At 68.3% G+C, this 56,109-nt stretch carries 47 protein-coding genes and 1 pseudogene (1 of these 48 cut by a window edge); 23 read left to right on the top strand and 25 right to left on the bottom strand.

Annotation, left to right across the window (positions count from 1 at the left end):
- A partial coding sequence (locus tag DFR39_RS12245; protein WP_211343860.1) for a solute carrier family 23 protein occupies nucleotides 1-1,164 on the bottom strand: 1,164 nt, incomplete at its 3' end.
- Between the two features lie 3 nt (nucleotides 1,165-1,167).
- Nucleotides 1,168-1,548 (bottom strand): YybH family protein, encoded by a 381-nt coding sequence (locus tag DFR39_RS12250; protein ID WP_162849510.1) that lies wholly within the window; start codon nucleotides 1,546-1,548, stop codon nucleotides 1,168-1,170.
- A gap of 159 nt (nucleotides 1,549-1,707) precedes the next feature.
- Between DFR39_RS12250 and DFR39_RS20460 the strand changes: the two genes are divergently transcribed.
- Entirely contained in the window at nucleotides 1,708-2,442 is a 735-nt protein-coding gene (locus DFR39_RS20460; protein WP_211343861.1) for a helix-turn-helix transcriptional regulator, read from the top strand.
- Nucleotides 2,443-2,799: 357 nt separating this feature from the next.
- Here DFR39_RS20460 and DFR39_RS12260 read toward each other — a convergent pair whose 3' ends face one another.
- From DFR39_RS12260 to DFR39_RS12290, 7 genes are read right to left on the bottom strand one after another with little or no spacing between them, the layout of a single operon-like run.
- Complete coding sequence (locus DFR39_RS12260) at nucleotides 2,800-4,659, bottom strand: uracil-xanthine permease family protein (RefSeq protein ID WP_162849511.1); 1,860 nt, start codon at nucleotides 4,657-4,659, stop codon at nucleotides 2,800-2,802.
- Between the two features lie 4 nt (nucleotides 4,660-4,663).
- Entirely contained in the window at nucleotides 4,664-6,301 is a 1,638-nt protein-coding gene (locus DFR39_RS12265) for a Na/Pi symporter (RefSeq protein WP_162849512.1), read from the bottom strand.
- 22 nt (nucleotides 6,302-6,323) lie between these two features.
- Nucleotides 6,324-6,668, bottom strand: coding sequence for an STAS domain-containing protein (locus tag DFR39_RS12270; RefSeq protein WP_133603867.1), 345 nt, complete (start codon nucleotides 6,666-6,668; stop codon nucleotides 6,324-6,326).
- Between the two features lie 58 nt (nucleotides 6,669-6,726).
- Entirely contained in the window at nucleotides 6,727-9,273 is a 2,547-nt protein-coding gene (locus DFR39_RS12275; protein WP_133603868.1) for an ATP-binding SpoIIE family protein phosphatase, read from the bottom strand.
- Between the two features lie 5 nt (nucleotides 9,274-9,278).
- Entirely contained in the window at nucleotides 9,279-9,743 is a 465-nt protein-coding gene (locus DFR39_RS12280) for a phosphate ABC transporter substrate-binding protein (protein WP_133603869.1), read from the bottom strand.
- Nucleotides 9,744-9,756: 13 nt separating this feature from the next.
- Complete coding sequence (locus DFR39_RS12285; protein ID WP_133603870.1) at nucleotides 9,757-11,133, bottom strand: hypothetical protein; 1,377 nt, start codon at nucleotides 11,131-11,133, stop codon at nucleotides 9,757-9,759.
- A 17-nt stretch (nucleotides 11,134-11,150) separates the two neighbouring features.
- Nucleotides 11,151-16,196 (bottom strand): autotransporter-associated beta strand repeat-containing protein, encoded by a 5,046-nt coding sequence (locus tag DFR39_RS12290; protein WP_133603871.1) that lies wholly within the window; start codon nucleotides 16,194-16,196, stop codon nucleotides 11,151-11,153.
- A 213-nt stretch (nucleotides 16,197-16,409) separates the two neighbouring features.
- Between DFR39_RS12290 and DFR39_RS12295 the strand changes: the two genes are divergently transcribed.
- From DFR39_RS12295 to DFR39_RS12310, 4 genes are read left to right on the top strand one after another with little or no spacing between them, the layout of a single operon-like run.
- A complete protein-coding gene (locus DFR39_RS12295; RefSeq protein ID WP_133603872.1) occupies nucleotides 16,410-17,078 on the top strand; it encodes an SDR family oxidoreductase in 669 nt (222 codons plus the stop codon).
- Nucleotides 17,079-17,085: 7 nt separating this feature from the next.
- Nucleotides 17,086-17,514, top strand: a complete 429-nt coding sequence (locus DFR39_RS12300) for a hypothetical protein (protein ID WP_133603873.1) — start codon at nucleotides 17,086-17,088, stop codon at nucleotides 17,512-17,514.
- Nucleotides 17,501-18,631: an acyl-CoA dehydrogenase family protein gene (locus DFR39_RS12305; protein WP_133603874.1), complete on the top strand. Its 1,131-nt coding sequence runs from the start codon at nucleotides 17,501-17,503 to the stop codon at nucleotides 18,629-18,631. Before DFR39_RS12300 ends, DFR39_RS12305 begins: the two co-directional genes overlap by 14 nt.
- A gap of 20 nt (nucleotides 18,632-18,651) precedes the next feature.
- Complete coding sequence (locus tag DFR39_RS12310; RefSeq protein ID WP_133603875.1) at nucleotides 18,652-19,728, top strand: GGDEF domain-containing protein; 1,077 nt, start codon at nucleotides 18,652-18,654, stop codon at nucleotides 19,726-19,728.
- 79 nt (nucleotides 19,729-19,807) lie between these two features.
- Here the strand turns inward: DFR39_RS12310 and DFR39_RS12315 are convergent, their stop codons facing one another.
- Nucleotides 19,808-21,841 (bottom strand): alpha/beta hydrolase family protein, encoded by a 2,034-nt coding sequence (locus tag DFR39_RS12315; RefSeq protein WP_133603876.1) that lies wholly within the window; start codon nucleotides 21,839-21,841, stop codon nucleotides 19,808-19,810.
- Between the two features lie 114 nt (nucleotides 21,842-21,955).
- On the opposite strand from DFR39_RS12315, the pseudogene DFR39_RS12320 reads away from it, so the two are divergent.
- Nucleotides 21,956-22,162: pseudogene (locus tag DFR39_RS12320) on the top strand (tRNA-specific adenosine deaminase); the annotation flags it as partial.
- A 30-nt stretch (nucleotides 22,163-22,192) separates the two neighbouring features.
- Here the strand turns inward: DFR39_RS12320 and DFR39_RS12325 are convergent.
- Nucleotides 22,193-23,716, bottom strand: coding sequence for a methyl-accepting chemotaxis protein (locus DFR39_RS12325; protein ID WP_133603877.1), 1,524 nt, complete (start codon nucleotides 23,714-23,716; stop codon nucleotides 22,193-22,195).
- A 257-nt stretch (nucleotides 23,717-23,973) separates the two neighbouring features.
- Between DFR39_RS12325 and DFR39_RS19865 the strand changes: the two genes are divergently transcribed.
- Nucleotides 23,974-24,198: a hypothetical protein gene (locus DFR39_RS19865; protein WP_162849513.1), complete on the top strand. Its 225-nt coding sequence runs from the start codon at nucleotides 23,974-23,976 to the stop codon at nucleotides 24,196-24,198.
- A 3-nt stretch (nucleotides 24,199-24,201) separates the two neighbouring features.
- Here DFR39_RS19865 and DFR39_RS12335 read toward each other — a convergent pair whose 3' ends face one another.
- Entirely contained in the window at nucleotides 24,202-27,780 is a 3,579-nt protein-coding gene (locus DFR39_RS12335) for an indolepyruvate ferredoxin oxidoreductase family protein (RefSeq protein ID WP_133603878.1), read from the bottom strand.
- 121 nt (nucleotides 27,781-27,901) lie between these two features.
- Here DFR39_RS12335 and DFR39_RS12340 point away from each other — a divergent pair, with 121 nt between their 5' ends.
- Nucleotides 27,902-28,372 (top strand): Lrp/AsnC family transcriptional regulator, encoded by a 471-nt coding sequence (locus DFR39_RS12340; protein WP_133603879.1) that lies wholly within the window; start codon nucleotides 27,902-27,904, stop codon nucleotides 28,370-28,372.
- Between the two features lie 18 nt (nucleotides 28,373-28,390).
- On the opposite strand, the gene DFR39_RS12345 is transcribed toward DFR39_RS12340, so the two are convergent.
- Complete coding sequence (locus DFR39_RS12345; protein ID WP_133603880.1) at nucleotides 28,391-30,346, bottom strand: C1 family peptidase; 1,956 nt, start codon at nucleotides 30,344-30,346, stop codon at nucleotides 28,391-28,393.
- A 97-nt stretch (nucleotides 30,347-30,443) separates the two neighbouring features.
- Nucleotides 30,444-30,674 carry a hypothetical protein gene (locus tag DFR39_RS12350; protein WP_133603881.1) on the bottom strand — a complete coding sequence of 77 codons (231 nt, stop codon included), beginning with the start codon at nucleotides 30,672-30,674 and terminating at the stop codon, nucleotides 30,444-30,446.
- A gap of 43 nt (nucleotides 30,675-30,717) precedes the next feature.
- On the opposite strand from DFR39_RS12350, the gene DFR39_RS12355 reads away from it, so the two are divergent.
- Together DFR39_RS12355 and DFR39_RS12360 are read left to right on the top strand one after the other, a co-directional pair.
- Complete coding sequence (locus DFR39_RS12355) at nucleotides 30,718-31,395, top strand: CBS domain-containing protein (protein WP_162849514.1); 678 nt, start codon at nucleotides 30,718-30,720, stop codon at nucleotides 31,393-31,395.
- 110 nt (nucleotides 31,396-31,505) lie between these two features.
- On the top strand, nucleotides 31,506-32,042 hold the full coding sequence (locus tag DFR39_RS12360) for a protein phosphatase CheZ (protein WP_162849515.1): 537 nt from the start codon (nucleotides 31,506-31,508) through the stop codon (nucleotides 32,040-32,042).
- Nucleotides 32,043-32,058: 16 nt separating this feature from the next.
- On the opposite strand, the gene DFR39_RS12365 is transcribed toward DFR39_RS12360, so the two are convergent.
- A complete protein-coding gene (locus tag DFR39_RS12365) occupies nucleotides 32,059-32,880 on the bottom strand; it encodes a M90 family metallopeptidase (RefSeq protein ID WP_246030813.1) in 822 nt (273 codons plus the stop codon).
- Nucleotides 32,881-32,956: 76 nt separating this feature from the next.
- Here DFR39_RS12365 and DFR39_RS12370 point away from each other — a divergent pair, with 76 nt between their 5' ends.
- Together DFR39_RS12370 and DFR39_RS12375 are read left to right on the top strand one after the other, a co-directional pair.
- Nucleotides 32,957-34,144 (top strand): YbfB/YjiJ family MFS transporter, encoded by a 1,188-nt coding sequence (locus DFR39_RS12370; protein WP_133603884.1) that lies wholly within the window; start codon nucleotides 32,957-32,959, stop codon nucleotides 34,142-34,144.
- Between the two features lie 168 nt (nucleotides 34,145-34,312).
- Nucleotides 34,313-35,140 (top strand): lectin, encoded by an 828-nt coding sequence (locus DFR39_RS12375; RefSeq protein WP_133603885.1) that lies wholly within the window; start codon nucleotides 34,313-34,315, stop codon nucleotides 35,138-35,140.
- A 24-nt stretch (nucleotides 35,141-35,164) separates the two neighbouring features.
- Here DFR39_RS12375 and ylqF read toward each other — a convergent pair whose 3' ends face one another.
- The gene (ylqF, locus tag DFR39_RS12380; RefSeq protein ID WP_133603886.1) at nucleotides 35,165-36,088 is read right to left on the bottom strand and encodes a ribosome biogenesis GTPase YlqF; all 924 of its coding nucleotides are present in this window, start codon (nucleotides 36,086-36,088) and stop codon (nucleotides 35,165-35,167) included.
- Nucleotides 36,089-36,243: 155 nt separating this feature from the next.
- Between ylqF and DFR39_RS12385 the strand changes: the two genes are divergently transcribed.
- Nucleotides 36,244-36,543 carry a flagellar basal body rod protein gene (locus DFR39_RS12385; protein ID WP_133603887.1) on the top strand — a complete coding sequence of 100 codons (300 nt, stop codon included), beginning with the start codon at nucleotides 36,244-36,246 and terminating at the stop codon, nucleotides 36,541-36,543.
- 75 nt (nucleotides 36,544-36,618) lie between these two features.
- Nucleotides 36,619-37,392 (top strand): ferredoxin--NADP reductase, encoded by a 774-nt coding sequence (locus DFR39_RS12390; protein WP_133603888.1) that lies wholly within the window; start codon nucleotides 36,619-36,621, stop codon nucleotides 37,390-37,392.
- Nucleotides 37,393-37,540: 148 nt separating this feature from the next.
- Here the strand turns inward: DFR39_RS12390 and DFR39_RS12395 are convergent, their stop codons facing one another.
- The 6 genes from DFR39_RS12395 to DFR39_RS12420 all read right to left on the bottom strand — a co-directional run bounded on the left by DFR39_RS12395 (nucleotide 37,541) and on the right by DFR39_RS12420 (nucleotide 44,279).
- Entirely contained in the window at nucleotides 37,541-39,166 is a 1,626-nt protein-coding gene (locus DFR39_RS12395; protein ID WP_133603889.1) for a methyl-accepting chemotaxis protein, read from the bottom strand.
- Between the two features lie 233 nt (nucleotides 39,167-39,399).
- On the bottom strand, nucleotides 39,400-39,732 hold the full coding sequence (locus DFR39_RS12400; protein ID WP_133603890.1) for an energy transducer TonB: 333 nt from the start codon (nucleotides 39,730-39,732) through the stop codon (nucleotides 39,400-39,402).
- A gap of 41 nt (nucleotides 39,733-39,773) precedes the next feature.
- Nucleotides 39,774-41,330 (bottom strand): methyl-accepting chemotaxis protein, encoded by a 1,557-nt coding sequence (locus tag DFR39_RS12405; protein WP_133603891.1) that lies wholly within the window; start codon nucleotides 41,328-41,330, stop codon nucleotides 39,774-39,776.
- Between the two features lie 228 nt (nucleotides 41,331-41,558).
- Complete coding sequence (locus tag DFR39_RS12410; RefSeq protein ID WP_246030814.1) at nucleotides 41,559-42,848, bottom strand: c-type cytochrome; 1,290 nt, start codon at nucleotides 42,846-42,848, stop codon at nucleotides 41,559-41,561.
- The gene (locus DFR39_RS12415; RefSeq protein ID WP_133603893.1) at nucleotides 42,845-43,543 is read right to left on the bottom strand and encodes a c-type cytochrome; all 699 of its coding nucleotides are present in this window, start codon (nucleotides 43,541-43,543) and stop codon (nucleotides 42,845-42,847) included. Before DFR39_RS12415 ends, DFR39_RS12410 begins: the two co-directional genes overlap by 4 nt.
- A gap of 46 nt (nucleotides 43,544-43,589) precedes the next feature.
- Nucleotides 43,590-44,279 (bottom strand): YggS family pyridoxal phosphate-dependent enzyme, encoded by a 690-nt coding sequence (locus DFR39_RS12420; RefSeq protein WP_133603894.1) that lies wholly within the window; start codon nucleotides 44,277-44,279, stop codon nucleotides 43,590-43,592.
- A gap of 26 nt (nucleotides 44,280-44,305) precedes the next feature.
- Between DFR39_RS12420 and DFR39_RS12425 the strand changes: the two genes are divergently transcribed.
- The 3 genes from DFR39_RS12425 to DFR39_RS12435 all read left to right on the top strand — a co-directional run bounded on the left by DFR39_RS12425 (nucleotide 44,306) and on the right by DFR39_RS12435 (nucleotide 47,487).
- Complete coding sequence (locus DFR39_RS12425) at nucleotides 44,306-45,349, top strand: type IV pilus twitching motility protein PilT (protein ID WP_133603895.1); 1,044 nt, start codon at nucleotides 44,306-44,308, stop codon at nucleotides 45,347-45,349.
- Nucleotides 45,350-45,436: 87 nt separating this feature from the next.
- Nucleotides 45,437-46,573 (top strand): PilT/PilU family type 4a pilus ATPase, encoded by a 1,137-nt coding sequence (locus tag DFR39_RS12430; protein ID WP_133603896.1) that lies wholly within the window; start codon nucleotides 45,437-45,439, stop codon nucleotides 46,571-46,573.
- An 11-nt stretch (nucleotides 46,574-46,584) separates the two neighbouring features.
- Complete coding sequence (locus DFR39_RS12435; RefSeq protein WP_133603897.1) at nucleotides 46,585-47,487, top strand: NAD(P)-dependent oxidoreductase; 903 nt, start codon at nucleotides 46,585-46,587, stop codon at nucleotides 47,485-47,487.
- A gap of 169 nt (nucleotides 47,488-47,656) precedes the next feature.
- Here DFR39_RS12435 and DFR39_RS12440 read toward each other — a convergent pair whose 3' ends face one another.
- From DFR39_RS12440 to DFR39_RS12450, 3 genes are read right to left on the bottom strand one after another with little or no spacing between them, the layout of a single operon-like run.
- The gene (locus tag DFR39_RS12440; RefSeq protein ID WP_133603898.1) at nucleotides 47,657-48,295 is read right to left on the bottom strand and encodes a BON domain-containing protein; all 639 of its coding nucleotides are present in this window, start codon (nucleotides 48,293-48,295) and stop codon (nucleotides 47,657-47,659) included.
- Nucleotides 48,296-48,335: 40 nt separating this feature from the next.
- Nucleotides 48,336-48,887, bottom strand: coding sequence for an SIS domain-containing protein (locus tag DFR39_RS12445; RefSeq protein ID WP_133603899.1), 552 nt, complete (start codon nucleotides 48,885-48,887; stop codon nucleotides 48,336-48,338).
- Nucleotides 48,888-48,909: 22 nt separating this feature from the next.
- A complete protein-coding gene (locus DFR39_RS12450) occupies nucleotides 48,910-49,302 on the bottom strand; it encodes a YraN family protein (protein WP_133603900.1) in 393 nt (130 codons plus the stop codon).
- Here DFR39_RS12450 and rsmI point away from each other — a divergent pair.
- The 6 genes from rsmI to DFR39_RS12480 all read left to right on the top strand — a co-directional run.
- The gene (gene rsmI / locus DFR39_RS12455) at nucleotides 49,295-50,215 is read left to right on the top strand and encodes a 16S rRNA (cytidine(1402)-2'-O)-methyltransferase (protein WP_211343862.1); all 921 of its coding nucleotides are present in this window, start codon (nucleotides 49,295-49,297) and stop codon (nucleotides 50,213-50,215) included. The genes DFR39_RS12450 and rsmI overlap by 8 nt on opposite strands.
- A gap of 23 nt (nucleotides 50,216-50,238) precedes the next feature.
- The gene (gene tldD, locus DFR39_RS12460) at nucleotides 50,239-51,702 is read left to right on the top strand and encodes a metalloprotease TldD (RefSeq protein ID WP_133603901.1); all 1,464 of its coding nucleotides are present in this window, start codon (nucleotides 50,239-50,241) and stop codon (nucleotides 51,700-51,702) included.
- Nucleotides 51,703-51,971: 269 nt separating this feature from the next.
- A complete protein-coding gene (locus DFR39_RS12465; protein ID WP_133603902.1) occupies nucleotides 51,972-53,084 on the top strand; it encodes a 3-deoxy-7-phosphoheptulonate synthase in 1,113 nt (370 codons plus the stop codon).
- A gap of 34 nt (nucleotides 53,085-53,118) precedes the next feature.
- Complete coding sequence (locus DFR39_RS12470; RefSeq protein WP_133603903.1) at nucleotides 53,119-53,430, top strand: hypothetical protein; 312 nt, start codon at nucleotides 53,119-53,121, stop codon at nucleotides 53,428-53,430.
- A 110-nt stretch (nucleotides 53,431-53,540) separates the two neighbouring features.
- Entirely contained in the window at nucleotides 53,541-55,424 is a 1,884-nt protein-coding gene (gene htpG, locus DFR39_RS12475) for a molecular chaperone HtpG (RefSeq protein ID WP_133603904.1), read from the top strand.
- Between the two features lie 85 nt (nucleotides 55,425-55,509).
- Nucleotides 55,510-56,109: the start of a DUF3857 domain-containing protein gene (locus DFR39_RS12480; protein WP_133603905.1), read on the top strand. The gene runs 2,304 nt beyond the window's last position; 600 of the gene's 2,904 nt are visible here — the first part of the coding sequence; its start codon is at nucleotides 55,510-55,512; the stop codon falls past the right edge of the window.

A 56,109-nucleotide genomic window follows, 5' to 3' on the forward strand; every position in this document is an offset into this window, starting at 1 on the left:
GTGCCCCGCCCCCAGGCTGGTGCTGCTGAGCTTGTCGGCCAGGTGGCGGATCAGGACGCCGGAGACGCGGGCCATGGCGGCGTCGAGCTGGCGTTCCAATTCAGCGGCATCGTCGGCGTCGGTGCTTTCGATGTTCATCAACGCATTCAGATCCAACGGCGCTTCCGCCGTTGCAGCTGCGCCTGCTGAGCCATCCCCCGACCCTGCAGCCGATCCCCCCAGCCGCAGCGGCTCCCCCTCGTGCAGCAGCTCCAGGTCGAAGTTGAATTCGTCAAAGCTGCCGCGTATCACCAGCAGGCGGCCGCCGCCTGCGGCCTGGATCGCTTCGCTCGCTTCCAGTGCGGCCAGTGCGGCGCGGCGGACGATGTCCATGCGCGCGCCCCAGGCGCCGCCCTGGCGCTCCACAAAGGCCGTGAGCTGGTGGTTGAGCGGGCCCTGGCGCGGGTCCAGCTCGCAGCTGGCGCGCAGCCGGGTGCCCAGGCGGAACAGCAGGTTCAGGCTCATCACGCACACGCCCGTGACCACAAAGCCGTCGCCGGCCAGCAGGGCCAGGCCCTCGGGCAGGCCCTGGCTCAGGCCCGGCATCAGCATGGTGGCCAGGCCGGCGCATAGGGACAGGCCCACCATGAAGATGCCGCGGCTGTCCAGCGCGCGGGTGGCGATCATCTCGATGCCTGAGACGATGAGGTAGGCCGCGGCATAGAGCGAGATGGCGCCCAGCACCGCCTGCGGGATCAGCGTGAGCGCCATGGTCAGCAGCGGGCTCAGGGCCACCAGCAGCAGCAGGGCGGCGCAGGCCAGGCCGATGTAGCGGCTGCTGGAGCCGGTGGCATGCACCAGCGCGATATTGGCCGAGCTGGGCGCGGTGGGAAAGCTGCCGAACAGGCCGCTCAAGAAGTCGCTCGCGCCGTTGGCGCGGATGCCGCGCCCCACCATCAGCATATCGGCGCGGCGCCAGTCGGTGTTGTCGGTCTTGTCCATCACGATCAGGCAGCCGATGTTGTCCAGCTGGTTGAGCGTGGCGATCAGCACGATGGCAAAGATGATCTCGGGGCCCAGATTGAAGCTGGGCGCAATCGGCTGGGGCAGGGCCAGCCAGGGGGCGCCAAAGGCGCCCTGGCCGGCAGGTTCAGCGTTGCAACCTGCCGTTCGCCATGGCTGCACGCGCTACTTGACGTGCATAACGCCGTCCCCGAAGGGGTGGTCGATCACCATGCGCCAGCTGCCATCGGGCTGACGCTTGAGAACCGCGACAGAAAGAGAGCTCATTTTGTTGCCATCAGGACCTGGGGCCGTCCACTTCATGAGGTGCAGCGCATTGTCGCCAGAGACGACAACGTCATGGGCACCGTAAGTAAATGGGACCCCCGCCTTGATGAACTCCGCGAACATGTTTCGCAGCGTCGCGTCGCCGGTCATGGGCTTGCCTGGTTCACCGACCACTACGGCACCCGACGCGTAGGTCGACATGATGGAGTTGATATCTCCAGCGGCAAACGCTGAAGTCATACGGTCAATCGTGGCAATTACTTTGGTCTTGTCATCCATCTTCATCTCCTGGGCATGGCTGGTGGTTGCGCTGGCAATGCCGACAGCGAAGGCTAGTGTTCTCAAACGGGGCATTTACGTTCCTTTGGTCGTCGATTTGTCGACGCCCGAATGCTAGGATTTGCCCCTGACAGAAAATGGCAGGGGTAGTGCTTGCGGTTGTTTCGACTCTTTCGTCTGCTTGACGAATTCCGGCTGCGACACACGCCTGTGACGGCCCAAGAGCTTTCCGAGGACCTGGGCGTGTCCCTGCGTACGCTTTACCGAGACATTGCCGACCTGCAAGCGATGGGAGCACCCATTCGCGGTGAGGGCGGCGTCGGCTACGTTATGGAGCCTGGGTATTTCCTGCCTTCGCTTCGATTCGACGCGGATGAACTGGAGGCTATTGCGCTGGGCGTTCGCCTCGTTGTCTCACGAGGAGATCCGAAGCTCGCGGAGGCTGCTGTACGTGCCTCAGCGAAGATTGCTTCCACAGTTAATGAAGGTGCGCGTCGAGCGTTCCTCGTAAGTCCGGTCGAATCCGGACCGTCCGCCTTAGGGAGAACGCCGCATCTGGAGACGCTTCGGGATTCAGTGCGGCAGCGCAAGGTGCTGGAGATCGCCTACGAGGCGCTGACGGGGAAGGCGTCGGTCCGACGCGCTCGTCCTCTTGGCCTAACTGTTTTCGACACGGTTTGGCTTCTTACGATTTGGTGCGAGCGAGCATCGGACTTTCGCCATCTGCGTGTGGATCGGATCCGTTCCATCAAAGAGACCGGGGCATGTTTCCGCGACGAGGCTGGCAAACGCTTCAGTGACTGCTTAACGCGCGAGGGCAACGCTACCTTCCCACGAGGTGTAATACCCAATCGTCCGACGAAACCGAGACTCGACTCGCCAGGGCCGGCCTAGCTTGCCGTTGCTGTGCCAAACGGCTGGCCGTAGGCCACGAACAGACGGGGCGAAGCGTGACCCTTGGAACGGCCCCGACAGTGAGCTCACCTGGCGGCCTCCGAAGGCAAGGCGTGTCAACCACTCGCTGTAGTTCTTCATGCGAAGCTGCCACTTGGATGTCGCGATCGCGGGCGACATCATCGAACGGCCGGTCTGAACCTCAACCCAGTCAGTCCGAGCTTGAACAGTCCGACGCCTGGATGACCGGAATGTGCGGAGCGGGTCGAGGGTCAGGTCTTGAACCTAAGGGTCAGGTCTTGAACCTAAAGTGCCCCGCGCTGAACAGCGCCTTGCCTCTAAGGTCCCGATGAATCGTCAATGATCAAAATGCAACCTCAACACCGCCTGCCCCGCCCCCAGGCTGGTGCTGCTGAGCTTGTCGGCCAGGTGGCGGATCAGGACGCCGGAGACGCGGGCCATGGCGGCGTCGAGCTGGCGTTCCAATTCAGCGGCATCGTCGGCGTCGGTGCTTTCGATGTTCATCAACGCATTCAGATCCAACGGCGCTTCCGCCGTTGCAGCTGCGCCTGCTGAGCCATCCCCCGACCCTGCAGCCGATCCCCCCAGCCGCAGCGGCTCCCCCTCGTGCAGCAGCTCCAGGTCGAAGTTGAATTCGTCAAAGCTGCCGCGTATCACCAGCAGGCGGCCGCCGCCTGCGGCCTGGATCGCTTCGCTCGCTTCCAGTGCGGCCAGTGCGGCGCGGCGGACGATGTCCATGCGCGCGCCCCAGGCGCCGCCCTGGCGCTCCACAAAGGCCGTGAGCTGGTGGTTGAGCGGGCCCTGGCGCGGGTCCAGCTCGCAGCTGGCGCGCAGCCGGGTGCCCAGGCGGAACAGCAGGTTCAGGCTCATCACGCACACGCCCGTGACCACAAAGCCGTCGCCGGCCAGCAGGGCCAGGCCCTCGGGCAGGCCCTGGCTCAGGCCCGGCATCAGCATGGTGGCCAGGCCGGCGCATAGGGACAGGCCCACCATGAAGATGCCGCGGCTGTCCAGCGCGCGGGTGGCGATCATCTCGATGCCTGAGACGATGAGGTAGGCCGCGGCATAGAGCGAGATGGCGCCCAGCACCGCCTGCGGGATCAGCGTGAGCGCCATGGTCAGCAGCGGGCTCAGGGCCACCAGCAGCAGCAGGGCGGCGCAGGCCAGGCCGATGTAGCGGCTGCTGGAGCCGGTGGCATGCACCAGCGCGATATTGGCCGAGCTGGGCGCGGTGGGAAAGCTGCCGAACAGGCCGCTCAAGAAGTCGCTCGCGCCGTTGGCGCGGATGCCGCGCCCCACCATCAGCATATCGGCGCGGCGCCAGTCGGCGTTGTCGGTCTTGTCCATCACGATCAGGCAGCCGATGTTGTCCAGCTGGTTGAGCGTGGCGATCAGCACGATGGCAAAGATGATCTCGGGGCCCAGATTGAAGCTGGGCGCAATCGGCTGGGGCAGGGCCAGCCAGGGGGCGCCCTGCAGCCACTCCAGGCCCAGCAGGCGGTCGCTGAGCGCGGCGATGAGCAAGCCCGTGAGCAGGCCGGCTAGCACGCCCAGCAGCTTGAAGCGCCGCCCGCCCCAGACCGAGAAGATCACGATGCTGGCCAGGGTGGCGCCGGCGATGAGGGTGCTCACGCCGTCGATCTGCAGCCCGCCTGCCGGCGCGGCCGCGTCCTGCACGCCCAGGGCATTGCGCATGGCCGGCTCCACCAGACCCAGGCCGCCCATGCAGACCACGGTGCCCACCACGGTGGGCGGGAAGAGGGCGCGCAGATGGCGCATCAGCGGGCCCACGCAGAGCGTGACGCCGGCGGCGATGAGGCTCACCTGCACCAGGGAGCCCAGGCCGTAGCTGGCGATGGCCGCCGCGGCCACGGTGATCATCATGGGGTCGGGCTGGAAGACCAGCAGGCTGCCGCTGCCCCAGCGCCCGCCCCAGGCCTGCAGGGCCGTGCCCATGGCCATGCCCAGCAGGGTCATGGCGACGATGGAGTGGGTCTGCGGCAGGCTCAGGCCGGCGATCTTGGCGGCGGCCAGCACATGGGCGATCAGGGCCAGCACCGTGGCCGCATGTTGCAGGGCCAGCAGGCTCAGGGCGCCGGGCGGCGGGCATTCGTCGGCCGCGTAGATCAGCTCGAAGGGTCGGCGCACCGGCTTGGAGGGCGGCAGCCAGCGGCCCAGGGTCTGGAGCAGGTTCATGGCATCAGGAGGCAGAGGAGCTGGCGGGCGTGTCCAGCAGCAGGACATAGCGCCGGGCCAGCCAGACGCAGCGCTCGAACACCGTGGTGGCGCTGAACACGGCCTGGCGCAGGCCGGCCTCCAGCTCGCTGCCCTGCAGGCGGCGGCGTATGCCGTCCATCAGCTCGGAGCGGTCGTGCGTGAGGCTGCGCAGCAGGGCCAGGTCCTCGGCGTCGGGCAGGGGGCGGCTGGCGGTGTCGGCCAGGGTTTCGAGCATCAGGTGCAGGCTTTGCACCAGCTGGTCCAGCAGCAGGGCCACGGGGGCGCCGTCGGCCGCCGCGCCGCCGGCCGCCTGCGCGGCCTGGTGCAGCTCCACCAGCGAGTCCTGCAGCGAGGCCAGCAGGCGGTTGCGGTCGCGCAGCACCATGCAGCGCTCCAGCACATCGCGGCTGCGCTGGCGGTCCGCCAGCTCCACCAGGAACTGCTCGCAGAGCTGCAGCACCTGGGCCTCGGCGGCCTGGCGCTCGGCGGGGCCCAGGGCGGGGCTGCCCTCGGGGGCGGGCCGGTCCTGGCGCAGGGTGTCCAGGTAGGCGGGCAGGCAGGCCAGCAGGCGCTGCTGCTCCTTGTCGGCCAGCAGCAGGGCGGTCTCGGCCTCGTCCAGGGCCTCGTCGTGCACATAGTGCGGCCGGCTCAGGTTCTCCTGCAGCGAGGGCGCGGCCCAGGCCTCCAGCCAGCGCAGGGCGGGGGCCTGCAGCGCCCGGCTGGCCAGATCGCTGAGCAGCTGCACCACCATGTAGAAGACGGCCAGGCGCGCGGCCAGGCCCAGACCGAAGTGCTGTTCCAGCAGCCGGCCGAAGGGATCGTCCAGCAGCCAGCGGTTGGCGGCGTAGAAGAGCAGGGTGAGCAGCAGGCCCTGCAGGCGCAGCAAGACCTGGAACAGCACCAGCTGGCGGGCGCTGCCCTGCAGGCGGCCGGCCAGGCTCCAGGCCGAGGCGGCCGAGCCCAGGCCGGCGCCCATCACCAGCATGGCGCCGCCATTCCAGCCGATCAGGCCGCCGGCGGCCAGGCTCATGGTGATGACCACCACCGTGGTGGACGACTGTGCGGCCCAGGCCACCGCCGCCCCCATCAGAAAGCTGGGCAGCAGCCACACGCCCAGCTCGCTGATGTGCAGGCGCAGCCAGGGCTCGGTGCGCAGCAGGGCGGCGCCGCTCTTGATGTAGTCGGTGCCCAGGAAGAGCAGGCCCAGGCCCAGCAGGGCGCCCACGGCATGGCGCCAGCGGGTGGATTGGTCGATCTGCCGGTAGTAGGCCATGCCGGTCAGGCCCACCAGGCACAGGGCCAGGGCGTGCAGATCGATGGCGGCCACCAGGGCCAGCAGCGAGGTGCCCAGATTGGCCCAGCGGATGATGGGAAAGGCGCGCTGCCGGTCCATGGCGCCGGCCGTGACCAGGGCCACCAGCACATGGATGACGGCGTTGACGCTCTGCATCACCGCGCCGGCCAGCAGGCCGAACAGGGCCAGGGAGCCACGCCCGGTGACGGCACGCGCGATCAGCTGGCGCAGGCGGCGCCCCACCACCTGACGCAGATGGCTGCTGATCAGGCGCACGCCGATGAAGAACAGGCCCAGCCCGGCGAACAGGCTGATGAAGATGCTCATGAAACCGGGGCGGTGTGGGCGCTCAGGCCGCCAGCTGACGCAGACCCTCGGCGCGGTCATTCACGCTGTCGATGATCTTCAAGAAGCCGCTGATCTCGAACACCTCGCGCACATGCTGGGGCAGGCCGCACAGCAGCAGGCGGCCCTGGGCCTGCTTGGCGCGCTTGGCCGCCATCAGCACCACGCGCAAGCCGGCGCTGGAGATGTAGTCCACGGCGGCAAAGTCCATGAGGGCGCGCGCGCCGGGGGTGGCAAACAGGTCTTGCACGGCCTGCTCGAAGGCGCCGGCGGTGGCGCTGTCGATGCGGCCCTTGAGTTGAACCAGGCGGGCGCCTTGCTCATCGCTGCTGTGGTGTTCGAAGCTCATGGGGGTGCTGTCTTTCTTCGGTTCGAATGCGGGAGGAACGCTGGAGGGGGGAGGAGGCTCAAGCCTTCTTGAGCGTCTTGAGCAGCACGATCAGGTTGCCGCTGCCGTCGTAGAAGGCGCGCACCTCGTCCATCATGGTCTTGACCATGTGCACGCCCAGGCCGCCCACCTCGCGGGCTTCCACGCTGGCGTCCAGGCTGGGGGCGGGGGCCTCCACAAAGGGGTCGAAGGGCGGGGCGTCGTCCTTGAGGATGATTTCCAGCCATTCCTCCGAGCGCGAAAGCCGCACATGGATGGGGCGGTCCGGCGCGCCGTGCAGGCCGTGCTGGATGGTGTTGGTGATCAGCTCTTCCAGGCAGAGGTTGACGGCAAAGGCCAGATCGGGGCGTTCGCTCAGGGCCTCGTCCACGGCCGCGGCCAGGGGGGCGATCTCCTCGACCCGGCTTTGCAGGCGGTACTCCAGCAGCAGGGTCTTGTTCTTCAGTTCCAGGGGGGCGTGGCTCACGGTCAGAGCTCCTCGGGCTTGTGGGCTGGCGGGCGTGTCGGGGGTGGAGGGCGTAGGCAGGGCGGGGGCGGCCTCGTCCTGCGGCTTGCGGCACAGCAGCAGGGCGGTCAGGTCGTCGCTGGGCTCGGCGCCGCCCACGAAGTCGGCCACATCGCGCACCAGGCTGGCCAGCTTGTCGGCGGCATGCGGCTCGCGGCTGGCGCGCAGCCAGGCGAACAGGCGCTCTTCGCCATAGGCCTTGCCGGCGGCGTCGAAGGCCTCGGTGATGCCGTCGGTGTAGAGCAGCAGGGTGTCGCCGGCCTGCAGGCGCGTCTGCCGCGCGCTGTAGCTCATGCCGGGCAGCACGCCCAGGGCCACATCGCGCGGGCAGTCCAGGGCGAGCACCTCACCCCGCGCGCTGCGCAGCAGGGGCGCCGGGTGGCCGGCGCTGGCATAGACCAGGCTGCCGTCGCGCGGGTCGTAGATGCAGTAGCAGGCGGTGACGAAGAGCTCCATGGGATTGCGCCCGCTGAGCAGCTCGTTGGCACGCGCCAGCACCTCCTGCGGGCCCAGACCGTCCTGGGCCAGGTCTTGCAGCACGGTGCGCGAGACGGCCATGAAGAAGGCCGCTCCCATGCCCTTGCCGGCCACATCGGCGACCAGAAAGCCCCAGCGGCCGCCGGACAGCGCAAAGCAGTCGTAGAAGTCACCGCCCAGCTCGCGCGCCGGCTGCATGCAGGCCTGCATGGAGAAGTCCGCCGTGTCGGGAAAGTGCTGGGGCAGGATGGCCTGCTGCATATCGCGGGCCGATTCCAGCTCTTCCTGCACCCGCAGGGCGGCCAGGTGCAGCTGGTCGTTCTTGTCGGCCAGCTCCAGGGTGCGCTGCTGCACCAGGCGCTCCAGCTCGCGCTGGCGCGACTCGTTCTGCTCGCGGATCACCTCCAGCAGCCGCCCGACCTCGGCGGCCACGGTGTTGAAGTTGCCCGCCACCAGGACCAGCTCGTCCTGGGTGTCGATGCGGATGCGCGTGTCCAGGCGGCCGGCGCAGAAGTCCTGCGTGCCCTGCGAGAGCCGGCGCAGCGAGCGCAGCGTGGAGACATAGATGCCGGCAAAGAGATAGGCAATGGCGGCCATGGCGCCCACCAGCAGGGCGCCCACCTGCCACTGGCTGTGGCGCAGCTGGGCCAGGCGCTCCTGCAGCAGCAGGTCGGCGTGCGTGATGGCGGCCTGCATCAGGGCCTGGACCTGTGCCAGATTGGCCTGGGCCAGGGGGCGCAGCTCGGCCACGGCCTGCGGTCGGTCCAGCACCTTGTCCACCGCATCTTGCTGGCGCTCGACGCGGGCCAGCAGCTCGGCCAGCTGGGGCTGGAGTCCGGCGCGGTCACCCGTGGCCAGCAGCTGCTGCATGCCGGCGCGCAGGGCGGGCACCGACTCGCTGAGCACCACCTGGGCGGCCACGGCATAGCTGGCCATGCTGTCGCTGGACAGGGCCAGCGCGTCCTGCTGTTTGGCCAGGGTCTCCATCAGCAGGGGCAGACGGTGGCTGAGCATCTCGAAGGCCGCGTCCAGCGTGGGGTCCACATTGAGGCGGTGAGCGCGGGCGCTCTCGCGCATCAGGGCCAGCAAGGCGTTGATGGCGCCGGTGTGGGCGGCAAAGCGGCGCTGCGCATCGTCGTCGCCCTGGGCGCTCAGCTCGCGCAGTTGTTGCCACTGCTGCTGCAGGCGCTGGCCCAGTGCCGGCAGGGCGCTGGGCGGGGCATGGGCCGGGAGCGGGGGCGCGGCGGCCCAGCCCAGCAGGGCCTGCAGCGCGCGGGCGGCGTCCGCGGCTTGCGGCAGCGGCCCCTCGCCGAGCGTTCCGCGCTGGCGCACCAGGCTGTAGAGCACGCTGGCCTGCTGGGACAGGGCGGCCAGACCCTGGCGTTCCAACTCGGCGCTCTGGGCCTCCAGGCCGGCCTTGCGCAGCAGGGGCCAGCTCAGCAGCCCCAGGGCCAGCAGCATCACGGCACCGACCAGCAGGAATTTGCGCGAGAAGCTCAGCCGCCCCGAGAGCCAGCTGGCCGGCGCCAGCAGACGCAGCCAGGGCGGCTGGCTCGCGTCGCGGTGTGCCGCCTGGGCCCTCATGGACCTCAATCGACGCTGGTGCTCAGCAGCACCTTGACGCCGGTACCGCTGGGCTTGCGCGAGACATAGCCGATGGCGCCCGGGGTGCTCTGCACCAGGCGGGTCACCTCCTCGTCGTTGTCCACCTGGCGCGGCGGCAGACCCATGCCGGTGAAGCTCTGGCGCGCCCAGTAGGCACGCACCTGGCCGAGACTGCGGCCCGTGACCTGGTCGTAGAAGGCGCGGCGCAGGCTGCTGCCTTCGCGCAGATCGATGGGCTGTATGGGCTGGCCATCGGGCCAGCTCTGCTGCTGGCGCAGATAGATCTGGGTCACGCGCTCCGGGCTGATCTTGTCCAGCACCACGTCCTTGTGGGCGATCACGATCAGCTCGTTGGCGGCCAGGGCGGAGCGGGCCGCGCCCGCGCACAGCAGGGCCAGCAGGGGGATCAGGGCCAGGGAACGGCGGGGCAGGAAGTCGGTGAATTTCATGGCCGCTCCCTCCTTAGAACACCAGGTCCAGCGTGACGCTGAACAGCTGGAGCTTGTTGTCGAAGGGCAGGCTGGGCACGGCCAGCGGGCCGGGCTTGCTGGCATTGGGCGTGCGCACCTGATCGAGCTGGGTCTTGATGGCCATGTTCTCGCGCCAGTCCCAGCGCAGGCCCAGGCTCAGCGAGCGGCTGCTGATGTCGGCGAACTGCTGCGCCCGGCCAAAGCCTTGCTGCAGCTGCTGCAGGGCGCCGTCGAGCTGCGGGTTCAGCCCGGTCGCGGCCAGGGCCTCGGTATTGAGGGTGGCACGGGAGCGCTTGAGCCGCGCCACGCTGAGGTAGGGGGTGACATCGCCCAGGCTGCGGGCCAGCGTGAGGCTGTAGCCGCGGCCGCGACCGACCAGATCGTTGCTGGGGTCCATCCAGGTCAGCTCGGCCAGCACGCGCCATTGCTGCCAGTTGCCGTCCAGACCCAGGCTGCTGTAGCTGGGGCGGTTGTCGAAGGGGTTGCGCAGGGCCTCCACGCCCTGCGACTTGGTCTGCAGGGCGGCCTGTAGCGCCGGCGGCAGCATGGGGTTGAGGGCCAGCTGCCGCAGGGCGCCGCCGACCTGCTCCAGGCCCTGGTTGAGCTGGCTGACCTGCTCGGAGCGCAGCACATAGCGGTCGATCTCGGTGTGCGAGAAACGCAGGGTCAGGTCTTGCAGATGCGCGCTGAGGCTGAAGCCCACCAGGCCGCGCAGGCTGGCATCGGCCGAGATGGCCGGCGAGAAGTTGTTGAAGCGGTGGGTGTAGTCGTAGCGACCGCCATAGACCTGGGCCAGCAGGCTGGCATCGCCAAGATTGAGGCGCCAGTGCAAATCGGCACCGTCCAGGCTGGCCACGCTGTTGGTGAGGGCGTAGATGGCGGGCGCCGGGCGCACGCTCAGGTTGGCATAGCCGATCTCGGCAATGCTGGAGTCAAAGAACAGCGGGCTGCGCACCCGTCCCAGATTGAGGCTCAGGCCCTGGCCCAGCTGCTGGCGCAGGGCGGCGATGCGCAGGCGCGGCTTCATGTCCTCGCCCGCGCGGGCCACGCCTTGCAGCTGCAGCGTGGTGCCCTGGGCGGGCTGCCATTCCAGCTGCAGGCCCAGGGCCGTGTCCATATTGGCGGACCAGCCCTTGCGCACCGGGCGCAGCTGCGAGAAGGAGGTGATGGCGCCGGCCGTGGCGTTGTCGTTATGCGTCAGGCCCAGGGTGGCGAAGCCGGAGAAGCGCAAGGGGCTGCTCGCCTCGGCGGGCTGCGCCTGCGCCTGCACCTGCGACGCAGCGAGTGTCAAGGCGGCCATGGCGGCCAGGACTGAGAGGGCAGCCGCACCCAAGGCTTGAGACCTGTCGGCTTGCAGAGTGCGTTTCATGATGATCGGATCTGTTTTCAGGAGTTGGACCGCGCTGCCTGGGCCTGGGCGGGCAGCCGGCGGCGCTGGCGCCATGCCAGGACCGCCAGCCCCAGCCCCATCAGGGCCCAGCTGCCGGGCTCGGGCACCGCGCTCACCTGCAGCTGCCCGGTGCTGCCCAGCTGGCTCAGGTCCAGCTGCTGGCGGTCCAGGCCGCTCACGGTGATGCGGTCAGCACTGAGCGAGCCGCTGAACTGCTGGAAGTCGAAGAGCTGGAAGCGGCTGCCCGCCACTGGCTTGAAGCTGCTGTCAAACTGAAGGTTCAGCGTGCCCTGGAAGTCCAGCCAGCCGATGTTCATCAGCTGGTCGTAGCCCGTGCCGGGCTGCGGGCCGAAGAACTCCAGCGTCAGCACGGCGTTCGCGCCAAAGCTCAGGCGGCCGCCGCCAAAGTCGATGCGGGCCGGGCTGTTGCCGGGCTGGTAGCCGGCCTTGAACAGCACCGAGCCGGCGAAGCTGCCCGCACCCTGCACATCGTTCAGGAAGCTGAGCGTGCCACCGCTGCCCTCGATGCGGCCCTGGTGCGTGAACTCGCCCTGCACCGTGGCATCGCCGATGAAGCTCATGACGCCCCCGTGCGTGAGCGTCGCACCATTGAGCGTGGCCAGGCGGGCGCCGGCCTGCAACTCGGTCAGGCGGCCCAGCTGGGCGGCATCGGCCGAGAGCAAGAGGGCGGTGGCCCCGCGCTCCACACGCAGCTCACCGGCGTGGGCAAAGCCCCCCGCCTGATCGGCATCGCCCAGCGTCAGCGTGCCACCCTGGGCCACCAGCTGGGTGCGGGCACCGCCCTGCACCGCACCGCTCACCAGGCCATGGCCTTGCAAGCTGCGCACCTCGCTCAGGTCGATGGGGGCCTCGGTCGTCATCAGCCTGCCGCCTTGCAGGGCCACTGTGCCTGCGCGCAGCTGGCCGCCGTCCAGCAGCAGCTGCGTGCCCCGCGCCATCGACAGCGTGCGGCTGACCTGCAAGGTCTGGCCCTCGTTCAACACCGTCATGCGCTTGAAGCCGCCCTGACCCAGGGCCGCGCCGGCGTCACCGGTGATGGCCAGGGTGCCGCGCTGCCAGGCCAGGCGCGCCGCGGTGTCGGCCCCGAAGGTCTCGGTGCGCAGCACGCCACCGTCCAGCAGCACCCGGCCGCTGCCTTGCAGGCCGCGCGTCACCAGCACGCCACCTTGCGCAAGGTTCAACTGCCCGCCGCCCAGTTGCAGCTGGCCGCCGACCTCCAACACGCGGCCCTGGTTCAGGACGGTGCGGCCGCCGAGCCAAGGGTTGCTCAAGGCCACATCGCCCTTCAGGGCCAGGGTGCCTTGCTGCCAGTCGAAATGCCCACTGAGGGCTTGGCTGGCGCTGAGGTCCAGGCGCCCACCGTCCAGGCTCAGCACCGCAAAGCTGAGCACGCCGCCTTCCAGCAGCAGCTGGCTGCCGCGATCGATGCGGAGCTCACCCGCCACATGCAGGCGCTTGTCCGCGCCGAGCACCAGCTGCGCAGGCAGCCCATCGGCCAAGCGCGCATCGCCGCGCAGGGTCAGCTGGCCCGAGCGCCAGTCCAGACCTGCGGATCCGGGCGTGCCGCGAAGCGCGTCCAGGTCCAGCTGGCCACCGGCCAAGACCAGCGGGGTGGCACCGTCCAGGGTCAGGCGCCCTTCAACGCGCAGCTGGTGATCGGCACCCAGCACCGGCACGGTGGCTAGCAGCCCCTGGCCTTGCTGAGCGGGGCCCTCCAGCGTCAGGCGGCCGCGCTGCCAATCCAGCGATCCGGTGAAGGCGGCCGTGCTCTGCGCCGTCAGGCTGCCACCGTTGAGCAGCAGCGTCCGGGCGTGCAATTGGCCGCCTTGGGCCAGCTGCAGGCGCTGCCCTTGCTGGACCGCGAGCTGGCCTTCGACCGCCAGACTGCGGCCCTCAGCGAGCAGCAGGTCGGCGCCCAGCAGGCCTTGGTTCAAGCCCGTGTCGCTGCCGATGGTGAGCTGGCCGTGGGTCCAGTCCAAGCCCGCGACAAAGCTCTTTTCGGCACGCTCCATGCGCAAGGCCCCACCGTGCAGCTGCAGGCTGGAGGCGCCGCTCAGGTGGAGCTGGGCCGCGTCCAGGCGGGCGCCATCGCGCAGCTGCACCTGGCTGTGATCAAGATGCAAGCCTTCGGAGAGGACCCAACGGGTGCCCGGCCCGCTCAGCTGGGCGGTGCTGCTGCTCAGCCAGGCCTGTTGGCCCTGCAACTGGGCCCCTGCGCCCAGATCAAGGTGCGTGCCGCTGCCGAGCTGGAGTTGCCCGATCGCCAGTTGGGTGCCGGCGTCCTGCGCCTGCAGGCTGGCGCCGTCCCGCAGCGCAAGGACGCTGGTGCTCAGTGCACCGCCTTGCGCCACCGTGAGGTTCACCCCGGTTTGAGACAGGCGCTGTGCGTCCAGGCGGCTACCCACACCGCTGACGAGCACCTGGGCGGCCCCCGGCGCACCCACGTTGCGCAGCACCAGTTCCTGGTCGCCGCCGCTCAGGCGTGCGCCGGCTTGCACGCTGATGCGGCCTGTCCCAAGCTCGCCCAAGAGGGCCATGTCTTGCAATTGCAGGGTGCTGCCAGCGCCTTCGAGGCGCAGTTCGCTGTGGTTGCTGACGATGAGTTTCTGCAGCTGGGACGGGCCCGCCAGGCGCAAGGTGGCCTCGGACAAGCTCAGAGTGCCGTGGCCGCTGAGCCGCCCTTGGATCACCGAGTTCTGGCCCTTGCCCAGGCTCAGCACCGCCTCTGAGCCCAAGGCCAGATCGCTGTTGAGCTGAAGCTCACCCAGCACGCTCAGCTGGTTGGCGGCGTCCACGTTCAGGGTGGGCGTGCCTGCCACGCTGCTGAGGCGCCCCTGCACCCTCAAGTTCCGCCCTGTGCTCAGCGTGTCCCGCCCGGCCAGCAGGCCCTGGCCCAGCTCGGCGTCGCCCACCAGGACCAGCTGACCGTGCTGCCAGTTCAGCACCGAGCGGAAGTCGGCCTGCACCTGGGCCTCAAAGCTGCCGCCGGCCAGCACCAGCTGATGCGCCTGCAACTGGCCGCCGCTGCGCAAGGCCAGGGCATCGCCTGGGTTGAGCTGCAGATCGCCTTGCACTTCCAGCGCGCGCCCGGCGCTCAGCACCAGGTTCTGCGCCAGCACATCGCGGTTGAGCGCCGTGCTGCCGCCCAGGATCACGCGGCCCTGCTGCCAGTCCAGCCCGCTGACGAAGCTGCGGCCGGCCTGGGTCAGTTCCAGCACGCCGCCGTCCAGCAGCACCGAGAGGCCCTGGGTGTGGCCGAAGGGTATCTCCAGGGCGCGTGCACGGAACAGGCCGCCGTCGCGGATGGTCAGCTGACTGCCGTAGGTCTGACCGTTGGCCACCCCGCTGCCGCCCCGCAGGATGCCGTCATGCAGCCAGCGGCTGCCCGCGCCGCTGACCAGCATCCTGCCCATGAAGAAGGGCGTCACCCGAGGGTTGACTTCCCCGCTCTCCAGCAAGCCACCGGCCAAGACCTGGATCTGGGGGCTCCGGTGAGATGAAGCGCGCAGATAGCTGGTCTTCAGGCTGGAGCCTGGGCCCTGCACGGTCAGCTTACTGCCGTGACCGTCCAGCCAGAGGATGTCCGTGACCACGCGCCCTCCGTCTGCAACCGTCACCGCGCCGTCACCGTCGACAAATAGGGTGGCGGGCTGACTCGGACCCCGGACTTCGAACAGGCTGCCCGCACCCTGCACGGTCAGCTGGCCACCACCGCGAACAGTGGCGCGGTCCCGTGAGAGCTGGGCGCCGTCACGCACCCTCAACTGGCCGCCATAGTCCACGAAGAGCTCGCCGGTTCCCGTACCGTCTTCGGACTTCCAGAACACCTGGGTCTGTGGACCGACCATGTCGAACTGCGATTCAATGCCTGCCACGATGATGCGAATGTTCGCCACGGTGCTGCGGCCGACTTCGCCGAGCACAAGCTGGGTACGTCCCTCTTCAATCTCATACATCGAGGCTGTCGCCACTAAGCCGGCACTGACTTTGCCGCTCATGGTCAGCAAATGCCCAGTGTGCACAATGGTGCCGGCACCGCTGATGCCATCACGCAGCGTCAGCACCGCCCCCTTGGCAAGCTCGAGCGTGCCTTGGTTGAGTACAGGGCCACTCAAGTTGGCGCCGGCCTTGAGTAGCAGCGTGCCAGACTGAATCTCCAGCCCTTGCTGCAGGTTCAAGCCCTGGCTCAGGCTCAATGTGCCGCTGCCTTGCTTGATGAAGCGGCCCTCGCCGCTGATCAAGCCGGCAAAGCTGGTGTTGTCGCTGCGATTGAAGGCGAGTGTGGCGCCAGCGTCCACCTGCACGGGACCGAGGATCGAACCGCTGCTTCCCCCGTCGCCGATGGCCAGCGTGCCGCCCGCCACCCGCGTGCCGCCGGTGTAGGTGCTGCTGCCCGTCAGCACCTGGGTGCCGGTGCCGACCTTGGTGAAATGCCCGGCGCTGTTGCCGTCCGCCAGCACCCCGGCGAAGCTGCCGCTGCCGTTGGCCACGCCGAGGGTGAAGGTCTGGTAGCCGTAGCTGGAATGGCCGTCGAAGAAGCCGGTGCGGATGGTGCCGCTGCCCGTCAGTGCATCGACGCGCACATTGGCTTCCACGCCGTCAAACAGAGCCCCCTGGGCCACATGCAGGCTGGCTTGGTTGCGAGACCAGTTTTCGTTGGCACTGCTGCCTCCAACGAATCGCCCCTCCAGCACATCAATCCAGCTGCCGGCCTGCAGCGCAAAGGTCGCGCTGCGAGCCCCCCAGAAGGCTGATCCCGCACCGGTCTTCACCAGCCGCCCCGTCCCCTGGTAGACCACATCGCCCAGGCTGGCGCCCAGGTCGGTGTTCTCCGGCGTGAACAGGGTGTGGGGCGCCAGGGGCGTCAGCTCGATGACTGTGGCCCCGGTCGCGGGGGACAGCGGCGCGGCAAAGGCGGCAGCCAATGCGCTGCGCAGCGTCAGGCGCCGAAGTCCGGCGGCTCGGCGTGCAGTGTTCGATCTGGCGTGGCTGAGATGGGTGGGGCGGGCGTCGCGGGGCATGGGCAGGTGTCTCCGGGAGGGGCGGGGGTGGCCCCCTCGGGAGCCCGGCGCGATGCTCGGGGTCTGGCGTTGAAAAAGCGTTGAATCTCACCCCAGCGTTTGAGGGGGGGCGCGCGCTGCCGCCAAGCTCATCAGGCCCTGGCGGGCCTCAGGGTCGCGCGGGCCGTGCACAATCCGTGCTGTTTTTATTCATGTCAGACAAGGAGTGAGACCATGGCCTCGGTGCTGGTAATCGGAGCCTCCCGCGGCATCGGTCTGGAGTTCGTGCGGCAGTACCGCGCCGCCGGTGAGCGGGTGCTGGCCACGGCGCGCAGCGAGCCGGGCCTGGCGGCGCTGCGCGCCCTGGGCGCCACGGCGCTCAAGCTGGACGTGGCCGATACCGCCAGCGCCGCCGGTCTGGCCTGGCAGATCGACGGCCATCAGTTCGATCTGGTCGTGATCAACGCCGGTGTGTTCGGGCCGCGCAGCGAGGGTCTGCAGACGCCCACCCAGGCCGAGTTCGACATGGTCATGCACACCAATGTGCTGGGCCCCATGCGGCTGCTGCCCCAGCTGGCTGAGGCCCTGGCGCCGGGGGCTCGCATCGGCATCCTGTCCTCGCGCATGGGCTCCATCGGCCTGCGCAACAGCAGCTCGGGCTGGCTGTATCGCGCCTCCAAGGCGGCGGTGAATTCGGTCATGAAGGACGCGGCCCTGAGCCTGCAAGGCCGGGCCAGCCTGTGCAGCTTCCACCCCGGCTGGGTGCGCACCGAGATGGGCGGCGCCGGCGCGGACATCGATGTGCAGACCAGCGTGGCGGGCATGCGCACTGTGCTGGCCACGCTCAAGCCGGAGCACAGCGGCGGCTTCTTCAATTACGACGGCCAGCAGCTGGCCTGGTGAAGCCTCGATGACGCTGCAGGAAGCACAGGCCTTCTTCACGCGCTATCGCGAGGCCTTCAACGCGGGTGATGGCGAGGCCGTGGCCGATCTCTGGCACAGCCCCAGCGCCATTGCCGACAGCCGCGAGGGTCTGGGCCGCGTGAGCTGGTGGGCCGAGGACGTGCCCATGCGCGCCAATATGCAGGCCCTGTGCGCGGTCTACCGCGATCTGGGGCCGCACGCCTGGTCTTTCGAGATCCGCGACCATATTCCCCTGGGTGCGAACCACGGCTTCAGCCATGTGGCCTGGACCCTGCGGCGCGCCGGCGACGAGCTGCCGCTGCAGCAGTTCTGCACCGGCTACCAGCTGGCCCGCCTGGCTCATGGCTGGCGCGTCCTGTTCTGTACCGCTTACCAAGAAGATCTATCGGAGACTCGAAAACATGTTGCTCAGTGAAGACCACCGCGCGGTGCAGGATGCCGTGCGCAGCTTTGTGCAGGACCAGATCGCGCCCAAGGCGGCCGAGTGGGACAAGAAGCACCACTTCCCCGCCGCCGAGCTCAAGGGCCTGGCCGAGCTGGGCTGCTACGGCGTGGCCGTGCCCACCGAGTACGACGGCGCGGGCCTGGACTATCTGGCCCTGGCCCTGATCCTGGAAGAGATCGCGGCCGGTGACGGCGCCACCTCCACCGTGGTCAGCGTCAACAACTGCCCGGTCTGCTCCATCCTGATGGCCTTTGGCAACGAGGATCAGAAGCAGCGCTTTCTCAAACCGCTGGCGCGCGGCGAGATGCTGGGCGCCTTCTGCCTGACCGAGCCGCATGTGGGCTCGGAGGCCGGCGGGCTCAAGACCACGGCCGTGCGCGAGGGCGATGAGTATGTGCTCAACGGCGTCAAGCAGTTCATCACCAGCGGCAAGAACGGCGATGTGGCCATCGTGATGGCCGTCACCGACAAGGCCGCGGGCAAGAAGGGCATCAGCGCCTTCCTGGTGCCCACGTCCACCCCGGGCTATATCGTCGCCCGCGTCGAGGACAAGATGGGCCAGCATGCCAGCGACACCGCGCAGATCAATTTCGAGAACTGCCGTGTGCCGGCCGCCAACCGCCTGGGCGAGGAGGGCCAGGGCCTGAAGATCGCGCTCTCGGGCCTGGAGGGGGGCCGCATCGGCATCGCCAGCCAGAGCGTGGGCATGGCGCGTGCCGCCTTCGAGGCGGCGCTGCGCTACAGCAAGGATCGCAGCAGCTTCGGCCAGCCCATCTTTCAGCACCAGGCCATCCAGTTCAAGCTGGCTGAGATGGCCACCCAGATAGAGGCCGCGCGCCAGCTGATCTGGCATGCCGCGGCCCTGAAGGACGCCGGTCAGCCCTGCCTCAAGGAAGCGGCCATGGCCAAGCTTTTCGCCAGCGAGATGGCCGAGAAGGTCTGCTCCGCCGCCATCCAGATCCATGGCGGCTACGGCTATGTGAGCGACTTCCCGGTGGAGCGCATCTACCGTGACGTGCGCGTGACCCAGATCTATGAGGGTACATCCGAGGTGCAGAAGATCCTGATCGGTCGCGCGCTGTCATGAGCTTGGGCTAAGCTGCGTGCATGGACGACGCAGCCCCCCTCGAGGCCGAGAACCAGCACCTGCGCCAGCAGCTTCAGGCGCTGCTGCAGGAGGCGCGGGCCAATGAGGAAAAGATGCGCCGCTTCGAGCGGCTGGAGCATCGCCTGATCGGCGCGGCTTCCTTGCAGGAACTGCTGCAGGTGTTGCTGCAGGACTATCGACAGGTCTTTGCCTTGGACGAGGTGAGCCTGGCCTTGGTGGACGGCGAGCAGGAGCTGGCGCGGCTCTTGGGTGCAGCTCAGCCTGCTGGTCTGCGCTTGCTGCCCGACGCGGCCGCGCTGCAGCGTCTGCATGGCGAGACCGATTTGCCTCAGCTGGGGGCTTTCAAGCCGGCGCGCCATGGCGAGCTCTTTGCTCATGTCATGGCTTCGGTGGCCCTGCTACCGATACGCCGTCACGGGCGGCTGATTGCCAGCCTGCACTTTGGGAGCCTGGACGCGCTTCGATACACCCCGGACGCCGGCACCCAGCTGCTGCAGCGCCTGGCCGGCATCCTGAGCGTGTGCCTGGAGAGCGCGCTCAACCAGGAGCGGCTCAAGCTGGCCGGGCTCACCGATGCGCTGACGGGCGTGCACAACCGCCGCTATTTCGAGCACCGCTGCCTGGTCGAGATCGCCCAGGCCCGGCGCCATCGCCATCCCCTGGCCTGTCTGTTCCTGGATATCGACGGCTTCAAGGCCATCAACGACCGCCACGGCCATGCCGCGGGCGATGTGGTGCTGCGCACCGTGGGCCAGAGCATCCTGGGCCAGCTGCGGGCCGGGGACACCATCGCCCGCTGGGGCGGCGAGGAATTCGTCGCCCTGCTGCCCCAGGCCGGTCAACAGCAGGCGCGCGAGATTGCCGAGCGCATACGCGGCCGCATCGCGGCCCAGGCGGTGGCGGCCTCGGAGCAACCCATTGCGGTGACCATCTCCATCGGACTGTCCCTGCTGGGTCACGATATTGCCGGGCGTGAGCCCGGCCAGCTGGCCCAGGACCTGCTGGCGGCCGCCGACCAGGCCCTGTATCGCGCCAAGCGTGAGGGGCGCAATCGGGTGGTGGCGGATTCGGCCTAGGGGCCGTGCACCCGGGGCCGGTCCAGGCGCAGCGCACCCGCCCTGTCTCGCGGGACTGCGTGCCCGCTGCGCTTGGGCGCTACTGCGTGGTCGTCGGGGCCGTCTGTTGCGGCTGCAGCGCGCGGGCCAGAAAGCGCTCCAGCGCCTGGAAGAACTGCAGCCGATGGCTGTTGCGGCCGAGGTAATGGTCGCCGTCCTCCAGCTCGATGTATTCATACGGCTTGCCGGCGCGCTTCAGGGCCTTGGCCATGTCGCGGCTCTGCTCGACCGGCACCACGCGGTCGGCCGTGCCATGCACCAGCAGCACCGGCACCCGGATGCGCTCGGCCTGCAGCGCCGGCGAGGTGGCGCGCAGGCGCTCGCGGTCGCCCCAGGCGCGGCCGATCTGGCGCTCCGCCATCGCGCGGCCGCCGATGTACTGGGCCTCGTGGGCGATCAGGTCCTGCAGGTCGCTCACGCCGGCAAAGCTGACCGCACAGCGGTACAGATCCGGCGTCTTCACCGCGCCCATCAGGGCGGCGTAGCCGCCATAGCTGCCGCCAACGATGCAGACCCGCTTCGCGTCGACGATGCCCTGGCCGATCGCCCAGGCCACCGCATCGCTGAGATCGTCCTGCATCTCCAGGCCCCAGCGCTGCAGGCCGGCGGCCGCGAAGTCGTGGCCATAGCCATCGGAGCCGCGGAAGTTGACCTGCAGCACCGCATAGCGCCGGCTGGCCAGGAACTCGGTCCAGGCATCGAAGTCCAGGTCGTCGCGGCTGTGCGGGCCGCCATGCGGCAGCAACACCAGGGGCAGCGGGCCGTCGCGCCCGGGCTGGTGGCCGCGCGGCAGGCTCAGGTAGGCGTTCAGCGCAAGACCGTCCCGGGCCTGGATGGTGGCATGCCGCTTGCCAACCAGCGCCTCGGGGCGCAGGGCCGGATGGTCCTTGCCGATCAGGGCCAGCTTGCCCGTGCGCCGGTCGCCGGCGAAGTACTCGCCGGGCTGGCCGTTGCCGCTGCTGTAGACCAGGTAGCGTTGCTCGTCGCGGCTGATCGCGATCAGTCGGTTCTCGCGCTGCGGGAGTGCCAGGTCGATCGCCTGCACCTGGGTGCGCCATTGAGGGTCCCAGAACTCGCTGCGCGAAGCCTCGCCGCTTTCCTCGTCCTGCGAGCCCTGCAGGCCGATCACCTCGCCGCTGGCCGGTGAGCGAAGCAAGCGGCCGCGGATGTCGTAGCGCGGATGGGCCAGCTTCAGGCTGCGCGGCAGCTCCGGCTGGTCCAGCCGCACCGTGAAGATCGCGTCGCGGCCCTCGTGGTTGGCCCTCACATAGAGTTCCTGCGGATCGCTGCCGAAGCCGAGCGGCCAGACCGCGTCGCGCTTGAAGCCATCGAAGGCCCACAGCGTGCGCCAGTTGCCGCCTTCGAGGGCGCGCTCGATCACCTCGTAGTGGCCCTCATGCTCGCGGATACCCAGACGCACACGGTGTTGGCGGTCGGTCATCCACTCGTACACGCGGCGCTCCGGCGCCTGCACCATATTGCGCTCGCCGGTCTCGATGTTCAGCCGGTAGACAGCCGGCAGTAGGCTGTCCGGCCCGCTGGCCAGCTGCAGCAGCACATGCTTGCCGTCTTCGGGCAGCCAATCGATCACGCGGTCCTGGATCTGCTGCGCAGTTTCAATTCCGCGCGCGCTGCCAGTGAAGCGATCGCGCTGTACCAGGTGCTGCAGGCCGCTTCCATCGGCCTTTACCGAGAGCAGGCGCGTCTCCTGCGTGCCGACGAAGTCGCGCCGCGAGGCGAAGCGCACACTGACCAGCAGCCGTTCGTTGTTGACCCAACGCGCCCAGTTGAGCATGAACTTCTGGTTGTCGCTGGACAGCACCGTGCGCATCTGGCTGCCCTGCAGCGGCCCGGTGATCAGCACGGTGCGGTCGGCCTCGTTCAGCAGCGCGGCGATCTGCTGGCCGTCCGGCGACAGCATCACGCCTGACAGCCGCGGCAGGCTGGCGATGATCTCCAGCGGCAGGGGCGGGGCTTCTGTTGCGCACGCCGGCATGGCGGCCAGCCACAGGCCGGCGGCGCACAGCAGCGCGCGCACCGGGCCGATGGCCCGGTGAGTACTTCTATTCTTCATCGACTCCCTCGGGGATTCTTCTTCTGAGCGCGCAGTATGCCCTGCGTTCGCCGGGCTGTATCAGCCCAGCCCGGTGAAGCCGTCGGGCGCGGGCCGGAAAGCCAGGCGGGTCATGGCGCCATCTTCTGGTCCGGCATCCGGCGCGTGGTCTTCGGCATCGACGCGGTGGCCCTGCGCGTGTTCCGCGGCGAGCTGGCCACGCAGCGCGATGCCGAGCTCTCCTGCCGAGCGGTCTTTGCCGCCTCGCCCCATGCCATCGGCTGCATCGGTCCGGTGCTGGGCGACGAGGCGGCTGGCGTGCACCAGGGCTTCTGGCGCTGAGCGCGCCCCGGGCCGCTGCGGCGGCGTCGTTCAGGCGAGCCTGAAGCGGTCCACCAGCTGCACCAGCTGCTGGGCCTGGCGCCGCAGGCTCTCCGCTGCCGCGCTGGTCTGCTCCACCAGGGCCGCGTTCTGCTGCGTGCCCTCTTCGATGCGCAGCACCGCGGCATTGAGGCCGGACACGCTCTGGCTCTGTGCCAGGCTGGCGCGGCTGATCTCCTGGATCAGGCCCGAGACGTCGCCGATGGCCTGCTCCACCTGCCGCATGGTTTGGCCGGCGGCGTGCACTTCCTGAGACCCGCGCTGCACGTTCTCGTTGCTGCCAAGAATCAAGCTGCGAATCTCACGGGCGGCCTGGGCACTGCGCTGGGCCAGCGTGCGCACCTCGCCGGCCACCACGGCGAAGCCGCGGCCCTGCTCGCCGGCTCGCGCCGCCTCCACCGCGGCGTTCAGCGCCAGGATATTGGTCTGGAAGGCGATGTTGTCGATGACCTCAATGATGCTCACCACCCGCTCGGAGGCGCCGTGAATGCTCTGCATGGTCTGCACCACGGTGGCAATGGCCTGGCCGCCGGCCAGGGCCACGCCGCTGGCCTTCTGTGCCAGCTGCTCGGCCTGGGCGGCGCCCTCGGCGTTCTTGCGCACGGTGCCATCCAGCTGGTCCATGGAGGAGGCCGTGCCCTGCAGGGCCGAGGCCTGCTGCTCGGTGCGTGCCGCCAGATCGCTATTGCCCGCCGCGATCTCGGCGCTGGCGGCGGCCACCTGCTCGGCGTTGTGGCGCACATCGCTCACCAGGGCTCGCAGCTGCTGCTGCATGGTGCCCAGGGCCTGGAGCAGCTGGCCCAGCTCATCGCGCCCCCCATTGGGAACGGGCGTGCTGAGATTGCCTTGGGCCACGGCGGCGGCCAGCTCGGCGGCGCTGCGCAAGGGGACGATGACCGAGCGGGTGATGAACACGCCGATGGCGACGCCCAGGACGCTGGCGAGCAGCATCAGGCTCAGGCTGAGCAGGGTGGCTTGATGGCCCGAGGCATAAGCCTGCTGCGCCACCGCCTGGCTGTGCCCGGCAATCAGCGCGGCCAGTTGCTGGAGGTTTTTGGCCGGCTCCCGGTCGAGCCCGCGCACCACCATATCGCCGATGGACGGGTCCAGGCCGTTGTCCTGGAACTTTTCCAGGCCCTGCCGATACGCCTCGCCCATCTTGCGGTGGCTGAGCTGGAACTGCTGGGCCAGCGCGCCTTGCTCGGGTGTGAGTCGCGGAATCAGGGCCTGGACCTTGCTTTGCACCGCGGACTCCTCGGCCTGGAAGGCCTGCCAGTGCTTGTTGAACAGCGCGGTGTCCGAGCCGCGCAGCAGCACGTTCTTCCACTCCTGGACCTGCGTCTTGAAGTGGCTCTCCAGCTCGGCGGCCTCTCGCTCGGCCGCCATATGGCTGAGCACCTCGGTGTTGAAGACCTGCAGGGCCTGTCGGGCCGTCCAGAGTCCAAAGAATCCGGCGGCCAGGGTCAGCACCAGGGTCAGTGCAATGGCCAGGGGGAGTTTCCTGCTCAGCTTCATTCGTACTACCTGTGAATGGAAAGGAGTCGGCTAGGTGCCGGAATGAAATTTTTCGTTACGGGCTTTCCCCAGTCCACCGCATTTAGATGACGGTCTGATGTCACTGTGCATTAGTTCACAAGGACTAGCTCGACACCCTGGGTCCCGCCTGAGAACCCTCGACTTGGGCGTGATCAAACGTATGTCACGGGCGGTAGTGCATGATGGGTGTTAGGGGCCGTCGGGTGAGACGGCCCGCACTTTCAAGCGAGGCAGTGATGGGCACGATTGCGATGACCTTCTTCCTGGAGTCGGAATTCGGCACCGAAGTCGAGCTGCCCCGCAGCGGCAGTGCGCTGGAGCAGCCCCTGGTCTACGACCAGGCGGCACGCGAGCTGCAGGGGCTGGCCGCCCGGGGGCGGCTGCAGATCCTGCAGCTGCATGAGTCCTCCCAGAACGGGCAGACCCTGATCGACAGGCTGAGCTTTCGCCGCCTCAGCTGAGCTTCACAGCTCGGCCACGCCCTTGATGCGCACGGGCTGGGCCTCGGCCACCACCGGGCCGGCATCGGCGCGGCCATGGAAGCGGTCCAGCAGGTCCTTCCACTGGGCCCGCACCGTCACCACATGGGCCAGCTTCACATGGCCGTAGCCGCGGATCTTCTCCGGCAGGCGGGCCAGCTGCACCGCCAGGTCCAGCTTCTCGGCGCTCAGCTGCGGCAGCAGCTCGGCGATCAGGGCCTCGTAGTCCGCAATCAGCTGGCGCTCCATGCGGCGCTCCTCGGTCTTGCCAAAGATATCGAGCGCCGTGCCGCGTAGGCGCTTGAAGCGGGCCAGGGTCTTGAGGGCCTTGAAGGTCCAGCTGCCCAGCTCGATCTTCTTGGCATGGCCGTTCGCATCGGGCTTGGACAGCAGGGGCGGGGCCATATGGAAGCTGATGCGCTCCCAGCCCTCGAACTGGGCCTTGAGCGCGGCCTCCCAGCGGCCGTCGGTGTAGAGGCGCGCCACCTCCCACTCGTCCTTGATGGCCAGCAGCTTGGCGTAGTAGCGGGCCACGGCCTTGGTCAGGCGCTCGGCGCGGCCAGCCTCGCCCAGCCGCGCCTCGGCGGCGCGGACCTGGTCCACCAGGGCCCGGTAGCGCTGTGCGTAGGCGGCGTCCTGATAGTCGGTCAGGTGCTGCATGCGGCGGGCGATCAGACCCTCGGGGCCGTCCAGCTTGTCCTTACCCAGCAGCAGCTGCACCGGCTGGACTGAGCTGTCGCCGCCGGCCAGGCGCTTGAGCGCCTCGGGCGCGGCGATGGCCAGGCGACCCAGGGCGAAGGCGGTCTTGTTGCCCTCCACGGCCACGCCGTTGAGCTCGATGGCGCGCATCAGCGCCGCCTCGCTCAGAGGAATCAGGCCGCGCTGCCAGCAGGCGCCCAGCATGATGATGTTGCTGGGCATGGTGTCGCCCATCAGCTGCTGGGCAATGGCCTGGGCGTCGATGCTGGACAGCAGGGCGCTGTCGTTGCCGACCGCGTGCAGCATCTTGGCCAGCAGGGAGTTGGCCTGCAGGCTGGCATCGGGGTTGCGCACAAAGGCGGCCGTGGGCAGCTCATGGGTGTTGGCCAGGATCACGGTGCGGCCGGCCTTGACCGTGCCCAGGGCATCGGGGCTGGCGCCCACCACCATATCGCAGGCCAGCAGCACATCGGCCTGCTGGGTGTCGATGCGCACCTGATTCAAGAGGTCCTGCGTGGGGGCCAGGCGCACGAAGCTGAGGACCGAGCCTCCCTTCTGGGCAAAGCCCATGAAGTCCAGCACCGAGGCCTGCTTGCCTTCCAGATGCGCGGCCATGCTGACAAGAGCCCCCACGGTCACCACGCCGGTGCCGCCCACGCCGGTGACCAGCAGGTCGAAGGGGCCCGTCCAGGTCCAGGCGGCGGGCGCGGGGATGGCGGCCAGCTCGCGGGCCAGGTCTTGCGCGGTGTATCCCGCGCCCACCTTCTTCTTCAGCTGGGCGCCATGCACCGAGACAAAGCTGGGGCAAAAGCCATTGACGCAGCTGAAGTCCTTGTTGCAGCTGCTCTGCTCGATGGCGCGCTTGCGGCCAAAGTCGGTCTCGACCGGCACGACGGAGAGGCAGTTCGAGGCCTGGCCGCAGTCGCCGCAGCCCTCGCACACGGCCTCGTTGATGAAGAGGCGCTTGGGCGGATCGGGGAATTCACCCTTCTTGCGGCGGCGGCGCTTCTCGGCGGCGCAGGTCTGGTCGTAGATCAGCACCGTGACGCCCTCGATCTCCCGCAGCTCGCGCTGCACGGCGTCGAGCTCGCTGCGGTCGTGGAAGGTGGTGCCGGCGGGGAAGAGGTCGTGGTGGCCCTCGTACTTGCCGATGTCGTCGCTCACCACCACCAGGCGCTTGACGCCCTCGGCCTCCACCTGGCGGGCGATCTGGGGCACGCTGGTCGTGCCGTCCACCGGCTGGCCGCCGGTCATGGCCACGGCGTCGTTGTAGAGGATCTTGTAGGTGATGTTGGCGCGCGCCGCGATGGCCTGGCGGATCGCAAGGTAGCCCGAGTGGTAGTAGGTGCCGTCGCCCAGGTTCTGGAACACATGCTTCTCGGTGGTGAAGCGGCTGTGCGCCGCCCAGTCCACGCCCTCGGCGCCCATCTGGATCAGGCCGGAGGTGCCGCGCTCCATCCAGCTGGCCATGAAGTGGCAGCCGATGCCGGCCAGGGCCCGCGAGCCCTCGGGCAACTTGGTGGAGGTGTTGTGCGGGCAGCCCGAGCAGAAGTAGGGCTGGCGGCGCACGCCGTCGGCGGCGTTGGACAGCAGGCAGGGCGTGAGGAAGTCCACCACCAGATGGCGGCGGTCCAGGGCCGGGTTCAGGCGGGCCAGCCAGTCGGCCACCGTGGGCATGATGCGGCTGGGCCGCAGCTCACCCAGGGACGAGAGCACGGCCGCGCCCTGCTCATCGCTCTTGCCCACCACGCGCGGTCGCTGGGCGTCGGGCAGGTGGTAGAGCAGTTCCTTGATCTGGCGCTCGACCACCGGGGCCTTTTCCTCGATCACCAGCATGTCGGTCAGCCCTTGGGCGAACTCGCGGATGCGCGTGGGCTCCAGCGGGAAGACCAGGCCCACCTTGTAGACCCGCACGCCGGCCGCGGCCAGGGCATTGGGGTCCAGGTCCAGGCGGCGCAGCACCTCCATGAAGTCGTAATGCGCCTTGCCGACCGTCACGATGCCCAGGGTGGCGCGCGGGCTCACGACGATGTGCTTGTCGATGCTGTTGAGCTTGGCAAAGGCCAGCACCGCCTCCAGCTTGTGGGCCAGGCGCGACTCCAGCTCCAGCGAGGGCAGGTCCACCGAGCGGATGTGCAGATTGGTGGGAGGCTGGTGATCCACCGGCAGCTCGAAGTCCAGCGGCACCGAGTCCAGGTCCACGGTCATGCCGGACTCCACCACCTCGGAGATGGCCTTGAAGCCCACCCAGGTGCCGGAGAAGCGCGAGAGCGCCCAGCCGTAGAGCCCGAACTCCAGGTACTCGGCCACATTGGCCGGGTGCACGATGGGCATGCTCCAGGCCTGCAGGGCCAGATCGCTCTGGTGCGGGGTGCTGGAGGACACGCAGCCATGGTCGTCGCCACAGACCACCAGCACGCCGCCCTGGGGCGCCGTGCCGTAAACATTGCCGTGCTTGAGCGCATCGCCCGAGCGGTCCACGCCCGGACCCTTGCCGTACCACATGGCAAACACGCCATCCACCGTGCGCTTGGGGTCCAGGGCCACGCGCTGCACACCCAGGCAGGCGGTGGCCGCCAGGTCCTCGTTGATCGCGGGCAGGAAGTTGATCTGGGCCGGGTCCAGGAACTTCTTGGCCTTCCACAGCTGCTGGTCCACCATGCCCAGGGGCGAGCCGCGGTAGCCGGAGACGAAGCCCGCGGTCTTGAGGCCGGCGCGCTCGTCCAGGGCCTTCTGCGCCAGCAGCAGGCGCACCAGGGCCTGGGTGCCGGTCAGAAAGACCTGGCCCTGGTGGGCGCCCAGATTGTCCGAGAGCTTGTAGTCGCGCAGGGCGACATCCCGCGGCGGGGTGGTGGGCTGGGTCATCGCGGTCTCCTGGCTCTGGCTGGACAAGCGGGAGATTTTTCTTCAGGCAGTCCGGAGTTTCTTACTCTGATCGACGCGGTCAAGGGTCTACACGAGATAATTCAACTCGCTGGAGTCTTTTATGGGAAATGAACATTTCGACCGGGCGACACGCATGATTCTGGAGGCCCTGCAGGCCGACAGCCGGCTGAGCAACCAGGCCCTGGCCGAAAAGGTGGGCCTGTCGGCCACGCCGGTGTGGCGCCGCATCAAGGAGCTGGAGGACAGCGGCGTGATCCGCCGCCACGTGGCCCTGGCCGACCGCGAGAAGCTGGGCCTGTCCATCTGCGTGCTGGCCAATGTGAGCCTGGTGCGGCACAGCGAGGGCGCGGTGGAGGCCTTTGAGGCCATGGTCGCCGGCAGCCCCGAGATCATCGAGTGCCAGGCCATCACCGGCGAGGCCGACTATGTGGTCAAGGTGGTGGCACCGGACATGAAGGCCTACGACCAGTTCCTGCAGAGCAAGGTCTTCAAGGTGGCCGGTGTGGCCAGCGTGCGCAGCAATGTGGTGCTGCGCGAGGTCAAGTACGAGACGGCCCTGCCCGTGCCCTGAGGGCTGGGCCGTCCTTGATCAACGGCCCTTGAGCTCCAGCTGCCGGCGCTGCTCGCGCAGCGAGCTGGCCGAGCGGCCGAAGCTGATGGCGCCCAGCTGCGCCGGCTTGGCCTCCAGGATGCGGGCGAAGGTGGAGCGCACGGTGTCGGGGTCGTCGTCGAAGTCGCCGTGGTGGCGGGCGCTGCTGAGCGGGGCGCGGCCCTTGTCCGGCGCCAGCACCAGGCGCGCGCCCCCGTTCTTGCCGAACAGCGCGGCCAGCTCCGCATCGGCCGCGATGCAGTGCTGCAGGCCCAGCAGGGGCGTGCCGGCTTGCAGCCCGGGAATGCGCTGGCGCGCCTCGAAGGCGTGGGACACCAGGTAGAGCAGGGACTTGTTGTAGAGCTGGGCGCAGTGGTCGTCCTGCTCGGTGGCGTCGTCCAGGGCATAGACGGCCAGGTCCTCGATGCCACCCTTGTTCAGCGCCGGCAGGTACTCGCGCTTGAAGAGCTCGGTGCTGCAGGCCGGGGCCCAGAGCGTGCACGTGCGGATCTTGAGCCCGGCCGCATTCAGCAGGCCCACCACCGGGGCCAGCAGGATGGACCCGGCGCTGTGCGCCACCAGATGGATCTCCAGATCCTTCTCGGCCTGGGCGAGCTCGGCCAGATGCCGCACCACCCGCCAGGCCGCACCACCCTGTCGTGAGGCGGCCAGGGCGTTCTCCTTCATCTCGTCCCAGGCGGCCTTGCCGGTGAGCTGGCGCGCCACCGGCTCCAGCAGATCGTCCAGGCGGTCCAGCAGAAAGTCCTTGGCGGCATCGAAGGCGCCCTCGGGGCGGCGGCGGCGCACGGCGTCCTGCAGGATATTGCTGACCGTGCTCCAGTAGTCGCTCTTCCAGATGAAGGCCAGGGGATAGACCCCGCCCTCGAGCAGGGCCGGGCGGTACTCGGCCAGGCGCTGCAGGGCCGCCGCCTCGCTGACCAGGCCGCCGTGCGTATAGAGCAGCACGCGCTTCTTGGGCCAGGCGGCCAGGGTCTGGCCCAGATCCTCGCGGAACAGGGTGGCCAGCTCCTCCTCGCTGAGCCCGTACTCGCCGCCGGGCCGCAGCCGGCCCTCATTGCCCACGCTCACCACATGCGGGCGCAGCGCGGCAAAGCTGGTCTTGGCCGCGCCGCTGGGCGCGCTCGCGGCCGCGGCCGCGCTCTGCGCCGGCGCGGCCAGCTGCACCGGCACGCCCAGGCGCGCCACCCAGACATCGGTGGCATGGCGCAGCCAGTCGGCATAGGCGATGCGGGCAAAGCCCTGGCGGCCCCAGTCCGGCCCCCAGGAGTTCTGGATCCAGAAGCCCTCGGCGTCATAGGCCACGATGGCGAAGGCGTGGCCGCCCTCGGGTGTCTCGCGCGGGCTGATCAGGCCGTCCTCACCCACCTCGTCCCAGCCCGCATGCACCATGGAGGTGGCAAAGAGGATGCCTACCTCGGCCAGGGCCGCGTGCATGGCGACCAGGTCCTTGTGGTTGACGCGCAAATAGGCGCCCAGCGGGCGCTGCTGTGCGTCCTGCACCCGCGCCTGGGTCAGGCCGCCGGTGGCGCCGCGCTTGAGCTTGTAGGGCCAGGCGCTCTCGGCGCAGACCCCGTGCTTGTGCCAGCCCTTCATGGCGCCGCGGGCGCTGGAGCCGGCGTAGGCCTCGCCCGGCCATTCGTCGTAGCGGCGCGCCATGTCGTAGAGCATGCGCGGGCTCACGGGCGTGGCATCGGGCACCACCTTGCGGCGGCGCAGCAGGTAGTTGGCCACTGTGGCCAGGCCGAAGCCGGTGCAGGCGCCTTCCTGCCCCTGGTCCAGGATGGGCACGCCATGTGCTTGGTAGTCCTCCAGGGCGATGCGCGTGGGCACCTCCACCAGACTGGGCTGGTACATGCGGTCGCGAAAGTCCAGGGTGTCGCGGCGTGCATCGAGCACGCGCCTGGGCCGGGTGTCTGCTTGTCTCTTGCTGACCATGTGATTGCCCCTTGTGAGGGGCGCAGGGTGCCAGCCCAGGCCGGCGCTGCCCATCCCCAGCAAAGGGGAGGGCGCCGTCCTGGATCGCGCGGCGCGCTTACTCGGCGGGCTTTTCGGGCGAGGACGCGACCGCGTCCATCGTGGTCTCGATGACCTTGCCGCCCACCTTGACGCCGGTGCTGACCACGGCGCCCGTGACGCTGATGGCGGCCCCTGCGGCCGCCCCCGCTACGCTCACGACGGCGCAGCCCGAGAGGCTGAGCGCCAGCAGGGGCAGGAGGACGATCAGGGCGCTGGCGCGACGAAACGGGGGCAGTTTGCTGTGCATGCCCGCATTGTGCCCAAGGCCCGGCTTGTGCCATGCTCGGCCCATGTTCGCCGTGTATGGACTGCAGGGGCGGCTCTACAGCGGGCCGCTGGATCGGGTGCGGGAGCTGGGTGCGGTGCAGGCCGTGGCCCGGCTGCGGGCGCTGGCGCCCGTGCAGCAGCAGGACGAACCCGATCTGGCCGAGCGCCTGGCGGCGCGCGAGCCGGGGCCTGCGCGTGGTGGTGGGGTGGCGGCGAGCAGCCCGGCTCTGGCCGCCTATGCCCAGGCCGCCGGCACCGACGAGCGCCAGCCTTTGAGCCTGGTGCATCAGCTCATGAGCCGAAAACTGGTCACGGTGCCGCTGGCCGCGACTGTGGGCCAGGCCTGGTCGCTGCTGGCGCGGGCGCGGGTGGGCCAGGCGCCGGTGCTGGACCCGGCGGGGAGTCTGGTGGGGCTGATCAGCCGCGCCGACCTGCTGCGCGACGATCGCCTGCCGGCCGAGCTGGCCGAGATCGAGGCCTGGCAGGCGCGCCTGGCCGCACCGGTGGCCGCGCTGATGTGGAGCCCGGTTCCCAGTGCGCAGCCGGACACCGGCGTCAGGGAGGCGGCCCAGCTGCTGCTGGAGCTGCGCCTGCCCGGTCTGCCGGTGCTTGACGAGCAGGGCGTGCTGCAGGGCTTCTTGTCGCGCAGCGACCTCTTGCGCGCCCTGACGCACGAACCCCCGCTGGATCTCTGGAGTTGAGCGGGAAGGCCTGGCCGCGCCGCTTGAAGTGCGCGGCGGCGTGAAAAATCCCGCTGTCTGGCGCTGCCGCCTTGGTTCGGAATTCCCCTGCCACCCTTAGCATGCTGCGCATGTCGTACGCCGCCAGCACCCCGTCCAGTCATCAAGCCCTTGAGCAGCTCGCCCACGAGCTGCCGGATGCCTGCGAGCGGCTGGCCTATGTCAAGGAAATGACGGCCCAGGCCGCCAACAAGGTGCTGGGCCTGGTGGATGAGGGCATGGACAAGGCCGAGCAGGTGCGTCGCCAGGGCAAGGACCTGTCCGAATCACTGGCGCGCCTGGCCACCTCGCCGGACCTGAGCGTGGAGCGTGCGCGGGCCATGATGCGGCTGTGCGCGGCCTATGCGGCCTCGGCCGCCGCCTTCGCCGAGCGGGAGAAGAGCCTGCACGGCGAGATCATGATGGCGCAGGACTTCCAGGATCTCTCGGGCCAGGTCATCAACAAGGTCATCCGCATGCTGGAGCATGCCGAAGAGCCCTTGAATGCCCTGGTGGGCGAGTTCGCACCGCCGGTGGCTGCCGCCGATCAGCTGCAGGGGGTGCAGACGCCCGACAAGGCCCTCAAGCAGGACGATGTGGACGATCTGCTGGCCTCGCTGGGCTTCTGAGCAGCCGCGCCCGCGACTACCAGGACGTCGGGTTGAGCTGGTAGAAGCCTGAGAGCAGGCTGTACAGCGCCGGGTGCTGGGCTTGCAGGGCCTGCGGGCGCTCGAAGAAGACCTCGCTGGCCACAGCGAAGAACTCGGCCTGATCGACGCTGCCGTAGGCGTTGAGCAGGGTTTCTTCACCGCGCGCCACGCGCTCTTGCAGTCCCCGGTACTCCGCTTGCATGATGGCCGACCACTGCCGCAAGGCCTGAGCATTGGCTTGGACTGGCGTGCCATCCGCCTGGCCGGTGACTTGGTCGAGCTGATGGGCAAACTCGTGGATCACCACGTTTCGACCGTCCTGTGGATCGGCCGCGTCCGCCAGCACATCCTGCCAGGACAGCAAGACCTGGCCCTGGCTCCAGGACTCGCCAGCCAGCAGCTGACGTTCTTCACGCTGCAGCCCGCCGGCTTCCTGTCTCAGGCGGTCCACGTAGAAGGCGCTCGGATAGAGCAGCACCTGGCGCAGCCGGGGATAGAGGCCGCGGGCATCCCCCAGCAGGGGCAGGCAGGCCAGGGCGGCGATGGTGACCCGCATCTCGTCGTTCACCCGCAGACCGGCGCAGCCAATGATGGGCTTCTCGGCCAGAAAGACCTGCATCAGCCCCTTCAGGCGCAGCTGCAGATCGGCGGGCAGCCGGGCCACCAGCGGCACGCGCCGGCGCAGCTGGCGCCGCCAAGCGGCCGGGAAGGGCTGGTGGGCCAGGCGCAGGCGGCGTTGCTCGCGCAGCCAGGGCTGGATCAGCAGGGCGATGACCAGGGCCAGGGCCAGGCCGCAAACGATCAGAAAAGCCATCATGGGGCGGACGTCCTCGGGGTTTTCCGCAGATGGCCGCAGCGGCCCGGCTTTCAAGTCTGCGTTTACCCTTGTCCCCATGCATGACACGCCGCCCCGTCTACGCGCCTGGCAGGTCACGGTGGGCGGCATTGCCGGCCTGGTGCTGACCATAGGCCTGGCCCGCTTTGCCTACACGCCCTTGCTGCCGCTGATGCAGGCCCAGGCCGGACTCAGCGATCTGGCCGCGGGCGCCCTGGCCGCCTGCAACTATCTGGGCTACATCAGTGGCGCCTTGCTCACGGCCTGGCTGGAGGACGTGCGCTGGCGCCATCGCCTTTACGGCTGGGGCCTGGTGCTGGCCCTGCTGAGCACGGCCATGATGTCCTTTAGCGCCGAGCCCTGGGTCTGGGCCCTGTCGCGCTATCTGGGCGGGCTGACCGGTGCGGCCGGCATGCTGCTGGGCTCGGGCCTGGTGCTGGGTTGGTTGATGCGTGCCGGCCGCCGCCCCGAACTGGGCCTGCATTTCACGGGTCTGGGTCTGGGCATCGTGGTCTCTGCGCTGGGGGCCATGCTGATGGGCCGCTGGGAGATGGGCTGGGTGGCGCAGTGGCAGGGCTTTGCGCTGCTGGGCCTGCCGCTGCTGGCCCTGGCCTGGTGCTGGCGCCCGCCCGTGCCCCCGCCGGCCTCGGCGGCGCCAGTCACGCCGGGCCCGCGCCGGCGCTGGATGCGGCTGATGGCAGCCATGTATTTCTGCGCCGGCTGGGGCTTTGTGATCAGTGCCACCTTTACCGTGGCCATTGTGGAGCGCCAGCCCCTGCTGGCCGGGCAGGGGCCCTGGGCCTGGCTGCTCGTGGGGCTGGCGGCCACGCCGGCGGTCTTTCTGTGGGATCGGGTGGCGCGCCGCCTGGGGGAGTTGCGCGCCCTGCATTGGGCCCTGCTGCTGCAGCTGGCCTCGGTGCTGCTGCCGGCGCTGTCGGCCAGCCTGGGTGCGGCACTGGCCGGCGCCCTGCTGTATGGCGCCACCTTCATCGGCATTGTCAGCCTGACCCTGGCCCTGGTGGGGCGGCGCTCACCGGGCAATCCGGGCAAGGCCATGGCCCGGCTGACCCTGAGCTATGGTCTGGCCCAGGTCAGCGCGCCAGCGCTGGCGGGCTGGCTGACCCAGCGCAGCGGCAGCTACCAGGCGGCGCTGTGGCTCACGGCCCTGATCCTGCTGCTGGGCATGGCACTGCTGTGGCGCTTGGCGCGCGAAGACGGCACGGCGTCCGCGCCGCCGGCGGCTTGAGGTCCGGTCGTCAGCCGCACGGGCTGATGCTGCGTTGTAGCGTCGTGCGGACTCTCAAGGTGCGCCTGGCGCTGCGCCGCTTTTGGCAGGCGACGGCTCGCACGCCCCGTGATACCGTCCGCCGCCAAGGCACGCAAGCGGGCTTGCAGCTTGTACGAAGAAGAAACCATGAAATCGATCAATACCGCGCGGCCGGCGCGACAGACCCTGGTGATGGCCCTTTGCATGGCCCTGCTTGTCTCGCCCGCGGCGGCGCAGCAGGAGCGGACGCTGGAACTGCGTTCCGAGGGTGATCTTGTGTCCAGCCGGCTGCCCGCGGGCACCCGCGATGTCGAGCTGGAGCAGCAGTTGGGCGGGGCCTGCCGCTTTAACCGCAGCTGGGGTTATGACCTCAGCCAGATGGAGCTCTGGGTGAACGAGGGCTGTGCTGCGCGCTTTCGTCTGATCGGGGAGTTCCGCGAGTCCGACCGCCAGGAGCCGGGCGAGGGCTCGGCCGAGTCCTCGTCCTCGAGCAACGCGGTGGCGGCGGTGGCCGCGGTGGCTGCCATTGCCGGCCTGGCCTTGCTGGCCTCCAAGTCGCGCGACAAGAACGAGGGCTCGGGAGACTGGAACGGTCAGCAGGGCTATGGGCGCCAGATCCGGGGGGCCGGAGGGCTGTGCCTGGACATCAGCGGGCGCGTGCGCGAAGGCGCTCCGGCCATCATCTACGGCTGCAACAACGGCGCCAACCAGCGCTTTGAATGGGGCCCGCGCGGCGAGATCCGGGTGGGCGGGCTGTGCTTGGACGTGGCCAATGGCGACCGCGGCAACGGGGCCGGCGTAATCGCGTTCCGCTGCAATGGCGGCGAGAACCAGCGCTGGCGTTCGCGCAGCGGGCAGATCCGCTCGGCCATGAACGGCAAATGCCTGGATGTGCGGGATGCCCGCATACGCCCCGGCCAGCCGGTGCAGATGTGGGACTGCCACGGTGGGCAGAACCAGCGCTGGTGGTGGTGAGGCGTCGGCGGACAGCCTGAGGGTTCAGCCGCTGCGGCGCAGGCGCTTGCGCTCGGCGGCCGCCTCCTGGCGGCGCAGCTCTTCCTGCTCGCCCAGCAACACCCAGCGGTCGAACTCCGCCGGGGTTTCCAGCGTGATGCGGCCCAGCGTGCCCTGACGGAACTCGTACATCAGGATTTCCGCCGCCTTTTGCAGATTCACCCGGCCGCCACTGAGCACGGCGCCGCGCTTTCTGCCCAGCTGCTCCAGCAGCTCCTCGTCGCTGAGCTCGGGGGCGATCTCCAGCTTGTAGCGCTCCTGCAGCTGGGCGGCGTAGTGCTGGCGCAGATAGGCCAGCAGCTCCACCGCCACCTCTTCCTCGACAAAGGCATTGCGCCCGATGGCGCCGCTGGCCGCCAGATTGAAGCCGGACTGCGGCACCAGGATCTTGGGCCAGAGCATGCCGGGGGTGTCGAAGAGGTAGAAGTCGTTCTCCAGCACCAGCTTCTGCTCGACCTTGGTGATGCCCGGCTCGTCGCCGGTCTTGGCCGCGCGCTTGCCCATCAAGGTGTTGATCAGGGTGGACTTGCCCACATTGGGAATGCCGCAGATCAGCACGCGCAGGGGCTTGGCCATGCCGCCGCGCAGGGGGGCCAGCTCGCGACAGGCGCTCATCAATGCCTTGGCCGGCGCCGTGATGCTGGCGTCCAGGCCTATGGCCCGGGTGTCGGGCAAGGCGTTGTAGTGGGCCAGCCACTCGGCGGTGCGCGCCGGATCGGCCAGATCCTGCTTGTTCAGCAGCTTCAGTGTGGGCTTGCCCTGGGTGAGCTGGGCCAGCAGGGGGTTGCGGCTGGAGCCGGGCAGGCGGGCGTCCAGCAGCTCAATCACCACGTCCAGGCCCGCCTTCATGCGTTCCTTGATCGCGTAGCGGGTCGAATTCATATGACCCGGGAACCACTGGATGCTCATCGATGTCCTGCTGTCGCCATGCTGCAAAGTCCGCATTGTCTCCGCCGCTGCGTGTGAAGTTGGCGGGTGTCCGTGCTTCTTTTTCGCATTTGGGCCTCAAGTTTGCGTGGCAGCTGCCGATCTTCGGGAGGTCTGCAGCTGTTTTGGAGGCTCTCATGGCCGTCAGCATGTCCACCGCCCTGTCTGGGCTCTCGGCCGCCCAGGAGCGGCTGCGCGCCTCTGCCCACAACACGGCGAACTTGCAGACCCAGGATTTCCGGCCCGAGCGCGTGGTCCTGGCCACCTCCGAGAGCGGCGGTGTGCAGGCCGAGGTCGAGCGCGGACGCGAGACCCAGGTCTCGGCCGAGCGCGAACTGGTGGAGCAGCGCAGCGCCACCTACACCTATGTGGCCAATCTGCGGGTGCTGGAGACCCAGCTCAGGGCCCAGGGAAGCTTGCTGGACATCAAGGCTTAAGGATATAAGTAGCCGGTATTTGCTGCGTTGCACAAGCGCTCGTTAAAATCGTGGGTTATTACTTAAGCCCCGCTCATGAGTGCTTTCAACGAAGAACAGGTGCTGAGCGTCCGTCACTGGACCGACCGGCTGTTTAGCTTCACCACCACCCGCGACACCGCCTTCCGTTTCCAGAACGGGCATTTCACGATGCTGGGCCTCAAGGTGGACGGCAAGCCCCTGCTGCGTGCCTACAGCGTGGCCAGTGCCAACCATGAAGAGCATCTGGAGTTCTTCAGCATCAAGGTGCCCGACGGTCCGCTGACCTCGCGCCTGCAGCATCTGCAGCCCGGCGACAAGCTGCTGATCGGCCGCAAGCCAACCGGCACCCTGCTCATCGACTACCTGAACCCGGGCAAGAATCTGTGGCTGCTCGCCACGGGCACGGGTCTGGCGCCCTTCCTGAGTGTGATCCGTGATCCGGCGACCTACGAGCGCTTCGAGAAGGTCATCCTGGTGCATGGCTGCCGCGAGGTGGCCGAGCTGGCCTATCAGGACCTGATCTCGAAGGAGCTGCCGCAGGACGAGTTCCTAGGCGAGTTCGTCAGCAAGCAGCTGCTGTACTACCCCACCGTGACCCGCGAGCCCTTCCGCAACCAGGGCCGGATCACCGACCTGCTGGAGCAGGGCAAGATCGAGGCGGATCTGGGTCTGCCCAAGCTGGACGTGGCCAATGACCGCGTGATGATCTGCGGCAGCCCTGGCATGCTCAAGGATCTCAAGACCATGCTGGAGACCCGGGGCTTCGTCGAGGGATCGACCCAGACCCCCGGCCACTTTGTGATCGAACGCGCCTTCGTGGAGCAGTAAGCCTCGGCCTCTGAGCGCCCGCTCGCGCTGGTGTTGAGCCCGCGCCCGCCGTGTCGGTCAAACCGAAACGGCGGGCGCTGTCACATGGGCTGCTTGAGTTGAAACTGCCGGTGGTGCGTCCTTGGGCAGCAGGGACCAGACTTGGGTTTCAGGCGCGCGCTGCTTTGGCGGCTCGGCGCAGGGCCACGGCATCGGGCAGGGCATCGGCGGCCTGACCCAGCAGCCGGAATACGCCCACGGAGTCCGCCACCTCTTGGGCTTTTTCGTTCAGTCCCATGGCAGCGGCCGAGACCTCCTCGACCAGAGCGGCATTCTGCTGGGTCAGGCTGTCCAGTTCGGACACGGCCGCATTGATCTGGTCCATGCCCTGCATCTGTTCATGCATGCCCTGGCTGATGCGCTGAATCAGGCCGCACACATCTTCCACGGCGTGCTGCACCTCGCCCATGGCGTGGCGAGCACTCTGGACCTGCGCATCACCCTCGGCCACGCGTTCGCTGGAGGCCTGAATCAGTCCGCGCACTTCCTTGGCGGCCTCGGAGGTGCGCTGGGCCAAGGTGCGCACCTCGGCGGCAACGACCGCGAAGCCGCGGCCCTGTTCGCCCGCCCGCGCCGCCTCCACGGCGGCGTTCAGCGCCAGGATATTGGTCTGGAAGGCGATGGAGTCCACAACCTGAATGATGTCGGCAATGCGAGCCGAGGCCCGGCTGATGTTTTCCATGGTGGTCGCCACGGCCGCCACGGCCGCGGCGCTGCGTTGGCTGACCTCACGCGCGGCATCGGCCTGGCTCGCGGCATTGGCCGCCATCTCGGTGCTGGCATGCACGGTGGAGGTGATCTGCTCCATCGAGGATGCCGTCTCCTGGAGGCTGCTGGCCTGGCTCTCGGTTCGGCCTGAGAGGTCCTGGTTGCCGGCCGATATGGCCTGCGAACCTTGGCGTACCTGCATCACGCCGATGCGGGCGTCGCGCACGATGGACATCAGGTTGACATTGAGTTGGGCGAGGGCGGTGATGACACGCCCGATCTCATCGCGCCGGGTGTTCTTGATGTGCTGCGTCAGATCGCCCGCGGCAATGCGGTTGGCAAAGTTCACCAGACTCTCGATCGGCGCGATTGCCGCGCGGCGCAGGTACCAGCCGCCCAGCAAGGTCAGCAGTGCCACCAGGACAACACCGCCGGTGGTGGCCCAGCCACCGCCGTTAGCCAGTTTATGGCCCAGATACAGGCCGCTGAGCCCGGACAGCAGCACCACCAGGTTCATGCGTGCGCCCAAGCTGAGTCGCAACAGTTCGCGCAGGCGTCCGATGAGGGAGCGGTCGATCAACTGGCCCTGACGCAGGCGCAGAGTCCCCTGCGGTCCTTGATCGCGCATGCGGGTGTAGAGCCGCTCGGCACGCTCCACATCTTCACGCTCCGGCTCGGTGCGCACCGACATAAAGCCGTTGGGCCGGCCCTGCTCGTCCAGCAGGGGCGTGACATTGGCTTGCACCCAGTAGTGGTCGCCGTCTTTGCGGCGGTTCTTCACCAGGGCCGACCATGGCAAGCCGGCCTGGATGGTTTCCCACATGTCTCGGAAGGCCTCGGCCGGCATGTCGGGATGCCGGATCATGTTGTGGGGCTGCCCCATCAACTCCTCGCGTTGGTAGCCACTGACGCTCACAAACGCGCTATTGCAGTAGAGGATTCGACCTTGAAGGTCGGTGGTGGACACCAAGGTTTCGCCGCGCGGAAAGGGGAACTCGCGCTGGCTCACGGGGCCATTGTTTCGCATCTAGACACTCCCTGATGTAAGCCGCCCGGGGAAGGGCGGCAACAAGCTGTCCGGCGCACTTGGCTGCTTGGGATGGTGTTGTGCGCATAGCGAGCATACGCGACGCGACTCAAGACTGGCTAGCCGAAGGCAGGCTTGTGGCACAAACACCGAGTGGCGAGTGACTGGCAGATCAAAAAGAAAGCCCGCCGTAAGGCGGGCTTGTCAGGGCGCGGCGCTGCGTCCGGCTTTGCTCAGTCCTCGTTGCGGAAGACCAGCTTGACCTCGTGCGTCTGCTTCTCGCCGCTGGCCTCGAAGCGCCAGTCCATCAGGGCGCGGGTCACGGCCTTGTCGAAGACACGGCGCGGCTCGGCCTCCACGATGGCAACCTCGGTCACCTTGCCGTCGGCATCGATGCTCAGCTTGGCCTTGACCACGCCGGAGCTGATGGACTGCTGAGCGGCTTCACGCGGAAACTCCGGCGGCACCTTCTTGATGACCTTGGGGGCGGCGGCCTGGGCGGCCAGGCTCAGCATCAGGGCGCTGGCGGCCAGGATCTGGAACAGGGGGCGGAGGGACGGCTTCATGGGGACCTCGTCTTGATGTCGTTGTACGGGGGGAGTGGGTTTCAGGCGCGCTGCGGGGCTGCGCGGAAGAATCCGATTGCATCCAGCAGGCGGGTGGAGCTTTCCTTGAGCTCGTCGGTGGAGCGGCTGAGTTCGTCCACCAGGGTGGTGTTCTGCTGCGTGGTGCGATCAAGCTCGTTCATGGCGGTGTTGACCACGCCCACGCCAGCAGCTTGTTCCTGGGCCGAGTGCGAGATTTCCTCGATCAGCTGACCCATGTTGTTGACCTCGTCCACCACCGAACGGATGGTGGCGCCCGCGTTGTTGACCAGGGCGGTGCCGGCCTCGACCTTGACCGAGGATTCCTGGATCAGCACCTTGATCTCCTTGGCGGCCTGGGCACTGCGCGAGGCCAGGGCGCGCACCTCGGAGGCCACCACGGCGAAGCCCTTGCCATGCTCGCCGGCACGGGCGGCTTCCACCGCGGCATTCAGTGCCAGGATATTGGTCTGGAAGGCGATGCCATCGATCACGCCGATGATGTCGCCGATCTTCTTGGAGCTCTGGCTGATCGCTTCCATGGTGTTGACCACCTCGGTCACCACGGCGCCACCGGCCGAGGCCGATTGGCGGGCCTTGCTGGCGATGCCGGCGGCCTTGCGAGTGAGCTGGCTGGCGCCGGTCAGGTTGGATGCGATCTGTTCCACCGAGGAGGCGGTGTTCTGCAGGCTGGCGGCCGAGCGCGCGGTACGGTCCGACAGGTCCTGGTTGCTGCCGGCGATCAGGCCGGAGTTGTGGGCCACCTCGCCGGCGGCCGAGCTCACGCTCTGCACCACGCCCGACAGGGCCACCTGCATATCGCGCATGGCGCTCAGCATCTGCGACAGCTCGCACTTGCCCTCGACCTCGATACGCTGAGTCAGATCGCCGGCAGCGATTGCTTGGGCCGCGGCCTGTGCCTTACGGGCGGGCAGCACGATGGAGCGGGCGATGGTGAAGCCGCCGCCCACGCCGATCACGACGGCCACGACCACCAGCAGGGCCGTGATCACGATGGCATTGCGGGCCAACTCGCCGCCGGACACGGCCAGATCGCGGGCATTGCTGAACTGCAGATCCACCAGGCCCTTGAGGCTGGCTTGGTAGGCCTGCTGGGCCGGGCGCACGTCGGTGATCAGGCTTTCGCGCGACTCGTCGGGATTGCCGGCCTCGGCGATCTTGCGGAACTTGGCCACGGCCGCCAGAAACTTGACCTCCGTCTCGCGAACCTGGGCGATCAGTTCCTTTTCCTTGCCGTCGGCGCCGGCGCCCAGGCTGGCGAGCTGCTTCTCGGTGTCGGCAATCGCCTCATCCATGGCGGCGTTCTGGCGCTTGATCTGGCGGGCCTCGTCCAGCAGGATCAGGTCGCGGGACGCGCGGGCGATCACGTTCACATTGCCTTCCAGCGCATTGGCGGCGGCAATCTTCACCAAGCTGGTGTTGGCGGTGCTGTCCAGGTCCTGGGCCAAGCGGCTGGCATTCTGCGCGCCAAAAGCGCCGACCACAATCAGCAGCACGGCCAGCAGCACATAGCTGATGGTCAAACGGTGGCTGATGCGCATCTGCGACAAGAGCTTCATCGGGGATCCCTCGGTTTGATCGGTTCGGTGATGTCTGGGTTCCGCGTTACGGAACGTGTCAGCACTATCGGTCCGAAAACACCGCGATTGAGGGGGGCGCCGTAAGCTCGGTGAAAGCGCGTGAAAAAGATCGCGGACGAAGGGGGTGACCTAGGGTTTATCCGAGGGGGCTCAAACGCCCATCGTCGAGAAGGGGTCAGGTCTTGCTACTTCGGCCTAGGGTACGGGCTACTTGAGCCGGATCACATCGACCGCGCGAAGATCACCCGCCGTGTTGCCCCAGCTGTTGCGCACATGGCTGGCGACGGCAGCGAGCTCCTGATCGCTGAGCACGCCAGCGAAGGGCGGCATGCCGAAGGGGCGCGGGTTGCCGGTGGTGGCGGGTGCGAAGGCGCCGCGCAGCATGACACGCAGCAGGTTCACGCCCTCGCCCTGGGCGACGCTGCGGTTGCCGGCCAGTGCCGGATAGATGCCTGGGACGCCCTCGCCCCGCTGGCCATGGCAGGCCGCGCAGTGCTGTTCGTAGAGTTTGGCGCCTTGCTCCCGCAGCCCGGTTTCAGGCCTTGGCCGGGCGCGCTGGGAGTGCTCCCGCTGCGGCAGGTTGCGCAGATAGCGGGCCATGGCGTCCAGGTCGGGTTCACTCAAGTGTTGCGTACTGCCCAGCACCACCTCGGCCATGGGGCCGAGGGCGCTGGCATGGGCATTGCGCCCGTCGCGCAACCAGGCCTTGAGCTCGGGCGGCGACCAATGGGCCACGCCCGCCTCGGCCGGGTCTTGCAGCGAGGGTGCATACCAACCCAGGCCCTGGAGCAGATCACCACGAAAGTCCGTCGGGCCGCCGTGGCCGCCCAAGGCATTGCGGCTGCCGTGACAGGCGCTGCAATGCCCCAGTCCCTGAACCAGGTAGGCGCCGCGATTCCAGACCGCGTCGCGGTTCGGGTCAGGCGCATAGACGCCGGGGCGAAAGAAGAGCGCCCGCCAGACGGCCAGGGCCGCCTGGGTGTTGTAGGGAAAGCGCAGCTCATCGGGCGGCTTGGCGCGTGCCACGGGTGCCAGGCTACGCAGATAGTCATAGAGCGCGTCGCTGTCCTCGCGACGGATGAGGGTGTAGTTGTCGTAGGGGAAGGCGGGGTTGAGCAGCCGGCCATCGCGGCCGCGGCCCTGGTGCAGGGCACGCCAGAAGTCCTCGGCGGACCAATGGCCCAGGCCGGTGGCGGGGTCGGGAGTGAGATTGGGCGAAAAGACCGTGCCGAAGGGCGTGGGGATGGGCCGTCCGCCAGCATAGGGCGCGTCACCGCGAGCCGTGTGGCAGCCCATGCAGTTGCCGGCCTGCGCCAGGTAGGCGCCGCGAGCGAGCTGGTCCGGGGTTGGTGTCGGACGCGGCGCTGCGGTAGGGGACGCCGGGCCGGTGAGCCCGAACCAGCCCCCCAGGCTCAGCAGGGCCAGCGGCAGGATCACCAGGCTCAGGCCGACCAGCAGGGCGGCCAGACGCCAGGCCTGGGGCCTGAGCCTCCTCAAGACAGGCCCCCGCACTTGAGTGGCAGTGGCTGCGGCATCCGGGCCTCGGGCTTGGGTGAAGCCGGCGGAGGCTGGGCGGCCAGCCACTGGGAGAGGGCGTTGATCTCCTCGGGGCGCAGGCGGCGCGCAATCTCGGCCATGCAGTCGGGCGCTGTCGCGCGGCGCTGGCCGCTGCGCCAGGCGCCCAGCTGGCCGTTCAGGTAGTCACGCGGCAGGCCCAGCAGGCCCGGCATGAAGGGAGCGGCTCCGGTGAGGCGCGCGCCATGGCAGGCGGCGCAGGCCGGGATGCCGCGGGCCGCATCGCCCTGGCGCACCAGGGTTTCGCCCCGGGCCAGCAGGGCGGGCTCCAGGGTGGGGGGCTGAGGCGGGGGGTAGGGCAGCTCCAGGCCGGCGAAGTAGCCGGCCAGCTCGTTCAGATAGGCGTCGGAGAGCGGCGCGATCAGCTCGCTCATCAGGCCGTAATCACGCCGTCCGTCGCGGAAGTTCAGCAGCTGCTTGTAGAGATAGCCCTGGGGCTTGCCGGCCAGGCGCGGGTGGTAGCCGTCTGGCGCGGCCCGGCCCTCTTTGCCATGGCAGGGCGTGCAGGCCTGGGCACGCTGGGCCAGGCTGTCCTCCACCAGAGGGGCCGCATGCAGGCCGCCGCCGGCGGCCAGCAGCAGGGTCAGTGAGAGAAGGCGGGAGCGGGTCTTGCGCATGGTGCATGCATCATGTGCGGGCTTTGTCTTCAGCCACCCGCGCAGCTTAGCGCCCTCCGAATATGGCCGTGCCCACACGCACCAGGGTGGCTCCCTCGGCGATGGCGGCCTCCAGGTCGGCGCTCATGCCCATGGACAGGGTGTCCAGGGCCAGGTCTTGCGTGCTGTTGAGCTCGGCCATCAGCCGCGCCAGGGCGCGGTGGGGCTGGCGCTGGGCCTCGAAATCGGCCGCCGGCTCGGGAATGGCCATCAGGCCGCGCAGCTTCAGGCGGGGCAGGGCGGCCACGGCGCGGGCCAGCGCGGGCAGCTCGGCCACGCTGCAGCCGCTCTTGCTGGACTCGCCGCTGATATTGACCTGCAGGCAGACCTGCAGCGGCGGCAGCCAGGCCGGACGCTGCTCGGCCAGGCGCTGTGCGATCTTGAGCCGGTCCACGCTGTGCACCCAGTCGAAGGCCTCGGCCACGGCCCGGGTCTTGTTGCTCTGCAGCGGGCCGATCAGATGCCACTCCAGCTGGCTGCGCAGATCGGCGAGCTGCTCGATCTTGTCCAGCCCTTCCTGCACATAGTTCTCGCCGAAGCGTCGCTCGCCGGCGGCGTGGGCCTCGCGCACCGCGGCGGCCGCAAAGGTCTTGCTCACCGCCAGCAGCGTGACGCTTTGCACGGGGCGATTCGCTGCCTTGCAAGCAGATGTGAGGCGCTGGTGCAGCTGTTGTAAGTTCTCAGAGATCGTCGCCATAATGGCCCAAGCTATTCCTCAGTCACATGGATATCACCCAACTCCTGGCATTCTCGGTCAAGAACAAGGCCTCCGACCTTCACCTCTCCGCCGGGCTGCCTCCCATGATCCGGGTGCACGGGGATGTGCGTCGCATCAATGTCGAGCCGCTGGAACACCGGCATGTGCACGATATGGTGTACGACATCATGAACGACTCGCAGCGCAAGGCCTATGAAGAGACCTTGGAGTGCGACTTCTCCTTCGAGATCCAGGGTTTGGCGCGCTTTCGCGTCAATGCCTTCAACCAGAACCGCGGTGCCGGCGCGGTGTTCCGGACCATCCCGTCCAAGATCCTGACCCTGGAGCAGCTCAACGCCCCCAAGGTCTTCGCCGAGCTGGCGCTCAAGCCGCGGGGTCTGGTGCTGGTGACCGGGCCCACGGGCTCGGGCAAGTCCACCACGCTGGCGGCCATGATCAACCATCTCAACGAGAACGAGTACGGCCACATCCTCACCATCGAGGACCCGATCGAGTTCGTGCACGAGTCCAAGAAGAGCCTGGTGAACCAGCGCGAGGTGGGGCCGCACACGCTGAGCTTCTCCAACGCTTTGCGCTCCGCCCTGCGCGAGGACCCGGATGCGGTGCTGGTGGGTGAAATGCGCGACCTGGAAACCATACGCCTGGCCCTGACCGCGGCCGAGACGGGTCACCTGGTCTTCGGTACCCTGCACACATCCAGCGCCGCCAAGACCGTGGACCGCATCGTGGACGTGTTCCCGGCGGCCGAGAAGGAGATGGTGCGCGCCATGGTGTCGGAGTCCCTGGTGGCGGTGATCTCGCAGAGCCTGTGCAAGCTCAAGGACGGCAGCGGCCGTGTGGCGGCGCACGAGATCATGCTGGGCACCTCGGCCATCCGCAACCTAATCCGCGAGAACAAGGTGGCTCAGATGTACTCGGCCATCCAGACCGGCAACGGCCAGGGCATGCAGACCCTGGACCAGAACCTCACCGATCTGGTGCGCCGCAACATCATCTCCCCCGCCGAAGCCCGCGCCAAAGCCAAGTTCCCGGAAAATTTCCCGGGCTAGCCCGGGAAATTTGACGTCACTCATTTGGCGTAGCCAAGTGAGTGACGGCAGAACTTCCCCCGCGAACTGCATCACCGCAGGACGATCATGGAACGCGATCAAGCATCCAAATTCATCAACGACCTGCTGCGCCTGATGGTCTCGCGCCGCGGCTCCGACCTCTTCCTCACGGCCGACTTCCCGCCTGCCATCAAGGTGGACGGCAAGGTGACCAAGGTGTCGCCCCAGCCCCTGACCGGCAGCCACACCCTGCAGCTGGCGCGTTCCATCATGAACGACAAGCAGGCCGCGGAGTTCGAGCGCAGCAAGGAGTGCAATTTCGCGATCTCGCCGGCTGGCGTCGGGCGCTTTCGCGCCAATGCCTTTTTGCAGCAGGGTCAGGTGGGTCTGGTGCTGCGTACCATTCCGGCCACACTGCCCAGCATCGCGGCCCTGGATCTGCCACCCATACTCAGCGATGTGGTGCAGGCCAAGCGCGGCCTGGTGATCGTGGTGGGAGCCACCGGCTCGGGCAAGAGCACCACGCTGGCGGCCATGATCGACCACCGCAACGAGACCACCCACGGTCACATCATCACCATCGAGGACCCGATCGAGTTCGTGCATCCGCACAAGAACTGCATCGTGACCCAGCGCGAAGTGGGCATAGACACCGACAGCTGGGAGTCCGCCCTGAAGAACACCCTGCGCCAGGCGCCGGATGTGATCCTGATGGGCGAGATCCGCGATCGCGAGACCATGGAGCATGCGGTGGCCTTTGCCGAAACCGGCCATCTGTGCATGGCCACCCTGCATGCCAACAGCGCCAACCAGGCCTTGGACCGCATCATCAACTTCTTCCCCGAGGAGCGTCGCAGCCAGCTGCTGATGGACCTCTCGCTCAATCTGCGAGCCCTGGTCAGCCAGCGTCTGCTGCCGCGTCAGAGCGGCAAGGGTCGCATCGCCGCGGTGGAGATCCTTCTCAACACCCCCCTGGTGTCGGACCTGATCTTCAAGGGCGAGGTGGGCGAGATCAAGGAGGTCATGAAGCGCTCGCGCGAGCAGGGCATGCAGACCTTTGATCAGGCCCTCTTTGACCTCTATGAGATGGGCAAGGTCGGCTATGAGGACGCCTTGCGCAATGCCGACTCCATCAATGATCTGCGCCTGCAGATCAAGCTCAACAGCGAACGCGCCCGCAGCGGCGATCTGTCCTCGGGCACGGAGCACCTGACGATCGTCTAAAGTCGGGAGCCATGAACGCTCCCACCCCTCGCAGCTACGACGCCATCCCGCCACGCAAAGTGGCCTTCCTGGGCCTGGGGGTCATGGGTTATCCCATGGCCGGTCATCTGGCCCGCGCCGGTCATCAGGTGACGGTCTACAACCGCACCCCGGCCAAGGCCGAGGCCTGGGTGAAGGAATACGGTGGCGCCAGTGCCGCGACGCCGGCCACGGTGGCAGCCGGGGCCGATATCGTGTTCGCCTGCGTGGGCAATGACGACGATCTGCGCAGCGTGGTGCTCGGGGAGTATGGCGCCTTTGCCGGCATGAAGCCGGGCGCGGTCTTCGTGGACCACACCACGGCCTCGGCCGAGGTGGCGCGCGAGCTGCACGCCGAAGCCCTGAAGCGTGGTCTGCACTTCATCGACGCACCTGTCTCGGGCGGCCAGGCCGGGGCGGTCAATGGCGCGCTGACCGTGATGTGCGGCGGCGAGGCGCCGGTTTTCGAGTCCATCAAGCCCGTGGCCCTGGCATTCGCCAAGGCCGTCACCCTGGTGGGTGCGTCGGGCGCGGGTCAGCTGGCCAAGATGGTGAACCAGATCTGCATCGCGGGCCTGGTGCAGGGCCTGTCGGAGGCGGTGGCCTTCGGTCAGAAGGCGGGCCTGGACATGAAGCAGGTGCTGGACGTTATCGGCAAGGGCGCGGCCCAGAGCTGGCAGATGGACAACCGCGGCAAGACCATGGTGGACGAGCAGTTCAATTTCGGCTTTGCCGTGGACTGGATGCGCAAGGACCTGGGCCTGGTGCTGGATGAGGCGCGCCGCAACGGCGCCAAGCTGCCGGTCACGGCCCTGGTGGACCAGTTCTACGGCGATGTGCAGTCCATGGGCGGTGGCCGCTGGGACACCTCCAGCCTGATCAAGCGGCTGAAGTAGGCCCACCCCCTGCGCGCTTCGCGCGCCAAGGCCAGAGGCCTTGGCCGTCGCCAGGCACAAAGAGTCCGCAGGGACTGTTTGTGTCCGGGCTCCGCCCCCTCAAGGGGGCGAGCCCGCAGGCCCGGCAAAGCCGGATCCTCGGGCTCCGCTGGGGAAGGCCAGTAGCCAATTACTTGTTTGCGGGCGGTTTCGGGGTAATACGCGCCAGCTCTTCCTCACTGATGATCTCCACCGCGCGCACCACCTTTTGCACGCCGGCCACGCCGCGGGCGATCTCGGTGGCCCGATGGATCTCGCGCTCGGTGACCCGGCCCATGATGTAGACGATTCCGCGCTCCACCACCACGTAAAAGGCGTTGGAAATCAGATCGCGCGCGTCCACCAGGCTGGCCTTGACTTTGGTCGCGATCAGCACGTCATTGGAGCGGCTGGACAGCGAGCTCTTGAAGCCCACGCTCACCTCGTTGATCACGCGGTTGACGTTCTCGACCTGGGCCACCAGGCGTTCCGCCGCGGCACGGTCGGCCTCGGTGGGGGCTTCGCCGCTGATCAGCACGATGCGGTTGTAGCTGTTGACGTTGACGTTGACGCGGTCGCCCAGTTGTTCGCGCAGACGGCTGGCGGCCTTGAGTTCAATGCCCTGGTCTTCCACCTGCATGCCCGAGGTGCGGCGATCCGTGGCCATCAGTGCCGTGCCCACCATGGCGCCGCCCACCACCAGGGGGGCGCAGGCGCTGCTCAGTGCGGCGGCGGCCAGGGCGCTGGCCAGCAGGACGAGGCGGGTCTTCGAGACGGTGGGGGCGGTCATTCGTTCTCCGGGAGTCGGGGCTTGGGGTTCGGGAGGCAGCTCATTCACCGCTGCCCAGCAGCTGCAAATCAACCGCATCGCAAAGGCAGTGGATCAGCAGGCGCTGGGCCTCTGCGACTCGGGCGAAGCGGCTGTGCGGCACGCGGATCTGCACATCGGTGTCAAGCAGCAGGCCGCGCAGCGCCTCGTCCTGGCTGCCGGTGATCAGGATCACGCTCATCTCCTGTGCATGGGCGGCATCGAGCAGGGCGCCATGCTCTTCGCGGCTGGCACTGCCGGCCTCGAAGAGCATCAGCAGATCGCCCGGATGACCCAGGGCCTGAACTTGACGCATCGGGGCGCTCAGGGAGTCCAGCGGCCATGCGGCCAGTGCCGGTCGTTCCTGCTCGAAGCCGCCGTTGAGCAGGGCGGCCATATAGCGTGCGTCCAGCTCGGAGCGGCCAAAGCCGGCACACAGCACGCGGCCACCGCCCGTGATGCCGTCGACCAGCATCTGGGCCGCCGTGGACAGGGGGCGCGAGAGGCTCTCGGCCACCTGGTAGAGCAGGTCCGCGCTTTCGAAAAATTGGGTCTGTATGCGTTGTTCAAGCATCGGGCGCGATCATAAGCCAGGGTCAACCCTGAGCCTCGAAGGCGGCAATCAACCATTCGATGTGCTCGCCCTCCAGCGCCACCACATCGAAGCGGCAGGGCGGCGGGCTGGGCCAGCGCATCAGGTAGTGACGAGCCGCGTAGATGATGCGGCGTTGCTTGCCTGGCGTGACGCTGGCGGCGGCGCCTCCATGGCTGCCGTCGCGACGCGCGCGCACCTCCACAAACACCAGGGTGGCGTCGCGCGGGTCGCGCATGATCAGGTCCACCTCGCCGGCCCGCGCGCTGGGGCCTCGGGCCACCCGATAATTGCGCGCCAGCAGAATCAGGCCTTGGCCCTGCAGATGCTGCAGGGCGCGGTCTTCCGCGGCCTGGCCGATTTCCGAGCGACCCTTGTTGGAGCCCCACTTGAACATCGATGCCTCCCTGCTCCAGCAGGCGGCCGCGGCTGCGGCCGGCGGTCAGCAGTATCCCGCTTCCACGCTCTATGTGGTGGCCACGCCCATCGGCAATCTGGCCGATATCAGCTTTCGCGCCGCCCATGTGCTGGCCCTGGTGGATGCCGTGGCCTGCGAGGACACCCGGGTCAGCGGCGGCCTGCTGCGCCATCTGGGCTTGCACAAGCCCTTGATCGCCCTGCATCAGCACAACGAGCATGAAGCCAGTGCCGCCCTGATCGCGCGCCTGCAGGCCGGCGAGCGCATCGCCTATGTCTCGGACGCCGGCACCCCGGCCGTCTCCGACCCCGGCGCGGTGCTGGTGGCGGCCGTGGCCGCGGCCGGCCTGCGCGTGCTGCCCATTCCCGGCGCCAGCAGCGCGGTGACGGCGCTGAGCGTGGCGGGCGACGCCCAGGCCCAGGGCTTTGACTTCATCGGCTTTCTGCCCGCCAAGGCGGCGGAGCGCCGCGGCGCCCTGCAGGCCCTGGTGGGAGCCGCGCGCAGCCAGATCTTCTTCGAGGCGCCGCATCGCATCGCGGCCCTGATCGAGCTGCTGGCCGAACTCTGCCCCGCCCAGCGGGTGACGGTCTGCCGCGAACTGACCAAGCAGTTCGAGACCGTGCACAGCGCCCCGGCCGCCGAGCTGCCCGCCTGGCTGGCGGCCGATGCCCAGCGCGAGCGCGGTGAGTTCGTGCTGGTGCTGCACGCCGCCGCCCCCAGCGCGGCCGAGGCCAGCGAGCTGCCGCCCGAGGCCGAGCGCACCCTGGCCGTGCTGCTGCGCGAGCTGCCGCTCAAGCAGGCCGTGGCCTTGGCGGCCGAGCTCAGCGGCGCGCCGCGCAACAGCCTCTACCAACGCGCCCTGGCACTCAAGAACGCGGCCGACGGGGAATAGGCGGCCCTCCTACAATCGGGTGCATGATCTCGCGCGAACCCACCCTGGCCCGTCTCGCGACGGCCCAAGCCCAGCTGCTGGAACCCTATGGCCTGAGCGAGGCCAGCCTGGCCAAGGCCCTGAGGCTGATCACCGAGCACCGGGTCGATGATGCCGACCTCTATTTCCAGACCACCCGTGCCGAGGGCTGGAGCCTGGAGGAGGGCATCGTCAAGAGCGGCAGCTTCTCCATCGACCAGGGCGTGGGCGTGCGCGCCGTGGCCGGCGAGAAGACCGCCTTCGCCTACTCCGACGACATCTCCGAGGCCGCCCTGCTGGACGCGGCCCGTACCGTGCGCGCCATCGCCGCGGCCGGCCAGAGCCGCAAGGTCAAGGTGCCGGCCACGCCCGTGGTACCGGGCAGCCGCTCGCTCTATGGCGACGCCGACCCTATCGCCAGCCTGGACAGCACGGCCAAGGTGGCCCTGCTGGAGCGCGCCGAGAAGATGGCCCGCGCCAAGGACCCCCGTATCGTGCAGGTGATGGCCGGCTTGGCCGCCGAGCATGATGTGGTGCTGATCGCGCGCGCCGATGGCACCCTGGCCGCCGATGTGCGGCCCCTGGTGCGCCTGTCCATCACCGTGATCGCCGAGCAAAACGGTCGCCGCGAGGTGGGTAGCGGCGGCGGCGGCGGGCGCTTCGGCCTGGCCTATTTCACGGACGAAATGATCGCCAGCTATGTGGAGCAGGCCACCTCGGCGGCCTTGACCAATCTGGAATCGCGCCCGGCGCCCGCTGGCGAGATGACCGTGGTGCTGGGCCCGGGCTGGCCCGGTGTGCTGCTGCACGAGGCCGTGGGCCATGGCCTGGAGGGCGACTTCAACCGCAAGGGCTCCAGCACCTTCTCGGGCCGCATCGGCCAGCGCGTGGCGGCCAAGGGCGTCACGGTGCTGGACGACGGCACCATCCCCGACCGCCGCGGCTCGCTCAATATCGACGACGAGGGCGCGCCCAGCCAGCGCAATGTGCTGATCGAGGACGGCATCCTGCGCGGCTACATCCAGGACTCGATGAATGCGCGCCTGATGGGCGTGGCGCCCACCGGCAACGGCCGGCGGGAGAGCTATGCCCACCTGCCCATGCCGCGCATGACCAACACCTATATGCTGGGTGGCGACAAGGACCCGCAGGAAATCATCGCCAGCATCAAGAAGGGCCTGTACGCCAGCAACTTCGGCGGCGGTCAGGTGGATATCACATCCGGCAAGTTTGTCTTCTCCGCCAGCGAAGCCTTCTGGGTGGAAGACGGCAAGATCCAGTACCCGGTCAAGGGCGCGACCCTGATCGGCAACGGCCCCGACGCACTGACCCGCGTTTCCATGATCGGCAACGATATGCGCCTGGACACGGGCGTGGGCGTCTGCGGCAAGGAAGGCCAGAGCGTGCCCGTGGGCGTGGGCCAGCCCACGCTGCGCATCGACGGGCTGACGGTCGGGGGCACGGCCTGACCCCCGCCGCCATGAGGCCAGCGAACAACAAGCCGTGACTCTCGGGGCCTTGACCTTGGTCACAGGCCCCGTGCTACATTCAGACCCATGCGTTTCGTCAGCAAGTTTTATTTTGCTTTCTTTTGGTTCTCGCACCGCACCGGCGGAGGAGAGGCGAACGCGTAAACGCAAGACAAGCGCCAAGAATCTCCAAGAAACCGCCGGGTGAACTCCCGGCGGTTTTTTTTTGCCTCGGCGCCCCGCCCACCACCCTCACACCTCACAACCGCATGAACGCCAAGACCACCGCCGAACGCTGGTATTCGCCGCAGGACAAGACCAGCGAAACCGACGACCAACGCATTCGAGACATCACACCCTTGCCGCCGCCCGAGCACCTGATCCGCTTCTTCCCCATCTCCGGCACCCCCATGGAGCGCCTGATCACGGGCACGCGCCAGAAGATCCGCGACATCATGCAGGGCAAGGACGATCGCCTGCTGGTCATCATCGGCCCCTGCTCCATCCACGATCCGGCCGCGGCCCTGGACTACGCCCGCCGCCTGATGGCCGAGCGCGAGAAGCACGCCGACACGCTGGAGATCGTGATGCGGGTCTACTTCGAGAAGCCCCGCACCACGGTGGGCTGGAAGGGCCTGATCAACGATCCCTACCTAGACGAAAGCTACCGCATCGACGAGGGCCTGCGCATCGCGCGCCAGCTGCTGCTGGAGATCAACCGCCTGGGCATGCCGGCCGGTTCGGAGTTTCTGGACGTGATCTCGCCGCAGTACATCGGCGACCTGATTTCCTGGGGCGCGATTGGCGCGCGCACCACCGAGAGCCAGGTGCACCGCGAACTGGCCTCGGGCATCTCGGCGCCCATAGGCTTCAAGAACGGGACCGACGGCAATATCAAGATCGCCACCGATGCCATCCAGGCCGCGGCCCGCCCGCACCACTTCCTGTCGGTGCACAAGAACGGCCAGGTCGCCATCGTCGAGACCAAGGGCAACAAGGACTGCCATGTGATCCTGCGTGGCGGCAAGGCGCCCAACTACGACGCCGACAGCGTGGCCGCAGCCTGTGCCGATCTGGCCGCCTCCAAGCTGGACCAGCGCCTGATGGTGGACTGCTCCCACGCCAACAGCAGCAAGAAGCATGAGCGCCAGCTGGATGTGGCCCGCGATATCGCGGCCCAGATCCAGGCCGGTGGCAAGCACATCTTCGGCGTGATGGTGGAAAGCCACCTCAAGGATGGCGCCCAGAAGTTCAGCCCCGGCAAGGACAACCCGGCCCAGCTGGAGTACGGCAAGAGCATCACCGACGCCTGCCTGGGCTGGGACGACTCCCTGCAGGTGCTGGACGTGCTCAGCGAGGCTGTTCGCGCGGCGCGCGGCTGAGCGAGAATCGGCACGTCGCTTCAGGAGGCAGACGATGCGCAGCGAGATCAAGGTCGTGTTCGGTCCGGGCCAGGAGTTCGATCTGGTGGTGGACGGCAGCGAGGTCCTGGACTTCGAGGCCGCCCGGCGCTGGTTGGACGAGCAGTTCGTCAAGAACGAATGCGAACCCATGCGTGGCTCGGGCAAGGTCCTGCTGGCCGACAAGGTGCTGGCCGTGGCGTCTGCCGTCGGCCCCGCCGCTTTTGGTGATCCCGCTTTTGCCCTGGACTTTGCCCGCGCGGTGCGCGGCGCGTTGTCCAAGGCCCTGGTGCGCGTGGACGTGGCCAAGCTCAGCCTCTCCTACTGACACGGCGGCGCGGTTCTCGCGCCCTCTTGAACTGCGCCGAAGTGCCCCCAGCTGCGGGGCGCGCGGCGCTGTTGCCGTTTGTACATCCTCACATCCACAAGAAACCAGTCATGGCCAAGCACACCCATTCCTTCCAGGCCGAGGTCAAGCAGATCCTGCACCTGGTCACCCATTCGCTGTACTCCAACAAGGAGATCTTCCTGCGCGAGCTGGTCTCCAATGCCTCGGATGCCTGCGACAAGCTGCGCTTCGAGGCCCTGGACAACGCCGCCCTCTACGAGGAGCAGCCCAATCTGGAAGTGCGGGTCAGCTTCGACGAGGCCGCCCGCACCGTGACCATCAGCGACAACGGCATCGGCATGAGCGCCGAGGAGGCCGTGGCCCATCTGGGCACCATCGCCAAGAGCGGCACGCGCGAGTTCATGGCCAAGCTGGAGGGCGACCAGAAGAAGGACGCCAACCTCATCGGCCAGTTCGGCGTGGGCTTCTACTCGGGCTTCATCGTGGCCGACCGCATCACGGTCGAGTCGCGCCGCGCCGGCTTGCCGGCCGAGCAGGGCGTGCGCTGGAGCTCCGAGGGCACGGGCGATTTCGAGGTCGAGACCATCGTGAAGCCCGGCCGCGGCACCGATGTGATCCTGCATCTGCGCGAGGGCGAGGATGAGTTCCTCAAGACCTGGCGCCTCAAGTCCATCATCGGCAAGTACAGCGACCACATCTCCCTACCCATCCTGATGAAGAAGGAGGAGTGGGATGCCGAGGCCGCCAAGCAGGTGCTCAAGGACGAGTGGGAAAGCGTCAACAAGGCCTCCGCCCTGTGGGCCCGCAGCAAGAGCGAGGTGACGCAAGAGCAGTACGAGGAGTTCTACAAGCAGATCTCCTACGACACCGAGGCCCCGCTGGCCTACACCCACAACCGCGTGGAAGGTCGCAGCGAATACACCCAGCTGCTCTACATCCCCAAGAAGGCACCGTTTGACCTGTGGAACCGCGACAAGCGCGGCGGCGTCAAGCTCTATGTGAAGCGCGTCTTCATCATGGACGATGCCGAGGCTCTGATGCCGGTCTATCTGCGCTTCGTGAAGGGCGTGATCGACTCGGCCGACCTGCCGCTGAATGTCTCGCGCGAGCTGCTGCAGGAAAGCCGCGATGTGAAGGCCATCCGCGAGGGGTCGACCAAGCGCGTGCTCTCCATGCTGGAGTCCCTGGCCGATAGCGAGGACGCCGCCGAACGCGCCAAGTACGCCGAGTTCTGGAAGGACTTCGGCCAGGTGCTCAAGGAGGGCGTGGGCGAGGATCACCAGAACCAGGAGCGCCTGGCCAAGCTGCTGCGCTTCGCCTCCACCGAGGCCGACGAGGGCGTGTCCCTGGCCGACTACCTCAAGCGCATGAAGGAAGGCCAGGAGGCCATCTACTACATCACCGCCGACAGCCTGCAGGCCGCCAAGAACAGCCCGCAGCTGGAGATCTTCCGCAAGAAGGGCATCGAGGTGCTGCTGCTGGTGGACCGTGTGGACGAGTGGATGCTTTCCCACCTCTACGAGTTCGAGGGCAAGCCCCTGCAGTCCGTGGCCAAGGGCGCCGTGGACCTGGGCAAGCTGCAGGACGAGGAAGAAAAGAAGAAGGCCGAGGCCGCGGCCGAGGACCTCAAGCCCCTGCTGGACAAGCTCAAGGACACGCTCAAGGCCCGTGCCAAGGACGTGCGCGTCTCCACCCGCCTGGTGGACTCGCCGGCCTGCATCGTGGTGGAAGAGGGCGATATGAGCGGCCATCTGACCCGCCTGCTCAAGCAGGCTGGCCAGGCCGCGCCAACCTCGCTACCTACGCTGGAGATCAATGCCGAGCATGCCCTGGTCAAGAAGCTCGAGAGTGCCGGCGAGCGCTTCGAGGACCTGGCCCAGGTGATCTTCGACCAGGCCGTGCTGGCCGAGGGCGGCAGCCTGGAAGACCCGGCCGCCTATGTGAAGCGCGTCAACGCCATGCTGTTGGCCTGAGCGCGCGCTCGGCATTTTCCCTGCCCCACCCGGGCGCCGGCGATGAGCCGCACTATCATCGGCGGCGTCCTGGGGAGGGCCTGTGATGAAGACAAAACGCCAAGATCGCGATACGAATCGCTCCAATGTTCCGGACCGGCTGCGCGCCGGCACCCTGAGCTTAATCCTGGGCCTGGGATGCTGGATGCCGCCGGCCCTGGCGCAGCAGGCCACCGCCAGCAAGCCGGCCTCGGCCAAGTCTGCGGCGGCCCAACCCGTCAGCGGCAGCCCGGCGGCGGCCGGCTTCAGCATCACGCCGCGTCCAGCCTGGGTGCAGGCCGTGAGCCTGGAGGGTCTGCCCGGCCTGCCCTCGGCGCCGGTGCAGGTGCTGCTGATGGACGACCAGACCCGCGTGGGCGCGCCCGGCGGCACGGTGCGCTACCAGCATGCGCTGCGCCAGATCAATAGCAGTGCCGGCCTGGAGGCCGGATCCCAGATCGAATTCATCTTCGACCCCAGCTATGAGCGCCTGCAGATCCATGAGCTGGTGATATGGCGCGAGGGCAAGCGCCTGGATCGGCTGGACCGCAAGGCAGTCAAGCTGCTGCAGCGCGAGACCCAGCTGGAGCGCCAGATCGTCGATGGGCGCGTCACCGCCTCCATCGTGCTGGAAGACCTGCGCGTGGGCGACCGCGTGGAGTGGTCC

The sequence above is a fragment of the Roseateles asaccharophilus genome (assembly GCF_004362405.1).
GTDB classification, from domain to species: Bacteria; Pseudomonadota; Gammaproteobacteria; order Burkholderiales; family Burkholderiaceae_C; genus Kinneretia; species Kinneretia asaccharophila.

Excerpts from the sequence above, each read along its gene's own strand:
- DFR39_RS12270 (WP_133603867.1), bottom strand. The coding sequence starts at position 6,668 with ATGAGCTTCGAACACCACAGCAGCGATGAGCAAGGCGCCCGCCTGGTT.
- DFR39_RS19865 (WP_162849513.1), top strand. The coding sequence starts at position 23,974 with ATGGGCACGATTGCGATGACCTTCTTCCTGGAGTCGGAATTCGGCACC.
- DFR39_RS12400 (WP_133603890.1), bottom strand. The coding sequence starts at position 39,732 with ATGAAGCCGTCCCTCCGCCCCCTGTTCCAGATCCTGGCCGCCAGCGCC.
- DFR39_RS12440 (WP_133603898.1), bottom strand. The coding sequence starts at position 48,295 with ATGACCGCCCCCACCGTCTCGAAGACCCGCCTCGTCCTGCTGGCCAGC.
- DFR39_RS12360 (WP_162849515.1), top strand. The coding sequence starts at position 31,506 with ATGTCGTACGCCGCCAGCACCCCGTCCAGTCATCAAGCCCTTGAGCAG.
- DFR39_RS12450 (WP_133603900.1), bottom strand. The coding sequence starts at position 49,302 with ATGTTCAAGTGGGGCTCCAACAAGGGTCGCTCGGAAATCGGCCAGGCC.
- DFR39_RS12445 (WP_133603899.1), bottom strand. The coding sequence starts at position 48,887 with ATGCTTGAACAACGCATACAGACCCAATTTTTCGAAAGCGCGGACCTG.
- DFR39_RS12290 (WP_133603871.1), bottom strand. The coding sequence starts at position 16,196 with ATGCCCCGCGACGCCCGCCCCACCCATCTCAGCCACGCCAGATCGAAC.
- DFR39_RS12340 (WP_133603879.1), top strand. The coding sequence starts at position 27,902 with ATGGGAAATGAACATTTCGACCGGGCGACACGCATGATTCTGGAGGCC.
- DFR39_RS12295 (WP_133603872.1), top strand. The coding sequence starts at position 16,410 with ATGGCCTCGGTGCTGGTAATCGGAGCCTCCCGCGGCATCGGTCTGGAG.
- DFR39_RS12305 (WP_133603874.1), top strand. The coding sequence starts at position 17,501 with ATGTTGCTCAGTGAAGACCACCGCGCGGTGCAGGATGCCGTGCGCAGC.
- DFR39_RS12355 (WP_162849514.1), top strand. The coding sequence starts at position 30,718 with ATGTTCGCCGTGTATGGACTGCAGGGGCGGCTCTACAGCGGGCCGCTG.
- DFR39_RS12415 (WP_133603893.1), bottom strand. The coding sequence starts at position 43,543 with ATGCGCAAGACCCGCTCCCGCCTTCTCTCACTGACCCTGCTGCTGGCC.
- DFR39_RS12260 (WP_162849511.1), bottom strand. The coding sequence starts at position 4,659 with ATGAACCTGCTCCAGACCCTGGGCCGCTGGCTGCCGCCCTCCAAGCCG.
- DFR39_RS12430 (WP_133603896.1), top strand. The coding sequence starts at position 45,437 with ATGGAACGCGATCAAGCATCCAAATTCATCAACGACCTGCTGCGCCTG.
- DFR39_RS12315 (WP_133603876.1), bottom strand. The coding sequence starts at position 21,841 with ATGAAGAATAGAAGTACTCACCGGGCCATCGGCCCGGTGCGCGCGCTG.
- DFR39_RS12435 (WP_133603897.1), top strand. The coding sequence starts at position 46,585 with ATGAACGCTCCCACCCCTCGCAGCTACGACGCCATCCCGCCACGCAAA.
- DFR39_RS12385 (WP_133603887.1), top strand. The coding sequence starts at position 36,244 with ATGGCCGTCAGCATGTCCACCGCCCTGTCTGGGCTCTCGGCCGCCCAG.
- DFR39_RS12390 (WP_133603888.1), top strand. The coding sequence starts at position 36,619 with ATGAGTGCTTTCAACGAAGAACAGGTGCTGAGCGTCCGTCACTGGACC.
- DFR39_RS12265 (WP_162849512.1), bottom strand. The coding sequence starts at position 6,301 with ATGAGCATCTTCATCAGCCTGTTCGCCGGGCTGGGCCTGTTCTTCATC.
- DFR39_RS12280 (WP_133603869.1), bottom strand. The coding sequence starts at position 9,743 with ATGAAATTCACCGACTTCCTGCCCCGCCGTTCCCTGGCCCTGATCCCC.
- DFR39_RS12470 (WP_133603903.1), top strand. The coding sequence starts at position 53,119 with ATGCGCAGCGAGATCAAGGTCGTGTTCGGTCCGGGCCAGGAGTTCGAT.
- DFR39_RS12405 (WP_133603891.1), bottom strand. The coding sequence starts at position 41,330 with ATGAAGCTCTTGTCGCAGATGCGCATCAGCCACCGTTTGACCATCAGC.
- DFR39_RS12335 (WP_133603878.1), bottom strand. The coding sequence starts at position 27,780 with ATGACCCAGCCCACCACCCCGCCGCGGGATGTCGCCCTGCGCGACTAC.
- DFR39_RS12465 (WP_133603902.1), top strand. The coding sequence starts at position 51,972 with ATGAACGCCAAGACCACCGCCGAACGCTGGTATTCGCCGCAGGACAAG.
- DFR39_RS12420 (WP_133603894.1), bottom strand. The coding sequence starts at position 44,279 with ATGGCGACGATCTCTGAGAACTTACAACAGCTGCACCAGCGCCTCACA.
- DFR39_RS12350 (WP_133603881.1), bottom strand. The coding sequence starts at position 30,674 with ATGCACAGCAAACTGCCCCCGTTTCGTCGCGCCAGCGCCCTGATCGTC.
- DFR39_RS12250 (WP_162849510.1), bottom strand. The coding sequence starts at position 1,548 with ATGGATGACAAGACCAAAGTAATTGCCACGATTGACCGTATGACTTCA.
- DFR39_RS12310 (WP_133603875.1), top strand. The coding sequence starts at position 18,652 with ATGGACGACGCAGCCCCCCTCGAGGCCGAGAACCAGCACCTGCGCCAG.
- DFR39_RS12285 (WP_133603870.1), bottom strand. The coding sequence starts at position 11,133 with ATGAAACGCACTCTGCAAGCCGACAGGTCTCAAGCCTTGGGTGCGGCT.
- DFR39_RS12425 (WP_133603895.1), top strand. The coding sequence starts at position 44,306 with ATGGATATCACCCAACTCCTGGCATTCTCGGTCAAGAACAAGGCCTCC.
- DFR39_RS12375 (WP_133603885.1), top strand. The coding sequence starts at position 34,313 with ATGAAATCGATCAATACCGCGCGGCCGGCGCGACAGACCCTGGTGATG.
- ylqF (WP_133603886.1), bottom strand. The coding sequence starts at position 36,088 with ATGAGCATCCAGTGGTTCCCGGGTCATATGAATTCGACCCGCTACGCG.
- DFR39_RS12275 (WP_133603868.1), bottom strand. The coding sequence starts at position 9,273 with ATGAGGGCCCAGGCGGCACACCGCGACGCGAGCCAGCCGCCCTGGCTG.
- tldD (WP_133603901.1), top strand. The coding sequence starts at position 50,239 with ATGATCTCGCGCGAACCCACCCTGGCCCGTCTCGCGACGGCCCAAGCC.
- DFR39_RS12345 (WP_133603880.1), bottom strand. The coding sequence starts at position 30,346 with ATGGTCAGCAAGAGACAAGCAGACACCCGGCCCAGGCGCGTGCTCGAT.
- htpG (WP_133603904.1), top strand. The coding sequence starts at position 53,541 with ATGGCCAAGCACACCCATTCCTTCCAGGCCGAGGTCAAGCAGATCCTG.
- DFR39_RS12325 (WP_133603877.1), bottom strand. The coding sequence starts at position 23,716 with ATGAAGCTGAGCAGGAAACTCCCCCTGGCCATTGCACTGACCCTGGTG.
- DFR39_RS12300 (WP_133603873.1), top strand. The coding sequence starts at position 17,086 with ATGACGCTGCAGGAAGCACAGGCCTTCTTCACGCGCTATCGCGAGGCC.
- DFR39_RS12370 (WP_133603884.1), top strand. The coding sequence starts at position 32,957 with ATGCATGACACGCCGCCCCGTCTACGCGCCTGGCAGGTCACGGTGGGC.
- DFR39_RS12365 (WP_246030813.1), bottom strand. The coding sequence starts at position 32,880 with ATGATGGCTTTTCTGATCGTTTGCGGCCTGGCCCTGGCCCTGGTCATC.
- DFR39_RS12395 (WP_133603889.1), bottom strand. The coding sequence starts at position 39,166 with ATGCGAAACAATGGCCCCGTGAGCCAGCGCGAGTTCCCCTTTCCGCGC.